Source organism: Kangiella profundi (assembly GCF_002838765.1).
Taxonomy (GTDB): domain Bacteria; phylum Pseudomonadota; class Gammaproteobacteria; order Enterobacterales; family Kangiellaceae; genus Kangiella; species Kangiella profundi.
Genome location: NZ_CP025120.1, coordinates 1 through 57,671, shown reverse-complemented (window position 1 = coordinate 57,671; position 57,671 = coordinate 1). Strand labels below are relative to the sequence as shown.

At 42.2% G+C, this 57,671-nt stretch carries 57 protein-coding genes (1 of these 57 running past the window's edge); 16 read left to right on the top strand and 41 right to left on the bottom strand.

Annotated features, from left to right (window positions below; all coding sequences use genetic code 11):
• The 10 genes from CW740_RS00290 to CW740_RS00240 all read right to left on the bottom strand — a co-directional run.
• Positions 1-109, bottom strand: partial view of a DUF1287 domain-containing protein gene (locus tag CW740_RS00290; RefSeq protein ID WP_106647950.1) — the start only. It extends 488 nt beyond the left edge of the window; the window shows 109 of its 597 coding nt (coding positions 1-109); its start codon is at positions 107-109; its stop codon lies off the left edge, out of view.
• A 16-nt stretch (positions 110-125) separates the two neighbouring features.
• Positions 126-857: a DUF6920 family protein gene (locus CW740_RS00285; protein WP_106645679.1), complete on the bottom strand. Its 732-nt coding sequence runs from the start codon at positions 855-857 to the stop codon at positions 126-128.
• Positions 858-1,073: 216 nt separating this feature from the next.
• Positions 1,074-1,361: a hypothetical protein gene (locus CW740_RS00275; protein WP_106645677.1), complete on the bottom strand. Its 288-nt coding sequence runs from the start codon at positions 1,359-1,361 to the stop codon at positions 1,074-1,076.
• A 4-nt stretch (positions 1,362-1,365) separates the two neighbouring features.
• Positions 1,366-1,920 (bottom strand): cytochrome b, encoded by a 555-nt coding sequence (locus CW740_RS00270; RefSeq protein WP_106645676.1) that lies wholly within the window; start codon positions 1,918-1,920, stop codon positions 1,366-1,368.
• A 48-nt stretch (positions 1,921-1,968) separates the two neighbouring features.
• A complete protein-coding gene (locus tag CW740_RS00265) occupies positions 1,969-2,802 on the bottom strand; it encodes a hypothetical protein (RefSeq protein ID WP_106645675.1) in 834 nt (277 codons plus the stop codon).
• 139 nt (positions 2,803-2,941) lie between these two features.
• Positions 2,942-5,098 carry a catalase/peroxidase HPI gene (gene katG, locus CW740_RS00260; RefSeq protein WP_106645674.1) on the bottom strand — a complete coding sequence of 719 codons (2,157 nt, stop codon included), beginning with the start codon at positions 5,096-5,098 and terminating at the stop codon, positions 2,942-2,944.
• Positions 5,099-5,277: 179 nt separating this feature from the next.
• The gene (locus CW740_RS00255) at positions 5,278-5,868 is read right to left on the bottom strand and encodes a hypothetical protein (protein ID WP_106645673.1); all 591 of its coding nucleotides are present in this window, start codon (positions 5,866-5,868) and stop codon (positions 5,278-5,280) included.
• Between the two features lie 70 nt (positions 5,869-5,938).
• Positions 5,939-7,072: a serine hydrolase domain-containing protein gene (locus CW740_RS00250; RefSeq protein ID WP_106645672.1), complete on the bottom strand. Its 1,134-nt coding sequence runs from the start codon at positions 7,070-7,072 to the stop codon at positions 5,939-5,941.
• A gap of 64 nt (positions 7,073-7,136) precedes the next feature.
• Positions 7,137-7,805, bottom strand: a complete 669-nt coding sequence (locus CW740_RS00245) for a tetratricopeptide repeat protein (protein ID WP_106645671.1) — start codon at positions 7,803-7,805, stop codon at positions 7,137-7,139.
• A gap of 68 nt (positions 7,806-7,873) precedes the next feature.
• On the bottom strand, positions 7,874-10,189 hold the full coding sequence (locus CW740_RS00240) for a M20/M25/M40 family metallo-hydrolase (protein WP_157826387.1): 2,316 nt from the start codon (positions 10,187-10,189) through the stop codon (positions 7,874-7,876).
• A 203-nt stretch (positions 10,190-10,392) separates the two neighbouring features.
• On the opposite strand from CW740_RS00240, the gene CW740_RS00235 reads away from it, so the two are divergent.
• Positions 10,393-11,220 carry a MipA/OmpV family protein gene (locus tag CW740_RS00235; protein WP_106645669.1) on the top strand — a complete coding sequence of 276 codons (828 nt, stop codon included), beginning with the start codon at positions 10,393-10,395 and terminating at the stop codon, positions 11,218-11,220.
• Between the two features lie 28 nt (positions 11,221-11,248).
• Here CW740_RS00235 and CW740_RS00230 read toward each other — a convergent pair whose 3' ends face one another.
• From CW740_RS00230 to CW740_RS00180, 10 genes are all read right to left on the bottom strand, one after another.
• Complete coding sequence (locus CW740_RS00230; RefSeq protein WP_106645668.1) at positions 11,249-11,548, bottom strand: hypothetical protein; 300 nt, start codon at positions 11,546-11,548, stop codon at positions 11,249-11,251.
• 428 nt (positions 11,549-11,976) lie between these two features.
• Positions 11,977-12,357, bottom strand: coding sequence for a hypothetical protein (locus CW740_RS00220; RefSeq protein WP_106645666.1), 381 nt, complete (start codon positions 12,355-12,357; stop codon positions 11,977-11,979).
• Positions 12,358-12,527: 170 nt separating this feature from the next.
• Positions 12,528-12,968: a hypothetical protein gene (locus CW740_RS00215; RefSeq protein ID WP_106645665.1), complete on the bottom strand. Its 441-nt coding sequence runs from the start codon at positions 12,966-12,968 to the stop codon at positions 12,528-12,530.
• 624 nt (positions 12,969-13,592) lie between these two features.
• The gene (locus CW740_RS00210; RefSeq protein WP_106645664.1) at positions 13,593-14,033 is read right to left on the bottom strand and encodes a hypothetical protein; all 441 of its coding nucleotides are present in this window, start codon (positions 14,031-14,033) and stop codon (positions 13,593-13,595) included.
• An 80-nt stretch (positions 14,034-14,113) separates the two neighbouring features.
• Positions 14,114-14,470 carry a hypothetical protein gene (locus CW740_RS00205; RefSeq protein WP_106645663.1) on the bottom strand — a complete coding sequence of 119 codons (357 nt, stop codon included), beginning with the start codon at positions 14,468-14,470 and terminating at the stop codon, positions 14,114-14,116.
• 104 nt (positions 14,471-14,574) lie between these two features.
• A complete protein-coding gene (locus CW740_RS00200; RefSeq protein WP_106645662.1) occupies positions 14,575-14,892 on the bottom strand; it encodes a hypothetical protein in 318 nt (105 codons plus the stop codon).
• A gap of 140 nt (positions 14,893-15,032) precedes the next feature.
• A complete protein-coding gene (locus CW740_RS00195) occupies positions 15,033-15,548 on the bottom strand; it encodes a DUF2314 domain-containing protein (RefSeq protein WP_157826386.1) in 516 nt (171 codons plus the stop codon).
• Positions 15,549-15,947: 399 nt separating this feature from the next.
• On the bottom strand, positions 15,948-17,360 hold the full coding sequence (locus tag CW740_RS00190) for a DUF1996 domain-containing protein (protein WP_106645660.1): 1,413 nt from the start codon (positions 17,358-17,360) through the stop codon (positions 15,948-15,950).
• 104 nt (positions 17,361-17,464) lie between these two features.
• A complete protein-coding gene (locus CW740_RS00185) occupies positions 17,465-18,127 on the bottom strand; it encodes a response regulator (protein WP_106645659.1) in 663 nt (220 codons plus the stop codon).
• A gap of 23 nt (positions 18,128-18,150) precedes the next feature.
• Positions 18,151-19,590 carry an ATP-binding protein gene (locus CW740_RS00180; protein WP_106645658.1) on the bottom strand — a complete coding sequence of 480 codons (1,440 nt, stop codon included), beginning with the start codon at positions 19,588-19,590 and terminating at the stop codon, positions 18,151-18,153.
• A 247-nt stretch (positions 19,591-19,837) separates the two neighbouring features.
• Here CW740_RS00180 and CW740_RS00175 point away from each other — a divergent pair, with 247 nt between their 5' ends.
• Entirely contained in the window at positions 19,838-20,125 is a 288-nt protein-coding gene (locus tag CW740_RS00175) for a hypothetical protein (RefSeq protein WP_106645657.1), read from the top strand.
• 122 nt (positions 20,126-20,247) lie between these two features.
• Here CW740_RS00175 and CW740_RS00170 read toward each other — a convergent pair whose 3' ends face one another.
• From CW740_RS00170 to CW740_RS00140, 7 genes are all read right to left on the bottom strand, one after another.
• Positions 20,248-20,577 carry a hypothetical protein gene (locus CW740_RS00170; RefSeq protein WP_106645656.1) on the bottom strand — a complete coding sequence of 110 codons (330 nt, stop codon included), beginning with the start codon at positions 20,575-20,577 and terminating at the stop codon, positions 20,248-20,250.
• A 73-nt stretch (positions 20,578-20,650) separates the two neighbouring features.
• On the bottom strand, positions 20,651-21,382 hold the full coding sequence (locus CW740_RS00165; protein ID WP_157826385.1) for a hypothetical protein: 732 nt from the start codon (positions 21,380-21,382) through the stop codon (positions 20,651-20,653).
• Between the two features lie 148 nt (positions 21,383-21,530).
• Entirely contained in the window at positions 21,531-22,700 is a 1,170-nt protein-coding gene (locus CW740_RS00160; RefSeq protein ID WP_198555365.1) for a hypothetical protein, read from the bottom strand.
• Positions 22,701-22,752: 52 nt separating this feature from the next.
• Positions 22,753-23,262, bottom strand: a complete 510-nt coding sequence (locus tag CW740_RS00155) for a hypothetical protein (RefSeq protein ID WP_106645654.1) — start codon at positions 23,260-23,262, stop codon at positions 22,753-22,755.
• An 84-nt stretch (positions 23,263-23,346) separates the two neighbouring features.
• Entirely contained in the window at positions 23,347-24,117 is a 771-nt protein-coding gene (locus tag CW740_RS00150; protein WP_157826384.1) for a hypothetical protein, read from the bottom strand.
• A 203-nt stretch (positions 24,118-24,320) separates the two neighbouring features.
• On the bottom strand, positions 24,321-24,578 hold the full coding sequence (locus CW740_RS00145) for a hypothetical protein (RefSeq protein ID WP_106645652.1): 258 nt from the start codon (positions 24,576-24,578) through the stop codon (positions 24,321-24,323).
• 353 nt (positions 24,579-24,931) lie between these two features.
• Positions 24,932-25,318 carry a DUF6869 domain-containing protein gene (locus CW740_RS00140; protein ID WP_106645651.1) on the bottom strand — a complete coding sequence of 129 codons (387 nt, stop codon included), beginning with the start codon at positions 25,316-25,318 and terminating at the stop codon, positions 24,932-24,934.
• Between the two features lie 499 nt (positions 25,319-25,817).
• On the opposite strand from CW740_RS00140, the gene CW740_RS00135 reads away from it, so the two are divergent.
• The 5 genes from CW740_RS00135 (at position 25,818) to CW740_RS00115 (ending at position 30,666) form a co-directional block, all read left to right on the top strand.
• Positions 25,818-27,347: a YifB family Mg chelatase-like AAA ATPase gene (locus CW740_RS00135; RefSeq protein WP_106645650.1), complete on the top strand. Its 1,530-nt coding sequence runs from the start codon at positions 25,818-25,820 to the stop codon at positions 27,345-27,347.
• Positions 27,348-27,771: 424 nt separating this feature from the next.
• Positions 27,772-28,284, top strand: coding sequence for a CC0125/CC1285 family lipoprotein (locus CW740_RS00130; RefSeq protein WP_106645649.1), 513 nt, complete (start codon positions 27,772-27,774; stop codon positions 28,282-28,284).
• Between the two features lie 140 nt (positions 28,285-28,424).
• Positions 28,425-29,888 carry an aminotransferase class V-fold PLP-dependent enzyme gene (locus CW740_RS00125; RefSeq protein WP_106645648.1) on the top strand — a complete coding sequence of 488 codons (1,464 nt, stop codon included), beginning with the start codon at positions 28,425-28,427 and terminating at the stop codon, positions 29,886-29,888.
• 86 nt (positions 29,889-29,974) lie between these two features.
• Positions 29,975-30,283 carry an ArsR/SmtB family transcription factor gene (locus CW740_RS00120; protein ID WP_373286460.1) on the top strand — a complete coding sequence of 103 codons (309 nt, stop codon included), beginning with the start codon at positions 29,975-29,977 and terminating at the stop codon, positions 30,281-30,283.
• Positions 30,283-30,666 (top strand): rhodanese-like domain-containing protein, encoded by a 384-nt coding sequence (locus CW740_RS00115; protein WP_106645646.1) that lies wholly within the window; start codon positions 30,283-30,285, stop codon positions 30,664-30,666. The genes CW740_RS00120 and CW740_RS00115 overlap by 1 nt, the downstream gene beginning before the upstream one ends.
• Before the next feature lie 68 nt (positions 30,667-30,734).
• On the opposite strand, the gene CW740_RS00110 is transcribed toward CW740_RS00115, so the two are convergent.
• The 4 genes from CW740_RS00110 to CW740_RS00095 are packed head-to-tail and all read right to left on the bottom strand — an operon-like array spanning position 30,735 to position 35,689.
• On the bottom strand, positions 30,735-30,947 hold the full coding sequence (locus CW740_RS00110) for a YgaP family membrane protein (protein WP_106647945.1): 213 nt from the start codon (positions 30,945-30,947) through the stop codon (positions 30,735-30,737).
• A gap of 26 nt (positions 30,948-30,973) precedes the next feature.
• On the bottom strand, positions 30,974-32,305 hold the full coding sequence (locus CW740_RS00105; protein ID WP_106645645.1) for a hypothetical protein: 1,332 nt from the start codon (positions 32,303-32,305) through the stop codon (positions 30,974-30,976).
• 22 nt (positions 32,306-32,327) lie between these two features.
• The gene (locus tag CW740_RS00100; protein ID WP_106645644.1) at positions 32,328-33,164 is read right to left on the bottom strand and encodes an outer membrane lipoprotein-sorting protein; all 837 of its coding nucleotides are present in this window, start codon (positions 33,162-33,164) and stop codon (positions 32,328-32,330) included.
• A gap of 11 nt (positions 33,165-33,175) precedes the next feature.
• Positions 33,176-35,689, bottom strand: coding sequence for an efflux RND transporter permease subunit (locus CW740_RS00095; RefSeq protein WP_227523869.1), 2,514 nt, complete (start codon positions 35,687-35,689; stop codon positions 33,176-33,178).
• A gap of 125 nt (positions 35,690-35,814) precedes the next feature.
• On the opposite strand from CW740_RS00095, the gene CW740_RS00090 reads away from it, so the two are divergent.
• Entirely contained in the window at positions 35,815-36,678 is an 864-nt protein-coding gene (locus CW740_RS00090) for an MBL fold metallo-hydrolase (RefSeq protein ID WP_106645642.1), read from the top strand.
• A gap of 95 nt (positions 36,679-36,773) precedes the next feature.
• Positions 36,774-38,798 carry a DNA helicase Rep gene (rep, locus tag CW740_RS00085; protein ID WP_188459700.1) on the top strand — a complete coding sequence of 675 codons (2,025 nt, stop codon included), beginning with the start codon at positions 36,774-36,776 and terminating at the stop codon, positions 38,796-38,798.
• Positions 38,799-38,804: 6 nt separating this feature from the next.
• Here rep and CW740_RS00080 read toward each other — a convergent pair whose 3' ends face one another.
• Entirely contained in the window at positions 38,805-39,197 is a 393-nt protein-coding gene (locus CW740_RS00080; protein WP_106645640.1) for a VOC family protein, read from the bottom strand.
• Positions 39,198-39,329: 132 nt separating this feature from the next.
• Here CW740_RS00080 and CW740_RS12470 point away from each other — a divergent pair, with 132 nt between their 5' ends.
• Entirely contained in the window at positions 39,330-39,473 is a 144-nt protein-coding gene (locus CW740_RS12470; protein ID WP_188459672.1) for a hypothetical protein, read from the top strand.
• 75 nt (positions 39,474-39,548) lie between these two features.
• Here the strand turns inward: CW740_RS12470 and fadA are convergent, their stop codons facing one another.
• Positions 39,549-40,715, bottom strand: a complete 1,167-nt coding sequence (fadA, locus tag CW740_RS00075; protein ID WP_188459701.1) for an acetyl-CoA C-acyltransferase FadA — start codon at positions 40,713-40,715, stop codon at positions 39,549-39,551.
• 17 nt (positions 40,716-40,732) lie between these two features.
• The gene (gene fadB / locus CW740_RS00070) at positions 40,733-42,889 is read right to left on the bottom strand and encodes a fatty acid oxidation complex subunit alpha FadB (protein WP_106645638.1); all 2,157 of its coding nucleotides are present in this window, start codon (positions 42,887-42,889) and stop codon (positions 40,733-40,735) included.
• Positions 42,890-43,153: 264 nt separating this feature from the next.
• On the opposite strand from fadB, the gene pepQ reads away from it, so the two are divergent.
• Genes pepQ through CW740_RS00050 form a run of 4 tightly spaced genes read left to right on the top strand, consistent with a single transcriptional unit; the run spans position 43,154 to position 45,752 of the window.
• A complete protein-coding gene (gene pepQ / locus CW740_RS00065) occupies positions 43,154-44,473 on the top strand; it encodes a Xaa-Pro dipeptidase (protein ID WP_106645637.1) in 1,320 nt (439 codons plus the stop codon).
• A 9-nt stretch (positions 44,474-44,482) separates the two neighbouring features.
• A complete protein-coding gene (locus tag CW740_RS00060) occupies positions 44,483-45,136 on the top strand; it encodes a YigZ family protein (RefSeq protein ID WP_106645636.1) in 654 nt (217 codons plus the stop codon).
• Entirely contained in the window at positions 45,130-45,495 is a 366-nt protein-coding gene (locus CW740_RS00055) for a SirB2 family protein (protein WP_106645635.1), read from the top strand. Before CW740_RS00060 ends, CW740_RS00055 begins: the two co-directional genes overlap by 7 nt.
• A gap of 14 nt (positions 45,496-45,509) precedes the next feature.
• Positions 45,510-45,752: an accessory factor UbiK family protein gene (locus tag CW740_RS00050; RefSeq protein WP_106645634.1), complete on the top strand. Its 243-nt coding sequence runs from the start codon at positions 45,510-45,512 to the stop codon at positions 45,750-45,752.
• A gap of 75 nt (positions 45,753-45,827) precedes the next feature.
• On the opposite strand, the gene CW740_RS00045 is transcribed toward CW740_RS00050, so the two are convergent.
• The gene (locus tag CW740_RS00045; RefSeq protein ID WP_106645633.1) at positions 45,828-46,388 is read right to left on the bottom strand and encodes a hypothetical protein; all 561 of its coding nucleotides are present in this window, start codon (positions 46,386-46,388) and stop codon (positions 45,828-45,830) included.
• Between the two features lie 113 nt (positions 46,389-46,501).
• A complete protein-coding gene (locus CW740_RS00040) occupies positions 46,502-48,481 on the bottom strand; it encodes a GspE/PulE family protein (protein ID WP_106645632.1) in 1,980 nt (659 codons plus the stop codon).
• A gap of 163 nt (positions 48,482-48,644) precedes the next feature.
• Here CW740_RS00040 and CW740_RS00035 point away from each other — a divergent pair, with 163 nt between their 5' ends.
• On the top strand, positions 48,645-50,108 hold the full coding sequence (locus CW740_RS00035; RefSeq protein WP_106645631.1) for a helicase HerA-like domain-containing protein: 1,464 nt from the start codon (positions 48,645-48,647) through the stop codon (positions 50,106-50,108).
• Between the two features lie 71 nt (positions 50,109-50,179).
• Here the strand turns inward: CW740_RS00035 and CW740_RS00030 are convergent, their stop codons facing one another.
• On the bottom strand, positions 50,180-50,383 hold the full coding sequence (locus CW740_RS00030; protein ID WP_106645630.1) for a dodecin family protein: 204 nt from the start codon (positions 50,381-50,383) through the stop codon (positions 50,180-50,182).
• A gap of 158 nt (positions 50,384-50,541) precedes the next feature.
• On the opposite strand from CW740_RS00030, the gene CW740_RS00025 reads away from it, so the two are divergent.
• The gene (locus CW740_RS00025; protein WP_227523868.1) at positions 50,542-51,474 is read left to right on the top strand and encodes a PPK2 family polyphosphate kinase; all 933 of its coding nucleotides are present in this window, start codon (positions 50,542-50,544) and stop codon (positions 51,472-51,474) included.
• 91 nt (positions 51,475-51,565) lie between these two features.
• Here the strand turns inward: CW740_RS00025 and gyrB are convergent, their stop codons facing one another.
• From gyrB to dnaA, 4 genes are read right to left on the bottom strand one after another with little or no spacing between them, the layout of a single operon-like run.
• On the bottom strand, positions 51,566-53,992 hold the full coding sequence (gene gyrB, locus CW740_RS00020; RefSeq protein WP_106645628.1) for a DNA topoisomerase (ATP-hydrolyzing) subunit B: 2,427 nt from the start codon (positions 53,990-53,992) through the stop codon (positions 51,566-51,568).
• A gap of 40 nt (positions 53,993-54,032) precedes the next feature.
• Complete coding sequence (recF, locus tag CW740_RS00015) at positions 54,033-55,130, bottom strand: DNA replication/repair protein RecF (protein ID WP_106645627.1); 1,098 nt, start codon at positions 55,128-55,130, stop codon at positions 54,033-54,035.
• Positions 55,131-55,157: 27 nt separating this feature from the next.
• Complete coding sequence (gene dnaN / locus CW740_RS00010) at positions 55,158-56,261, bottom strand: DNA polymerase III subunit beta (protein WP_106645626.1); 1,104 nt, start codon at positions 56,259-56,261, stop codon at positions 55,158-55,160.
• 15 nt (positions 56,262-56,276) lie between these two features.
• Entirely contained in the window at positions 56,277-57,671 is a 1,395-nt protein-coding gene (gene dnaA, locus CW740_RS00005; RefSeq protein ID WP_106645625.1) for a chromosomal replication initiator protein DnaA, read from the bottom strand.

Here is a 57,671-nt window from a genome sequence, read left to right as displayed (position 1 = left end):
CAAATTGTGTTCTCTCTAGTGCTGCTTCTACTAATTTTTCGCTGGAAGTCTTTGCCAGTATCGGTGAGCTAAATAAAATTATCCCTACCAGTAACATTGTTCTTTGCATAACATCCTTCTTGAGTCTATTCATTCACGATGGTTTTGCTCACTTCACCCTTCCAGACCAGTTCAAGTTTGCCATCTATCCACCACCCCACCTCCCCATAACTGGGAACTTTCATGCCATTAATTTCATGGTAATCTTTGAAATGTCCCTGCCATGGACGTTTTTGATAGCCTCCATCAAACTGACCGTATCGGCCTTCGGTATATACTGCTTCTACCTCATTGTTATCATTAAATTTGAACTCTAGTTCAACTGTTAGTTCCTTAACTGACAGGCTAGCTAATGCACTGCTATCGTCAATTCCAGTCCAGGTTACGCCTGACTCTGGAAGTAAAGCTGTGGGAAACCAGACAGCTTCCGCCAGATAGCGATGCAGAGCTCCTGAGTTTAACTTTTTATGATTCGAGTCGCTGGCAACTGGGAAAATATTAAACAACCTAACCTTACCGGAGCCTATGCCGCTTTGTAGACTATCTTCCACTGAAATATATACCGCTGGGAATAATTTTATGCTTGCATGCCATATGAAGCTTTTGCTGTTAGGTAAAACTAGCTGGATTGCTTTGAAAGGAAGCCATTTATTGCTATCGGTGCTGGTTCTCAAGCTTCCATGCTGAGTCAGTTCTATTTGGTTGATAACCGACTGACCATCCTTTAGGACATGTTTGAAGTATCGTTGAACTGGCTCAGGTAATCCTGACAAATGGCTAAAGTTAACCTTGTTTATTACTACTTCTCCTTTAGCCATATTTAATTCCTTTTTTTAATTAGCTCTTCTTAGTAGGGCCAATCTTATGAATACTCCAGCTAACTAATCCAAAAACCAATATCCAAATTCCAAAATCTATAGCTAGTCCCACCCAAAATGTGTTGTGTTCAAATGGGTTATATCCTAATAAATAGAATCCTAAACGTGTTATAAAATAAGAAATAACAAAAGCTATAATATTTCGTGAGTTCTTGCTCATTCTATCTCCCGATTATTTCTGTGTTTATTGATCATAAACCTTATAGCAACGGCCAATACTGGAATAATAAAAGCTAATACTACTTGTAACATGGCCCAAATTGGTACTGGTAAATGTGGATGCTGTTGGAATGATAGTTCTAAAATTGTTGCAACGAAAAAACCTACAACTGCACAGCTTATAATAATAATTTGCCCTCTTCGCTTCTGCGCCATGAGAACTACTAACAGTATTAATGGTAATATCACCAGAATTGAAAGAAACAGACTCTTTAATGTTTCCATATTTCTAGTCCATAAGGTTCTTGCTTTTCCTGCCCCACATTCTAGTAAACACGTGAGCAGTTGATTTCGATCTTTTATGCCAATAGCTCATTATGGTGTGGCCAATGGCTAACGCCAGTAAAAGCCAGCCTAACTCTCCGTGCAACAATCCGCCTAAATCTAAAGTCCATTGTATTTTGTCACCTTCAAAACCCTTGAAGATGGTCATACCAAATACCTCAAAAGAGCGCCCCGAGCCATATTGTCGCAATAAACCTAGTGCTGGTATTGCCAGCAATAGAAGATAAAGCGTTATATGGCCAAGTCTTGCTAGCCAGTTTATGGAAGGGGGACGATTGGATACGTTCATTAACGCCCAGATAATTCTTATAATAATTAAGACAAACAGTAGTAAGCCCATAGGTTTATGGCTTGGCCAGAAGAAAGCTTCTATAGCTGTGTCATCAAAGAAGAAGTGTGCTGCTGCGCTTAAAAACTGCCATAGCAATAATAATGCCATGCCCCAGTGTAAAACTCGGCTTACTCGCCCATAGTTTTGGTTATTATCTTTTATACCCATTTCTTCTCCCCATTATTTTCATCGTAATGAATATAGCACAGGTTTTAATTACTGTTTGATGATTTGTTTGATGTTACTACTTATATGAGAAATGACTTTTTTATCCTGCCAATATTGGCCATGACTTAATGGGTTCCAGGACTTAAAGAGTTTACTGAATAGCCCTCTTCCAGCATTGATTTGGATATCTTCTACAAGCTCTTCGTAGGAAGGGCTGAGTGGTTGTAACGGCCAGCCAAGCACATCATCTTTGTCATAAAAGTTATACCATTTGAAGTCTTCTGTGGGTGCTTTTATAGCTTCAATGTTTTTATGTCCTGCAACAAATATGGGGATATTACAGCCTAAGGTATAAAACTGCTTCAAACTGATCATTCTTCTGAACCTATCCCGCGGAGAACCTTCTGCAACCTCATCATCTCGCTGCATACTCCAGATCCCTACAGATGCATCAATTCGTTGCGCGTCCCAAATATAGCTTGAAATCACCTGACAACCCAAAGAGTTTGCTACGACAACCACTGGAATTGGACGCGTCCCTGATTCATCAAAAATCTCGTCCATGGCAGCCATTATCATTTTTTGTGTCAGATAATAAGGGCTATTCTTAACTCTTTTCTTATACTCAAGGCTTGCAGCGTCGGAAAATCCATATAATAGGAAGCGTCTTAGCTTAATCCAGTCAACCTGGTCGCGCATTCGGCCAAGCACTAATTCCTGTTGCCCTTGTAGAATATCTTGATAATAGAGAGGCTTGAAGATCACCTTGTGCCATAATTCCTCACCCAAGGCATTTTTTATCTGATCGTAGAAACCCGTATAGTAATCTCTTTCGGTATCCCCCATTCCATGAATGGTTATTAGCGCAATTTTTTTATCCATGGCTTCCTCCCTTAGTTTGTCTCTTTATTATAAACACCATGCATTATAATTTTTGCTGTGCCATTACTTATTGTGCAGGAACTCTTCAGATATTTCGTTAGGTTTGCCGCACCAGTTGTCTGATGCGGCACTATATGCTTTAGTTTAAATCGAAACGATCGGCGTTCATGACTTTAGTCCATGCAGCAACAAAGTCTTGCACAAACTTTTCCTGGTTGTCATCTTGGGCATAGACTTCAGCTATCGCACGCAGAATCGAGTTTGATCCAAACACTAGATCAATCCGAGTTGCAGTCCATTTGGCTTTACCGGTTTTTCGATCGCAGACTTCGTAAAGATTATTTTCGGTACGTTTCCAGCTGTACTTCATATCTGTCAGGTTAACGAAGAAGTCATTCGTTAAAGTTCCTTCGCGATCAGTAAATACACCATGTTTGCTGTTTCCATAGTTAGTATCAAGCACTCTCATACCACCGATCAGAACCGTCATTTCTGGTGCAGTTAAACCCATTAGCTGGGTTCGATCCAATAGCATTTCCTCGGCTGGTACCGCATAATCTTTTTTCAGCCAGTTGCGGTAGCCATCATGTACCGGCTCTAACGGCTCGAATGATTCTACATCGGTCATCTCATCGGTTGCGTCACCACGGCCCGGGGAGAAGGGAATCTCAATATTGAAACCTGCTTTTTCAGCAGCCATTTCAATGCCGATATTGCCCGCCAGTACGATCACATCCGCTACGCTGGCACCAGTCTCTTTGGCAATTGGCTCTAGCACTTTAAGTACCTTGGACAAACGCTTTGGCTCATTGCCCTGCCAATCTTTTTGTGGTGCAAGACGAATACGTGAACCATTGGCTCCACCACGAAGATCAGAGCCACGGAAAGTTCTGGCACTGTCCCAGGCAGTTGCCACCATCTCACTAATTTTCAGTCCGCTGGATTTAATTTTCTCTTTTACTTTACCAACATCGTAATCTTTGTTACCAGCTGGCACAGGATCCTGCCAAATTAAATCTTCTTGCGGAGCGTCTGGGCCAATGTATCTTTCTTTAGGTCCCATATCGCGGTGAGTTAACTTAAACCAGGCTCGCGCAAAAACCTCCGAGAAATACTCGGGGTCTTTATAGAATTTTTCAGATATCTTGCGATAGTCCGGATCCATCTTCATCGCCATATCCGCGTCGGTCATGATTGGGATTGTCCGAATGGCAGGGTCTTCCACATCGACAGGCTTGTCTTCTTCCTTGATTTCTATTGGCTGCCACTGCCAAGCGCCTGCTGGGCTCTTGCTTAGCTCCCACTCATGATTCAGTAGCATTTCAAAATAGCCGTTATCCCACTTGGTAGGATGGGTCGTCCAGGCACCTTCAATACCACTGGTCATTGAATCTCGACCAATGCCACGCTTCTTTTTGCTCTTCCAGCCCAGGCCCTGCTCTTCTACATCACATCCTTCGGGTTCTTTACCAAGCTCCTCTTCTTTGGCGTTACCGTGACACTTACCGACGGTATGACCACCAGCGGTCAAAGCGACGGTTTCTTCATCATTCATAGCCATTCGTGAAAAAGTTACGCGTATATCCTTTGCAGTTTTAAGCGGGTCTGGATTCCCATCTACCCCTTCAGGGTTCACATAAATCAAACCCATCATCACTGCTGCCAAAGGATTTTCTAGATCACGCTCTCCAGAATAACGACTGTGCTCATTATCGCTTGGCGCTAACCATTCCTTCTCAGCACCCCAGTAGATATCTTTTTCTGGATGCCAGATGTCCTCACGACCAAATGCAAATCCGTAAGTCTTAAGACCCATGGACTCATAGGCTACCGTTCCAGCATAGGTCATTAAATCTGCCCAGCTGAGTTTGTTTCCGTATTTCTTTTTGATTGGCCAAAGCAGACGACGTGCTTTGTCGAGGTTAACGTTATCCGGCCATGAGTTGATTGGCGCAAAACGCTGATTACCAGTTGAAGCACCACCACGGCCATCTGCAATTCGGTACGTTCCTGCGGCATGCCAGCTCAGACGAATCATCAAACCGCCGTAGTGTCCCCAGTCTGCGGGCCACCACTCCTGGCTATCGGTCATCAATTCATGCAGGTCTTTTTTTAAGGCTTCAAAATCAAGTTTTTTGACTTCTTCGCGATAGTTAAAATTTTCACCCATCGGGTTTGTTTTTCTATCATGTTGATGGAGAATATCGAGGTTTAGAGCGTTCGGCCACCAGTCTGTATTCGATGAACTGGATTTAGTAACCGCACCATGCATTACAGGACATTTTTTATCGGACATAACAATCTCCTTGTTAAATTATTTCCACTACGTTTTATAGAGTTTAATAGTCTACAGCGTAGTAGTTTATAAACCATGGTGTTGTTATATCATATGGAATTGCGATTTATCAGTATTAAGCCTCAAGATTTAAATACTCTATGAAACCGATTAAGTTCTTTACTAAATTACCACGGCTTTTACTTTAATACTGAAAGGCTCTCTACCCAAATCAGTTCACAAGCACCATTGCCTGTATCATTCCTCGTCAATGAACTGTTCCAATACCAACCCTCTTTTGATTGAACATTCACGAGACTTCCAGTTAGCTCAATAATTTCACCTTCCCTAATATCATCTATCAGGTATTGAACATATTTATCGGCGGGGATCAGGTGCATATTAGCGCTGTGGGTTTCGATTTCACGGCGCGGAATAGGAAATGATTTGACGCGCCAACGATAAAAGCGGCCTGACTGAGTGATATTAATTTGTTCAAGAATACTTTCATCTGACATTCTTCCCCAGCCCAATGCCAGATCAACGGGTGCGAGATCAGCACCCCGGTCAAAGTAATAGTCTTCCCTGGCTAAAACCTTCGCCTTAATCTTAAAGTTTGCGACCTTGGTTATCTTGAAGCCCAGATGGTTGAAACTAATTGGTGACTTAATTTCTTCTTGAACAGGCACATCATTAACCATAACTCCCGGACCCAGAGTCACTTTTCCAGAGCAATTTCTTATCCCCCAGATAATGGATATGATTAAAGCTATTACAAGTATTCTCTTCATAAGTTATCTACAAATTAATCGACGATGATCTTATAGTCCGTTTCCAATATATCTATTCACTACTTTCAAGTTAACTACCTTTCGTCACAACTTCATCCAGAATTATAAGCTCCAACTTATTAATTAGTTCGTTAGGCATATCATCCCGATTGTTAGTAGCCATAAATATAAAGACTTTCTTATCTGGAAAGAATTTGAAATCTGCTAAGGTATATCCATTGGAACCATCATGCGAGATTCTTTTGTGCCCAGCTTCATTAGTACCTATTGCCCATCCATATCCATAATACGATGTTTTATCCTCATTCTCTGTAATATATGGTGTGAATATTGTTTTCCATGATTTCTGGCTCAGAATCTTTTCAGAACCTAGGGCCAGATACCATTTACTCATATCACCAATAGTTGATAGAAACCCACCTGCACCTTCCATGTACCAACGTGGCCCAGGTTCGTTATATTGATGTTGCAGGGAATGACCTACAGATTCACTCGCAGCAGTTATTCCAAAAAGTCGCTGAAATGCATTTGGGTCGCGTCCATAGTTAACAGCTAAATTGCTTTCATTCCGCTTAACTAACTTATAACCCGTTTTGTTAAGACCCGCCGGTTGCAGTATTTTTTCATCGATATATTCTTCCCAGCTTTTGTTAGTTTCTTTTTCTATTATGATTGCCAGCAAACTATAACCTACATTAGAGTAGTGATATTTATCACCTGGCTTTGCAACTAACTTTGAGTCAAATGCTTCATTTATTAGCCCATATTTTTCCACAACATCGTATAAACCAAATCCATGCGTAAACCCAGACGTATGTGTTAGTAAATGATGTAGTGTAATATTCTTCTTGTCGTTTGGTACATTCTCGAAGTGAGCATCTAACGTATCTCCCAGTGATAATTTACCCTCTTCTACAAGCTTCATAATTGCTGTAGCGGTAAATTGTTTTGTAATTGAACCAATGTCGAAGACCGTATTTTCATTAAATGGGATTTTTTTCTCACGATTAGCCAACCCAAATGATTTCGAATAAATCAGCTGCCCATTAAGAATTGCCAATACATTCCCTGAAAAATTTGACTGCTCAACCTCTTGCTGCCATTCAAGTAAGCTTTTATTTATAGCCTGATCATTCGGTTTAGCATTTGTTGTTATCGAAAAACATATTGAAATAGCAAGTAAAATTAATTTCATAATATTCATATTCTTTTCATTGATGTAATGATCATCACAATGTCATTCATACATTAAGTTATTAAATTGTCTGTTATTTTTTCTTCCACACTTCACCATACAGCCTTGCATCTCTTACTCTGTGTAACCACATGACTGCTTTTCCTTCGTCTTTTTCGACACCATCTCCATTAGCATACATATAGTGCAATGAGTATTGGGAATCCACATGTCCCTGGTTTGCCGCCTGCAAGTACCATTTTTCTGCCTCCTTTCCATCCTTCTCAACACCGGTTCCAGTGATATACATATAACCTAGCATGCGCTGACCTTCAAAGTGTCCTTGATTTGCAGCTTGTAAGAACCAATATTTTGCCTGCTCCAAATCTTTCCTTGTGCCCTCTCCTTTGAAATACATATAGGCTAAATTAACTTGGCCGATAGCTAAGCCCTGAGCGGCTGACTTTTTATACCAAGCAAATGATTCCTCAGAATTAATTTCAACACCTTCACCTACACCCAAACGTCTGCCCATTTCGTTTTGTGCACATGGGTTACCACTCTTAGCTTGTTTCAATAGTTCTGTTAATCCCAGTTCGTCTACACCTGATTTTTCATAAATTCCTAAATCGAGACAAGGATGTTTACTTGTTACTGTTGTTTTTGCAGTTGTTGTTTCGTCGGCTGTTGCTTCTCCTGTCGTTTTACAGGCTGAAACCATACAGGCCATTATCATTACCACGATCAACTGTTTGTATTTCATTATATTTTTCCTTTTATTTTGAATTGTTAGTTACATCAAAGTAGGTTCTAGTTTGAACATTTATCTTGTTATAGCTTGTGCTCTGATATGATCACAGTTTTATCACCATCATGTACTGATACTGCAGTTTCCCCTTTAAGTTCCGATAGATACTGATACTGTTCTGGCAGCTGCTTGTATATTGTAACGCTCATAATCGTTAGTGGTTCATCTACACCGTAACTCATTCTTAGTTTTCGTTTTGCACACTCATCACCACGGCAACGATACTCATAATAGTCAGAGGAGTATGCAGTTTCTTCGTCATACCAAAGAATATCTTCACCGTTTTTTATAGTGATCAGCTCAGAGGTTTTAGGTATAAAAACACGTAGTTCAAAAAAGTCTTTCTGCGGGGAGTTTATAAGCACATCCGCCACACGCCCATCACTTCCCCTACTCACATAGTCTACGCTGACGCTTACAGTTGGAACCCTCTGTGACTCAACTTTTACTACCGGGAAATTACCGGTTGACCAGGGATATACCGCTTGATTTTCAAAGTTATTATCAAAGGCATTCATAATTGCTTCTGGAATATCTCGTTCTTGATTGTGTAGTGCAATCCTGTGTTCACTCTCTTTGACAATATATCGTATATTCAGATGTTGAGGCGCATCCGAGCTGTATGCTTGTTGTGTAATTGCCCATACCGTTGTCAGTATCCACAACACACCCAGTGAAATTATAGCTTTGGCATAGGATTGATGGATTACTGGTGAAGCAACAATGATTGGCAATAACGTTATTAATCCAAATCCGATCATTGTTGCCACTGCTATGGATAAATGAAATGTTAATAGTTTCTCAAACACAAATGCCATAGCAATAAAACACACGGATGACAAAACAGCAGTGACTATTGCAAAAGTTTCAATGTTTGTTTGCTGCCCTTTCCTCATTTTTCGATTGACCAGTAACAGCAGTACCAAGCCACCTAAGGTAACCATCGCAGCCAAAGCAAAAATAATAGTCACACCCGGTGCCAGGAATGCAAAGGCAATAGATAGAAGTGACCACAACAGCGATAATCCGACTAAGGACTCAATAGGTTGTGTTCGCTTCAGAAAGATTCGCCCAGTGGTCAATAGGATTATTAAACTGACTAACCACAAACCAAATCGCATTGGTAATCCATTGGCGGTCCATGGAGCTTGCTTTCCCGTCAACCATTGCATCAAATACTGATAATACATGCCGACTAAGGCAACTATCACAACAATTAATAATCCTGATAAAACAGTTAGAAGGACACGGGAAACGGTGACAGTTTCTGACAGTTTAAACATCGCAAGTAACGTCACACTCACTGCTATCAACAGGCTAGCAATTAGAAGGTTATTACTTTCGTCCCAACTGATAACAAACAAGCCCGCATAGTCAGTGAACACCTTATTTCCACTTTCAACTTTTGTCAGATCGCTATCTTTAAGAGTTTTTAATACCCCCCAGATATTATCTCCATGATGTTGCAAACTGCCTTTGTTCAATCGTTGTGAATTATCTAACGGGGTATGGTAGTGGGCTAAATTTTCGCCATGAGCAAAGTTTAATCCCTGTAAGCCATACTCCTTAAATACCGTTAAATCAGTGTCATTTGGCAGTACCTTATAGGCTTCATAAAAGATTGAACTGGTCAGGGGTGCTGGAGTTGATTTTGAATAGAGATCCACAAGCCAACCACTATTTTCGGCTGTCTCAAACATGACACTTTGACCACTTGTGCCTCTCGCTTCAATATTGAGAGCGATCTTTAGATTTTTGGCCTGAGGGTGATCGCGCATAAATGCACGCGCTCCCATTAATCCGTACTCTTCGCCCTCGTTAAACAAAAAAACCAGACGGTTTTTTGGTGGCGTGGACTGCCTAATAAGTCGCAATGTTTCAAGCAGAGTGGCAACCGCTGCCATTGCATCACTCGCCCCTTCTGCACTTGGCACTGAATCATAATGGGCAGAAAGTAATATGCCGTCATCACTTTCTGTGCCATCGATGGTCACAATGATGTTATTAACGTGAGTGCAACGTGCAGAGCCCGTTTCATAATCCAGACAAACCTGTGTTTTTTGTTGCTCTGCTGTAAATCCCAGCCGTTGTATTTTTTCTATAATCTGTTCAGCAACTTGTCTATTTTCTTCACTATCAACGGTATGCGCGACGTCCTGGTCTGTCAGGGTTGTTAAGATGTCAAATGCACGCCCTGCCGAAAAAACATTATTGTCGGCATCACTCGGTAAATCATCAATTGGCATCATCTGCATTCGTATAAACACTGCGCTTAGTATGATTAAGGCCGTAGCAAAGATGAAACTCCAAGATGATGTTTTGTAACTCCTAGTTAGCATTATTAATCCTTCGTTTTTCATTATGTTAAATTTGGTATTGAGTATTTTTGTACCTAGCTTTACCCACCCGTGTATTCCGAATCTGATAATAAAATAATCAACCCCAATATGCGACCTATTGACAAATGTTTCACAACGCTTGTGATTCAATTATTTCATTATATCTGGACACTCTGTCCCTCTCATATTGGAAGGTGCTTAAAATGAAAAAGTTTACTGGCTTATTATTGGTCATGTTGGCATATGGCTTTATATCTCACACGGCTTTAGCCGAGGAAGAAAAAACTGCCTTGGTCCCTTTGCCCTCTGTCGATGACTTCACAAAGGGTGAGGATGGCTGGGCTTTCGCGCTGGGTCTAGGTGTTGAATACGAGTCGGCCTACGAAGGGTCGGACGAATTTGGTTTTGAAGCTCAGCCTGCTGGCGCTATTCAATGGCGAAATGGAGATGATATTTTCTATTTTGCGGGTGAAGCGCTAGGCTGGCGCGGTCTTCGAGCTGATAAATGGCTATTCGATGCTGCGGTAGCCTTTGATGAAGGTCGCGAAGAAGGTGATTCCGATGAAGGTTATCTTGATGGACTCGGTGATACCGAAGAGGCGACAGAACTTGTACTTCAAACTCGTTATGCACTCGACGACGATTGGCGTTATTGGCTTGTGGGTCGAATGGTCACTGGCAGTAACGGAAATCTTGGTCTCTTTGGTCTAGGCTATCGCTTCGGTGATCAACTTGACGGTACCGGTTCTGAAATTAATTTAGTCGGTGTCTTTCACGATAGTGAATATGCCAATAACGGTTTCGGCATAACCGCCGAACAGTCAGCTGCATCGGGTTTACCGCAAACTAACCTGGATGGTGGTTTCCGCTCGATTGGGATTGACTACACTTACCGCTATTACCTCAACGAAAACTGGCAAATTTTTGGCGAGGCACTCTATGAACACTTTAGTAGCGAAGTTCAGGATAGCCCAATCGCTCGTAGCGACTATGAAGCCGAAGTAAGTATTGGCTTTATTTATATATTCTAAATTCCACGAAAAACAACGCCGGCTGGATTTACGCTAATTCTTTAATCCAGTCCGGTGATTTTCCCACCCATTCCAATTCCTTTGTCTCTAAGTTGGCTAAACATTTCGAATAATATTTAATTCCATTTCGTTTATAACGAACACCGTAATGTGCGGAATATGGTTTGATTTCTATTTCGGTACACCCTTGTTCTGCTAAATAGTTCTCTATTAACTTCATTCTTGGTGGATCACTGATACGCGATAAAATTTTTGGAAGCGCTCCCAGAAAAAGCATAATTCCAAAAAAAATAACAGCCCCTATAGCGATTACCTTTAATTCTTCCATTCGATACTCACTGTCAAAAGTAAAAACGCGATTTAGAACGTTCCATCCGTTGGGTAATGCTTACTATACTTGTTAGCTCTAATTTCGACTTCATAACCGAGGCTTCCCAAGAACCAAAGCCACCCAGTAGTCTTTGCAAAATATCGAAACAAAAAGACCTATCCCGGAAAATAAGGCGAGCACACCAACAACTAGCCATAAACCATAATTTGCCGATTGGTTTTCTACTTGTGTATAAGCAACTGCAACACACCCTATTCCAAGAAAGATACTCAGAATAAAAAGCACAGGCCGCTTCCACTTTGCCTCTCTTGGTTTATAAACACGCCTTGTCCACTGTTCAAATCTATCCAACATGATAGTTCCCTTTTATTGCTAACGCCGAAATCTCCGGCGGTCATTTTATGGTCGCGCGATTACTTGATTTGTTAGTCTGATACCGTGCCGAATGGTCTTGCTGCATGGTTGAACTCCCTAAGCTTTGAATCCTCTTCATACCACTCCACATCTAGGATTTCCGGATTCTTAGAGAATTCTTGGTGTAACGCAGTAATAAATTGTTCATGAAGTTCGACAGGCATGGACCTTCTAAAGATGCGATCGAGAAGAGATGGCTGTTGCACCATGAAGACCAACCAAGTGTCATCCTCAACATTTCCGCATGCCCCGGCCAATCTCTTATCAAAAGGCTGTCCGATTAACAGACGCGAAAAATAGAACTCTTCAATATAGTCCAGTCTTAGACTATTATCTAACCTCTCGACAAGCCACTCAGCCAGAGCCGCAGCCTTCTCCGCTGCATCAGCCATTCGCAGATGCTCAAATTTTTTTGTTTTAAACCTTACGTGAGTCCGCAATTCATACTCCCTTCAAATTTCCTAACGTCTTACTCATTAGATCGATTGTAGTTGATTATGTTAAGCAAACAATTGCGAATCCAGGCAGAAACTCCGGAAATTAGTACCAATACAGTAACTTGTCAGCCATGCACCTCATTAAAATACATGTGGCCTCCAACTTCTCCATTTTTCCACCAATTTTCTAACTCTTCAAAGGCATACATGAGCTCTTCCACCACTTCAGTGGGCTCATAACTCCAATGGAACGTCAAAAGCTTATATATAAAGGGCTTCGATAAGCTGAACCAGCAATTAAGAGAGCCTCCACTTATTCTCTGGAGCCTTCCTGGGTATTGCCATTTAGGGTCTGAAACACGTTCTTTCTTGAAATTAATAACAAAATAGGGTCGCCAGTATTTATCCCATTGAACCTCAAATACATCAATACCGCTTGAAGTCTCTCTACGAAACTCAACAAAGTGTGGATCGGTGGATTTTTGCTTAACGAAACCTTTCGCCCTTACCCATGGGTAAAATACTTTTTTCATTTCATCGTTAAGTGGCTTAGTTTTCGATGTCATAGATGCCTAACGCCTGCCGCCATTTCGTAAAGCCGCCCAACCGTGAAGCGTCAACAACCGACACTTATTAAGTCCTTGTTTATATATTGGCTTGCTCATTATTATCTATATTTGATATTGCTACAGCTAAATCAGTAATTTTATTAGACCCATTTATTCGTTTTAAGATTGTGCCAAGGGCTCTATGACGAGTGTAATACTTAGGTTTAGATTTCACTGCTTTTGACAACTCTTCTTTGATTTAATTTATCGTAATTTGGTTAATAGGATTAAAGCAATAATGGACTTTGACTGGAAAATTGAATCCAGAAAAAATAGAAGCTAAAACACTAGTTACAAAACCATATTGATTCATTGTTACCCATGATATTCCTGTAATTCTTCGTCTATTCAATTCATACGTCTTATTGTCCGAGTCGACCAATGTTATTGAATTACATAACCCAGATAAATATGAGTGGAAAGGGCAAACAATTAATTCTTCATAAGACCATACACCAAAAGCATATAGTTCACCTTTGTTATTTTCACTGTAGCAAACAGCAGGATATTTAAGTTCTGTATAATTCATTTCTTGATTTAATGGTTTTACGCAGTTGTAGCTGGTTGCTCTGCACCACCTTGTTAGGTGTTAATATCATTGGCAACTAGTTCTTCATTCTCAAAATGTAACCCGATGTAAATCCATTTATTTGGTTGTTCTGTTTCAAAGCACACCTCCCAGTCTTTGTTGTCATCTGAGTTTACCGATATTGCAGTGACTTTAAACAGTTCCTTTGCTGTTAGATTTTTATCTATTGAGTCAAAGTCATGTGCGACTGAAAGCAAAGTAGGAGAACATATTTCCCAGTACTTATCTATGCACGCCATTTTATTACTTATGAACTCGACCGAATTATTGTTTGGTCCATCTTCATTTCCAGGGATACAATGAAAAATGCTTCCTTGACTTGCTTCCCAGTACTGGCCATCCTGCACGAAAACCATATGCCCAAATAACTCGTGCTGAAGTTCAATTTTGGGTGTTTCATCTTTGGCAAAAAGCTTTTTAATCATACTGAACATATTTTTCACCTAACATTTCTGTGCTTTGGCTATTAACCGATCTTTACGGTCAAAAGTCTAACTACTACGCCTTGTTAAATTTATTTATGATTTAATTTCACTTGATCATTGCCAACCAATGACGCATCAAAAGACACTTCGAATGTATCAATTCGACCGCAACCTTTTACCGCCCATAGTTCTTTTGATTGGCCGCTGCTCAACTCTCCCGCTTCGTTAAACACCACTTCGCCATTGATAATTTTAGTAATTGCTACACCTAATGTTTCGCATGAAACGCCTTCATTTTTGTACCAAGAATGAAGTTTCGATATTACTATCTTTTTAAATAATTCCGAGTTATTAACCGCTGTTTTACCAGGGATGCGATCATCTAGTTGAGTTGCAGACACTTGCAAAGCGAAAAAGCAAAATATAAAGGTTAAGAAGTATTTCATGTTTTCTCCATAAGTAATTTAATACCTGGGTTTAGCGGCGGCCTGTCAGGGCCATCCGGTGGAGGCCGCAGGCCGAAACAACCTACAACCACTTGTTAGGTGCTTTAGAAGCCAAGAGGCCATCGCTGCGCTCTGAATGCCTGGGCAACTATCTCGAGCTTGTCATTTTGCCTTGGGCCACCGATCCAGTATCTACTATTGTCGCCATAAGGCTCTTCAACTAGAAACTTCGTTCCACCAATCTCAAAAGTGCAGAACTCATCTTCTCTGAACCATGAGAACAATTGCTTGGGCTCACGCAAAATTGTTACTTCGGGGATTCGCCGCAAAATACGGACAACACCTCGCCTACCGAGGGTGGTGTTTGACACCTCAAAGGATCTGAGCTGCCCGTTGCGATTTCTGTCCTCATAGATCCGCATTTACTGCACCTAACATTATATTACCGTATATCGCCGATAACTTTCTGATTTAAAATGATTCATTTCTATGTCCGTTTTCCAGCTATTACCAGAATTTAATGGGGTTAGAGTAACAAATTATCTAATTCACCCTGACTTCATTAATTCTTTTCAGGCCAAGAGAAATCTACAAATCTATCCAAATCACGAGTGTAGGCTTTGGGAAGCCTTCCGTAATCACGAGTATAAACTTTAGCAAGCCCTAAAATACTATAGCCTCCATATGTTTTCCCTGACCGATCTACGAGCATCCAATCTTCAAGAGAATCTAAATCGATACTTAGTCTTTCGTAAACCTCCTCGGTCACTTCCCCTACCGGATTTGACTCAAGTGAAACGATGACACACCCATCTTTTATCGAGTGCGCTAGTCCCCAAACATGCTCAATTTCATCACCAAACTTGTAAGGAAACTTCACATAAGCCTCTTTCTTCCCTTCCTCTAACCCCGCTAAAAAACGATTTAATTCAGAACGTGATCGATCTATAAGCTTCTGAATTATTGGGTCATTAATATCGACAGGTATTACTTCAGGGCTTGGTTTCGCCTTCCAGAAGTGTAGAAGAAGTATTGGGGTAACTATCCATCCTAAGGCTATTGAGATCCAACCAGCCAAATCATTCCCCACATCCAGCCATCTATTAAAAATAACCAAATATGGAACTAATGATGCAAAAGAAATTAATACTATCGTGATTATCCGTATCATATGTTCACTCGCTACCTAACATTATATTACCGGCCATTGCCGATAAATTTTTTATTTAAATGATTTATTTACGATGTTCGTTTTTCTGGCTAATACCACTGAAAACCGGACATTCCTGTTCTGGCATCTTATTTTTGTATAGAGTTTACAGACAGCATGGTCAATAAACTAGAGGCCTTATAGTAATTGGCTCTACTATATTTGCAATGGTTACTTTGTTTATCTTTTGCTAGAGATGTATTTAGTACTTCGATACAAAAAACCGACAATCGAATTGTCGGTTTTCTTAATTGAATAAATATATTGTTAATACCCCAAGCCTCTATTGACTATAGGCGGTTCTTCCTGAGTTCCTTCGCGGGTTCCTGACAATCGATATCCATTGGCTAGATTGCCATCATGACAATCGAGTCCCTCTTTGATGCAGTTACTCAGAATTGCTTCCATGATAGTGGGGTGCCATGCGTTGAACCAGTCACCGTGCAGGGATAGTCCACCAGCCTGTTCATTTGTCACTTCGTACATATCCGCGGCCAGGCGCCAACCCTTGCTGCTTTTCTCGACTGGATGCGTGAACTCTGGCATGACTCCAAATGCGTAATGGTAACTAACGCGAACTACCGGTACTGGGTGAGAATCGGGACAGTGAGTTCCTTCTGGGCCGCCGTCGTTTACCGGATAAGCCATGTGACTGCGGTGGTCTTCTGAGTCCAAATTTTCTCCATCCCAACAGCTGGGGAAAAACAAATCCATTCGCAGGCGGTCAGGTTCCTGGCACTCTGGAATTGTCGCGCTGAACTGTGGGTTGCTGGCGTCGTTTGATTCCCAGGTCTGGCAGTGCCAGCGGGCTATGCTAGTGTCCTGTTCTTCACCAGGTCGGGTACTGGCAACACCAGCAATCATACGCAACCCTGGCGGTAGCGGCTGGATCGAATCCAAATCATCAACGCCTGCGGAATAGTAGAAGACTTCATGCGCTTCATCATCATTACCGACCACTGCTGGCACCACCTGCCAGGCGGGATCACCATTGTCATCCAGTTCACGCTCCCCGGTTATCTGATCATAGACGGGTGCCAATAGCGCCGGAACCCAATACGACGACAGGTTGAGCAAATTACCCTGACAGCTTGATTCGCCCTCGGTATACAGCGAAGCCATGGTAGTGTTTTCATCCACAACAGTGTTGCCGTAGAAACGGTGCAGGTGGGCGGCATCTTTTTGTCCGGGAAAGACAATCGGGTCATTGTAACTGCTATGGGCGAAGTCACAGTTAATACGAAAAATCCCTCGCCAGCTATTGGGTTCTACCGGGCTAGGCGAAACATTGGTGGCAACTAAATCTTCATGGCCTTCAAAAATGACATTGTTTACATACCAGTTATAGGATGTCACTTCACCAAATTCTCCCGACTCATCATAAGCCCGTACGCTTAACCAGTTGCTGCCAAGTGCAATGTCTTCTTTGAACAATGGCGATTCACACTCACTGTAACTCTCTTCGTTTATGGCGCACTCATAACCCGCAGCATCAGGTGCACTGAACTCAAACTGCGCATAGCGCAAGGAAGTGGTTTCGTCGGGAGTTAATGCTAAAGTTACGTCCAGGCTAGAACTGGTTTCATCAACGCTGGTCGTCTCAGTATTCGAGTTGCTATCGCAGGCGGTTAAGGTTCCGCCCAACAGCAATAGCGGAAGGTATTGTTTGATGGATTTCATACACTGCTCCAAGGGTTGTTCGATAAATTGTGTTTACCCTTCTAAGCTTAACGATCCATTTTTCAAACAATGTGCAAGGATTGTGAAACTGCTATCACCAGTGTTCAGTCAAATTTATAACCCACGCCATAAATCGAGCGGATGGGATTATCTGCTAATGGTAACTGCTCCAGTTTTTTGCGTAACTTTTTGACATGGCTGTCTATGGTTCGCTCGGAAACCAATCGTTGATCGGTATAGATGGCATCCATCAATTGATCACGCGAAAAGACCCGGCCGGGCTGTTTCGCCAATGTGCTGATCAGACGAAACTCCAACGCTGTCAGTTCCAGCACCTGTCCTCCGGCACGAACCTGATATTTGTCTTCATCAATTTCCAGGGTGTCCTGTGCCGTTGCCATTCCTTCCACTCGACGCAGCACCGCTGCCACACGTGCGCACACTTCCCGCGGGCTGAACGGTTTACAGATATAATCATCGGCACCTGATGAAAGGCCAAGCAGGCGATCGATTTCTTCCACCCGAGCCGTCACCATAATAATCGGCAGATTAGAGTTTTTTCTGATGTCTCGACACAGGCTCAATCCATCCATTCCCGGTAGCATCAAGTCCAGCAAAATCAATCGAGCCTGATGTTTGCTAAGCCACGGCATGACTTCATCGCCGCGATGCAACATTTCTACCTCATAACCTTCGCGGATGAGATAGTCGCGCATCAGCTCAGCAATTTTAATCTCATCCTCGACAATCAAAATAGGCGTATTCATCTCTCTGCTCTCTTAAAATATGCTTATCGGTATAGCGGAAAATGCACGGCAATAGCGAGGCCACCCAATTCGCTATGCCTCGCTTCAATCCAACCCTGATGCCCTTCGGCAATGGCGCGACATATGGCAAGCCCCAACCCGGCACCACCGCTTGCACGATTCCTGGCACTGTCCGTCCGATAGAGTCGCTCAAACAGTTTTCCTAAATCCTCATCTGCCACACTGGGCAGGCTGTCTTCCCATAGCAGGGTGACCATGCCTTTTTGTCGCTCTTCAATAAGACTCACCCTTAGCTGTCCCCCCGCATTGGTGTAGCGCACGGAATTGTTCAGTAGGTTGCGGAATAACTGAATCAGTCGTGATTCATCGGCAAACAATATCAATGGTCGTTTCGGGAGCTGGAAATCCAGTTTGATGTCTTTCTCAGACAATCGGGTTTGGCTTTGTTCTAAAAAGTCGCTTAACACTGTCCCCAGCGAGCATTCCTGGCGGTGGTATGACAAAGAGCCCTGATCCGACAGTGACAGCTCATAAAGATCATTGATTAGACGGGTCAGCCGCTCCACCTCAGTATGCAACGACTCCAGCGCTGACGGCTGCAAAGGCCTGACTCCATCCATTAAAGCTTCCAACTCGCCCTGCAGAATAGCTACCGGTGTCCGCAATTCATGAGAAATATCCGCTATCCATTGCTGGCGTGCCTTCAGGTTGTCTTTGAGCGTATCGGTCAGCAGATTAAACGCATGAGCAAGCCGCCCCAGCTCATCATCAGAAGTTACGGGCAACGGCTCCAGTTTTTCTATATTGCCTCCGGCCAGTTGTTGCATGGACTCTTGCAAACGCGTCACCGGCCGAACCAGGCGCTTTGCAAATGGAAAGGCCAGGCCAACCGAAATCAACAAAATGCCTAACACGATCCAGGCCGATTGTTGCAACTGATGGGTAACAAACAGCCGATCCATCTCCCGCTCCAGCTCCGTTGAATGCGCGACGCCCAGCTGCCCTACCAACTCACCCTCCACTTTAATAGGCAACCACTGAATACTGGGTTTTCTTTGGCCTGGATTATTTGCAGGTAAGGTAATAATAAGATTTCCATGTGCGTCGCTGAGTAGCAGTCGCTGCGTCATAGGATGAGGCGGGCCCGGCATTCGTCGCGGTGGCTTTGCCGGTGAGAATTGTTCCTCAGCACCATTTTCAAAGTTTTCTCTCAGGATTAAATTTTGCTGTAGAAGCCGCTGCCATTGCCTGCGATTATTATCTAGCCATTGCCAACTTTGGCCATTTTGCTGATAGGCTTCAGCTAAACCTTCCACTAATGGCTGCAACTCTTTGGCTTGATCGTTACGCACATACTCCTGAAAACTGCGGTTAAAGTTCCAGCTTACTGCGGTAAACAAGGCTGCCGCCAACAACAGGTTGGCTACCAGTATGACTAAAAACTGCTTATATCGGATCTGCATTTATACCGCCGGTTCTGGTCCACAATCGCGCGCAGGAAAACCTAAAGGCTTTGTTTAGCTTTTCTCAAACGTCTGTAAGCAATATACACCTGGCACACCTTCGCACCAAATCGCGACTGGCAACTTGTCATTTTTTTCCACATTCGCTGAACAATTCCTGCAAATCTTGCCTGTAGTCTTACAGCTAATGGTTGGCAAAGATATGCCAATCATTATCACCCCTAACCATTAATTAAGAGGTAATGATATGAAGACTAAAATCACAATGCTATTAAGCGGATTCGCACTGTTAATCACGCTCTCAATGACGAGCGCCATGGCCCATCCGTCAGAATCCGGCAAACGCCATGGCCCACCGGAAGAAGCGGTAGCGGCTTGTGAAGGTTATATTGAAGGTGACTCAGTGAGCTTTGAAGCACCGAATGGCGAAACTTTGGAAGCGACCTGTAAGAAAGTGTCTGGCGTATTGGCAGCAGTGCCAAATGATCATGGAAAACGTCCTCGCAAACCCTGCGCAGACAAATCCAAGGAGTAATCCTTCCCACGATGCTTAGTCTACAACGGGCTACATAGTTTACTATGTAGCCCCTACTTACTACTTAACTTTTATATAAGTTGTGAGGTGCGTTTTTGCACCGAATCAAATTCATGCACCTGTTAATTGACGTTATCAAGATTCTTCAAGTTTTTCCCAAGATAGAAGAGAACTAAAAGAGCAATGCTAAATATAACTACTACAGCACAAGCTAAACTTAGAGCTTCGCTCGGAACTGGTTCAAAATAGTACATCGCTTTACCGTGATTGATTGCAAAGGATAAAGCTCCTTCTGGGACTTTATCATTGGATACATCATAAAACTCAATCATTTCGATAGGTTCACTCGCAAATAACCACGGAACATAGCGAAGAAAGATATAAAAGCAGATCAATGCAAAGGGTATCGCTGCTACCATAATCTTCCATTTCGAGTTTAAAATCGATTTCATTAAAGTCACTTAACGCTGCCAGCAGGGGCTGACAAAGCGCGCAGCGGTTTGGCTGTCCCACTGGCTGGCCTTGTTAGGCATTTAGCTCACCCAATATGTACTTCGCAGGTGAGCCTGTAATAGATTTACAAAAATGCTGCACGTTTTGGTTGAATGCCCCAGATTCTTCCTTCAGATATCTACTAAAACCTGCCAAAGACTCTTTAATACGACTATCGCTTTCTGCCAAATTGTTGATTTTACCTACATCTATGCCTTTGTTAACAAAGGCTAGATAAATATCAAAGGAATCCCGTTCCCGCTTCTGTTTTTGGCAACTATCCATTTTTGTAATAAACATTCCATCAAAAGTCACCAGCTTAAAGGTCTCTCCAGATTCTTTAAATTCATCAAATAGATTTTCTCTAAATAATATTTCAGAATTAGGCAGGACGATAGACATCATTTTCTTTAGCTTTTCTTCAGAGTTGTTTATGGGTACGTCTAACTCCAAATGATCTACAAACATCCCAATTTGATCTGAATTGTTAGCCATATTTGGGTGAAGAAGGTCTATGTTATAAACAAAATGTTTACCGTTAATTTCTTGAGACTTTAACAGCTGGAAAGGATGCTTGGCTGAGGGCATAAAGCCTGATTCAATAAAGGATTCGATCACACTCTTTAAGCTTCCTGACTGATATGATTCCTTGAACAATATATCAACATCCAAAGTTCCAGGATGAGTAACTTCAGATTTATTTCTTAATACAGGGCACCATCCGCCAATTACCATGTATTCAAGATCAGGAAAATATGAAAGCAATTTTGCTGTGTCTTTTAGTAGAGCTAACGCCCCATCTTCTATAGATTTGATGTTGTAACTCCTTTATCTGATCGCAAGCCTAATAACCGTCGCAGCTTTGCTGCGTCAGGCGCCAAAGGCGCGTAGTTGATTGACTTGTTGGGCATTTTCACCAATCCATATTTGCAGCATTGTCATGCATGCCTGTTAAATACTCGACAAAGTCTTCCATTTTTTCAATTGATGACATAGCCCGAGCGTAAGTTGAATCCGAGGCGTAGGGCAGGATAGATGGCATACTGCTCTGAATATAAATTATTTCCGGGAAAGCCTTGGACTCCCAATAGAATTGCATAAATTCTTCCACGGTTTTAATAGCCTCTGCTTCGTTAAATTCAATACCGCTCTGCATGGAGAACCGAGAACTACCTTTCTGGTGAGGCATAAGTAAAGGCACTGCTCCTGCGCCAGAGTGAATTTGAAAAGCCTCTCCGTTTTTACCAAATGCTCCATGTGCAACATAGTTTCTTATTTGGCGTTTGATAGACACCAATTGATCATAATGCACCTTTACTTCCTGATCCTGAATATCCAAGCATTCTTTAAATTTTGATGCCCACTCATTATCAGCCAGATTTGCGACATCTTCACCAGTTAATGCCGCCCCTCTCAAAATAGCTGCATGAATAAATACATGTTCAGTGAAGCTAAAAAAGGCATCAATTGCTGAAATTGCCAACCATTCCGATTCATTCTTTAAGCGATAATAAGGAATTTCAACACTCCAAGAATTCTCAGAGTGTTGGGTTCGAATTCTTTCATCTTTCCGAGTGTTCGCTTCTTGAATCTTTTTATAATACTCATCAATAAAATAGGTATAGCGATCATGTAGACGAAGACTATGATTTAGTACATTCAAATTTGAACGCTTAGCAGATTCATTCGCCACCCACTCAAAATACGGCTGGGAAATTTTTACTGCCTTATTTATTTTCTTTACAATCTCCTGGCACTCTGGCTCTTGATTTTCCTTATCTGAAGCAAATAGGCCCATTCCAAGCTTTCTATGCTCAAGTAGATAAGCTGTTCCGTTGTAATCAATAGGAACTGACCAAGCCACTTTTTCAAATTGACCAAGATTTTTGTATCCAAGCAAATCAACAAACAAAAAATATAGTTGGTAGTATGGAGGCAAAGATCGCCCTGCTTCCGTTCTCGATGCAGTAAAAAGAAAGTTTTTCTCACCTTTGGTCCCCTTTTCCACTGCCGAAGAAATAGGGTCGAGAAATTTTTCGACTTTTTCCTTTAGGATTTCAATATCATCTGGAAAATTCATCATGAGCTAGTAGGTGCCTAACGCCCGGCGAATATTTGTCCGTTTGAGCCGATTGTTATGTTCTTTTAAGATCATGCTTAGCTACCTCGACGAGCTTTTTCATTGCTTTATCGTGCTCTTTATATTCTTGCTCATAGAACTCAAATTTTGGTTCGTTATAGTAATCCAGCTGCTCTCGGCTTCTTAATTTTTGGAGAACATCTACTGCATCTTGAGATATATAAAATGCGCCAATGTCGGTAGCTTTACTTAGCGATGATGAAGCGCGTATATACTCTTGAAGTAATTCTCGCTCTCGATCATCAGACAACCCTGTACCTTGCCCATAATCTTCCTTATGTACCCTGAAGTATTTAATCATGTCATATAGAGCGACAATGATTTCTTCGTATGCTTGCTCACACCTAGTAATTTGGGATTTATAACTTTCAAGTTTTAAATCATATTCATGTTTTACTGAGGCTTTAAGTCTTTCTAATAGCCAATTACGACATAGATAAGTAAGAAGCGCGATTAAACCAACACTACTAACTGAGCTAAGAAATGCAACTAGAATAGTTTCCATACTTCCTCTTGAACATAACGCTCGGTTGTGCAGCAGTGAACGAGTACGCAAGTGAGCTGTCGCCACACCAACCGCATTTTATATTCAGATTGCAGAACCATAAATAGGCTCCCTTTCCAACTTTGAATATACTATTTCTCTTTGAAGTTTTGTGTATCCAAATTTATCAAGAATTGCTGTGACTGAGTTTTTAAAAAAAACTGGAGCTCCTGGCGATACATATATGGACTCAATTAAGGCGTTCAAATCAACCTTCCTTTCCAGACCGGTTGGTAATTCTTCTTGCTCCATATCTTTGTCAGAGGCAAATATTTTATTGAGTTTCTCGTTATACTGAATCACTGCACGGAGTTCTTGTTCATAATGGAAGGTTTTACCTTTGTTGAAAAACGGTACTAGTTCTGTTGGTCCATAGACACTTAATTGCTCTGTTTCATAATCTTTATAGTCCACAAGACCTAAAGTCACTTCATTGTAATTTTTTAATGCACCATATAATTTATTGTATGTCGACTGAATTGCGACAGAACTCCCTGATTTTCCATATATTTTCCACATCGCGTAAGACTCTATGTCAGAAATATGCCAACAATTAATAAAAGTGTACTTAGGTAATTCTCGTGCAATCTTTATTTTCTGAGCTTTTTCATCTTCAGTTAAATTTAGATTGTTCATCGTTTTAGCGTAAAGCTTTGAATGTGAGCCTTCAAAGGGATCATCGAAGAACTTCGCAGAGCTGAACCACAAAGATTCGTTTGCTAGCAAAGATACGAATTGCGCCAAATCCATGTAACGCCAAATTTTAGGATTTTCATTATTTGCGGGACGAGTCATTTTCCACGCTTTAGTATTCAACGATAACTCCTTTCAAAAAATAACGATTGAGTTGTGGGGCATAATAAGGCGCGCAGCGACTTATTTGGTCCCGCACGAACGAATTGTTATGTGCAAACTTCAAAATTTAGCTCTCCGCCTTTGATTGTAACCGAACCAAAATCACCCTCAACTTCAAACCCACCTGAAACTATTGAGAGCGTATCAATATTTCCATAATCAATTTATCCATCCGGGTCTGTTGATGAAGCAACAGCTTCGATAGGTTTTAGACCTTGGATTGAATCGACCCCTACAAATGACAGAAATGCTTTCTTATAACAGGTGTATTCATTTTTCTTTGGTTCAGTATAAAATTTTGATTCAGGCCAAATACTAGCCTCAAGGTCAAAGGATAAACGACCTTCACTCTGGGAACAGCCCAAAACAAACGAGTCGTTTAGATCAATCCCTTTAAATATTTCTAATTCAGTCCAATTCATGTTTTTTGCACATAACATTTTATTATACGAATTGATTCGTAAGACTTTATTATCATTAGTCTTTTTTTACAAGTGTCGATTTTATGGATATTTAAGAGATTAGCGGATGACCGAAGGGAATGCCCTGGTGCGGTAAATTCGGTATATCCCGTATATTTCAGGCAAAACAGGTAGCTTTATCAGCTATTTCTCACCGCTGTTTGCGAATAACCATATTTTCATTAACTAAGTACTTACTTATTATCTAGCCATCAATAACAAGTAACGTTATATGGCTAGTTCACCCTTTATTAGCAGTATCAGACAACAACTCCGTTTAAATCATTACAGTTATCAAACTGAGAAAGTTCTTACTAATCGCTATTAGTATTCATTCTCGCTTTTAGAACTCTATTCCATATTTCTGGTGTGCTACTTTCCCATACGCCTCTTAATAATTTCCTGAACTCAGGATTTATTTTGGCTTCCTCTTCAATTACCTCAATGTATTCTTCTCCATGTAAGTCTATTAGATCTTCCAAAGGCCCAGCAGCTAGCATTTCTTTTACTTTTTGACTCGGTTCTCTATGCAGAATTTCTAGTATAATCTTCCAGCAAAGCTCTGGATGCTCATTCTCGAGTTCGAAAAACTTATTAACTGACCAATGCAGTACACCATTTTCACTTATACTGGTATTGTTATCTTGAGCTTTAATATATTCATCGACCCAAGCCTTCATTTCTTTTTTAGTTAATTTCATTGGGCTTCCTAAGTTGAGTTGAACCCCCTTTCTTACTTTGTCTTACTTCTCTTAAAGTAAACAATCCTGTAATTGCAATGACTAGAATAATTGCTAGCACGATAATAGCTGTAGAGACCCACTTTGATTCATGCTGATGTAACTCCATACACTATTAATAAGTAGGCTACAGGCCCAATTATCACTAAAGCTGTTAGGAAGGCCATTAATATTCTCAAATATCCTTTCCAGTTCATACGTTAACCTGATTTATATCGATTATTTAATTTAACTTTTTTTCATATTATTTACTATTAGAGCATAAAGAGCAGATCCTGATTTTCATCAGGATGACATGCCTCTTGTCCATACATTATTTCCAACAAACCTTCCAACCATTTTAGCATCCCACACAAACTCCTTAATCTTTTTCCTACATAACTTTAAGACTTCTGATATTCATTCTTCATTCTTATTTCTCTACGATTGCGGGTTACATTTCTTATAACAAGGACAAAGGATGTCTCTCGCTATTGTGTATTCCCGCGCCGGGGTTGGAATTGAAGCGCCATTAGTTACCGTTGAAGTGCATTTGTCGCACGGTCTACCAAGTTTGAATATTGTTGGTTTGCCGGAGGCGGCGGTTAAGGAAAGTAAGGATCGGGTTCGTAGCGCGATTATTAATTCTAACTTTGAATTTCCGGCGCGCCGCATCACTATCAATCTGGCACCAGCGGATTTGCCTAAAGAAGGTGGTCGTTTTGATTTACCCATTGCGCTTGGTATTTTAGCGGCGTCTGGTCAGCTTCCGTCAGACTATCTTCCCAATTATGAATTTATTGGTGAACTGGCTTTGACTGGTGAATTGCGTCCGGTTAAAGGAGTTTTGCCGGTGGCTCTGGCTTGCACTGAGGATAAGCGAACTCTGGTTGTGCCAGAAGCGAATTCTGCAGAGGCGGGTTTGGTGCCGTCGGTGCAGGCGGTCCATGCCAAGCACTTGCTGGATGTCTGTCAGTCGTTGATGCGCAACACGCCTTTACCCGAATGTATTAATGATGCTGTGGTAAATGATTACGACTTTGATATGGATATGTCGGATGTCATTGCGCAGGAGTCGGCCAAGCGCGCTTTGACCATTGCCGCTGCGGGCAAGCACCACCTGTTGTTTATTGGTCCGCCGGGAACAGGAAAAAGTATGCTCGCTTCAAGGATGCAGACCATTCTGTCACCCATGACGGAACAGGAAGCCAAAGAGTCAGCATCCATTTATTCGGTGAGTCATTTTGGCTTTGATGCCAGTCAGTTTTTCGTACGCAAATATCGCGCGCCTCATCATTCATGTTCTGCGCCTGCTTTGATTGGTGGCGGAAGTCATCCAAAGCCTGGTGAAATCTCATTGTCGCATAATGGGGTGTTATTTCTGGATGAGTTGACCGAGTTTTCCCGTCAGGTGTTGGATAACCTTCGTGAGCCATTGGAAAGCGGAAAAGTCACCATTTCTCGCGCGGCCCATCAGGCAGAGTATCCTGCTAACTTCATGTTTTTGGCAGCAACCAACCCCTGCCCCTGTGGTCATTACGGTAACCCAAAAGGTTCCTGTCGTTGCACACCTGATGTTATTCGTCGTTATCTTGGCAAAATTTCTGGGCCACTTTTAGATCGAATTGATATGCAGGTTGAGGTTCCGCTTCTCAGTCAGCAGGAATTAACTAATGGCAAACCTAAAGATTCAAATCCACGAGAAACGAGCGAATTCTTACGTCAACGTGTCATCGAATGCCAATCAGCTCAGTATCAACGTCAGGGCAAACTCAATGGGCAATTACAGGCTGGTGAAATTGATGAGCATTGTCTCTTATCAGATTCCGCAAAAACACTTTTGAATAAAGCCCTTGAGCAACTGAATTTATCTGCCCGCTCCTATCACCGAATCATAAAAGTCTCGCGGACCATTGCGGATCTGTCGGGCGAGGATATGATTCAGCCCCAACATATCAGTGAGACCTTGAATTATCGAAAGATTGAACGCTATTTAGCGCAGTTGCCCTAAGATCTTTTAGAGCTAATCTTAACTTCATAATGAGTTATTGCCCGAACACTTAATGATTTTCATGTACGGATTTCTTTATATACGCACTGAATTATTCTTACGATTTTCCACGTAAAAACATTCTGGGACCTATGGCCAAAATCGTATTTTGAGACTTAAACATACTAAACGAGAGATATACTGGCTTGATATAAGGGAAAACCCTTATTGTTTATTTGCGTGTTTTTTTGTGTAGTAAATATAGAGCCAATGACTTTGGATGTTGCCAATGAAACCCTGGTTAGCTACCAAACTGCCAGTTCACAGCAACCCATAAACAGTCTGGTGGAATCCATGGCTGTCGGTACTTTTCCGAACGCTGAGTAGGAACAAAATGCAAAACGCTCAGATTGGGCTCCACCTTTAAACCACTAAGGAGGTTTGTATGAAATTTTTTATTACTACATTAATGGCTAGCTTTTTATTAATGGCCTGTGCTTCCAGCCCGGTTTACAGTCCTGCCTCAGATAACGGATTCGGTTATAGCCACAGCCAGTTGGACAGCAACAGTTATCGTGTTCATTTTAAAATGCGCGGCGACGATACCAAGCAAGCTATGGATTATGCTATGCGTCGTGCGGCCCAACTGACTCTTGAAAAAGGCTATGACTGGTTTGTCATCAACGATCAGCAAACACTGACTCATACCCGACAAAATGCAGATCCCAGTATTTCTCACAGCCAGACTATGGTTGTTACTCGCGACTGCGGACTGGTTGGTTGTAAAACTCGTAGCTACCCAGTTCATCAGACTACATTCGGTACTCAACTAGAGTCGTCACAGAGTATGGTTGAGAGTATTATCGCCATTCGCATGGGCAAAGGTGTCAGACCTCAATCTGACAATAGTTACGATGCTTTAGAAGTGCATGAGTCGATGTTAGCCAAAGACTCTTAACCATCTATTTCACAATAACCCCATAAAGCCTGGCTAGATTGGTCTAGCCAGTGCCTTTATGCCTAGCAGTTACTTGCTTATCTGCTACACCCTGTCTATATTAGCTTCTTTGCATATTTTTCCAGACTATTACTCCTATAATGAATCTTGTTGAACACTTTGCGCCATTCCGTCAGGGAATTATTGGCGAAAACCATCGCTATGACAGTGCACCCAATGGTGAGTCTATTTTGTATGCGGACTGGACGGCCAGCGGTCGTCTGTATCGCCCAATAGAAGACTTTATTATCAACACCTTAGGTCCTTATGTTGCTAATACTCATACCGAAACCACATTGACTGGCACCACCATGACTGAGGCCTATCATGATGCTCAGCAGATCATCAAACGTCATGTTAATGCCGATGAGAATGATGTGTTGATCGCCGCAGGTTCTGGAATGACTTTGGTTATCAACAAATTCCAGCGGATGCTGGGCCTTCGTGTACCTGAAAAATGGCGCGACCGTCTAGATATTAAGGAACAAGAAAAGCCGTTAGTGCTGGTAACTCATATGGAACACCACTCTAACCAGACAACATGGCATGAGTGTGAAGTGACTTTGGAGATTATCCGTTCGGATGCTCAGGGGCGCCCCGATCTTGGCCATATGCGTGAACTTCTCGAAAAATATAAAGATCGACTGGTAAAAATCGGCTCCTTCACAGCCTGCAGTAATGTTACGGGTATTAAGACGCCCTATCATGAAATGGCTAAAATCATGCATCAACATAACGGCCTTTGCTTTGTTGATTTTGCCGCCTCTGCACCTTATGTAGATATTGATATGCACCCATCGGATCCAGAGCAAAAACTGGATGCGATATTTATTTCACCGCATAAACTCCTGGGCGGCCCGGGTAGCAGTGGAATTTTGATTTTTGATAAAAAACTATATGACTGCAAAGTCCCCGATCAGCCTGGCGGCGGCACTGTATCATGGACCAACCCCTGGGGTGAACATCGCTTCTTCGACAACATCGAAGCTCGTGAGGATGGTGGTACACCCGGTTTCCTACAAACCATAAAAGCAGCGCTAGCTTTCAAGCTGAAAGACGCAATGGGCGTCGATAAGATTCAGCAACGAGAAGCGCAACTTGCAAAAATTCTACTTGATGGATTTTCTCAGATTCCTGATGTCAGAATTTTAGAAGGCGAACAAAAAGATCGTCTCTGTATTGTTTCCTTTTACGTTCTAGGTATTCACCATAACCTGATTGTCCGCCTGCTAAATGATCGCTTCGGCATCCAGACTCGCGGTGGTTGCTCCTGTGCTGGTACCTATGGCCATTTATTGCTTGGTGTTGATCAATTACAAAGTCATGAAATCACCAATAAAATTGATCAGGGTGATCTAACCGACAAGCCGGGATGGGTTCGGGTTTCACTTCATCCAACCAATCATGATGAAGAAGCCTATTTTATCGTTGATGCTCTGAAGCAAGTGGTTGAAAATGCTGAAAGCTGGTCAAAAGATTATGATTTTAATCCGGCCAGTGGTGAGTTTACCCCCAAGTTCAAACAGGCCCGTTTAAAGTCATTATGTGACTTTTCACCCATATAGGTGATTCTTTTAGGTAACAGTCGATTGCGCGATGGTATAGATTAAGGCAGAATTTAATTATGAATCAACTAGTCACAAACGGTAACATGGCATTCACTGATGAGATGCAAAAGCACTCCGCAGATGCTGCGAAATTGCTTAAAAATATTTCCAACGAACAACGGTTGATGATTCTCTGTATTCTGCTCGAGAAAGAGTTATCCGTTGGTGAATTAAATGAAATGCTACCCCAATTAAGTCAATCTGCTTTATCACAACATCTTGCCTTGCTACGTAAGAGCGACCTGGTCACTACACGCCGTCACTCACAAACGATTTATTATTCTTTAGCATCGACAGAAGTCGCTCGCATCATTCACTTACTCCATGAAATCTATTGTCAGGAGACCTGTTAATGCAACCTTGTTTACAAAATTACATTGGCTCGATAAAACAAAACATCAAAGAAATCAGCATTGACGATTTCAAATGTACAGATTGTACCAATGCTCTAATTATTGATGTTCGTGAACCTGCTGAACATGCAGAAGGAATCATTGAAGGAGCCCTACCAATCCCACGCGGAGTCTTAGAATTTAAATTATTTAGTCATCCTGTTTTAGAAGGATTGTCTGAAGAAGAGATTCTTAATAAACCAATTTATATTTATTGTGCATCAGGTGGTCGCTCTGCGTGTAGTGCTCATGCCTTGGAACAGATCGGATTTAAGAATGTTTTTTCTGTTGCCGGTGGTATTAAACAGTGGACGGAATCTGGCGGAAATCTTGTTAAGCCATAATCCTTTATAATATTTTTATAGTTCAGGTAAGGGCAGGCCAATGTGCCTGCCCTTTTTTATTTTCCCTATTACAATCCCTGCGCTGCCTGCTTTTCTGTTTTAAATCCCAATTTTTTAATCACCATCATAGCTGGGCAAAAGCCCGTAAACGCAGACTGAAATAAATTTGCGCCCACAAATACTGTTAACCATAACCAGTAAGGGTGAACGTACCAGGTTAATACTACTGATAATAGAACCATAAAGCCGGCGAAAGCCATCAGTACTCTTTCGGCGGTCATTTTTTTCTCTGCCATAGGATTACCTCCTAAAATTGATATCTCACACGCACATAGGCGTTACTTGCATCTTCAAACTGACCAAAGAAAGTGTGTTCTTCCTGGCCATTGAATAGATTGGCTCCAATCGTAAATAACCACTCGTCACTAAAACGGTAATTCAAGCTGGGCCTTAAATAACTGTCATCATCTGTTGGTGAATAAAACGCAAACAGTGACCATACAAATTTATCTTTAGCTGTTCGATAAGTGACTCGTGTAGTCAGCAAGTGTCGCTTTTCTTCAGCTTCATACTGTGGGAATGGTGAGTTCGCTATTAACTCATCGTAATCCTTAGTCCACTCCAGATAATACTGTAGACCCAAGGTTAAACGGGTTGCCACTTCTGCTTCATACCCTGCCAGAAATCGCCACTGTGAATTTTTCACAAATGGATCGCTACCCTCGCTATCTTCTACTGCGTCATGATAAGCAACTTCCACATTGTAAAGGCCGCTTTCAATACTGCCTCGAACGCTTGCACCAAAGATATCTTTTCTGTGGAATGTTGGTTGCAATGTATTGGTGATGCCAACCGGCTGTTTGTCGAATCCACGATAGCCATACAGTGCATACTCAGTGCCTTCTACATTCTTATACAGTCGCAGCGCAATTTCGCTATTACCTAAATTCTCATCTGGCTCTACCGGATTGACAACATCGGTTCCACCAATACTTCCGCCAACTATCGGATTAAATAATGAAAATCTTTCGCCATTAATATAACGATCTTCTTCAAATACTGGCGTCCAGACCAGATCCACATTCACTGCATCAAAGTAACTGGTTACTCGAACCGAGTTTGCTGGCGCTTTCAAATAGGTATCTTCTCGACCTGAAAAAAATGACTGCCAGTCTTTGGGAAACAAGTCATTAAGAAACACCAGGTCACCGGTTCCCCAGGTGCTGATTTGACGTCCAATTTTAAAATCGGTGTTACCAAATGCTGAAAAGCTCCAGGCTAATTCACGAATGTCCAGTTCCATTTCATCTGTTACACCGTCATACCAGGTGTCTCCTCGGAAACTGAAGTCTACGTCTTCGCCTTTATAATCAGTTTCCAGATGACCACGCAGTTCATTCAAGGTTTCTTTATTCTCAAACAAGGGATCGGTTTGTAGTCTTTGGCCGTAACCTGCTTCTACAAACCCTGCCCATGACCAGTTGGAAGATTCTTCTTCATCCCACTCCTCTTCCCAGACATCGCCCCATTTTTCATCTTGAGAGTCACCCTCTTCTGCGGCGAAACTGGCAGGCAATCCATGAGCGGCTAGTAAGCCGCCCATAAATAACCATTTAAAGATTCGAGTTTTATTAGTCATCATCATTCCTTTTAAACCAATCTTACTCTTGCTCTGCTTCCAGCCACTCGCGTGGAGGGTTTCTTAAGGAGCGCGACGTAAATACATCTTCCGGTACGCCAATGTTATAAACCGGACGACGGAATTCCATGTAAGTCACGCTACCTGTTTCCAGGTTCGATATTTTTGATTTCATCACTGTTGGAATACCTTGCACCTCTTCAACTTCCGCAACATCCATTCGACGATAGACTTCACCTTTTTCATTAAAGTACTCAACCGTCATAGGCAAAAAGGTTTCTTTGTTGATGTTGGCAATGTAATACGCAAACTCCACATTACTTTTATCCTGTGGAATATTTTTTACAATGTAAGCCGTATCGGTGACTTCCAATAGTTCATGTGTATCGAGCGCTGGGTTGCGACCCGAAACATCTTCATAGAAGAAATCGGAACCTACAAAGCTGGTACGTTTATCACCGGCTGAAATTCTTTTTTCCAAGTCCAGTCCCGGCAAATATAGCCAACGGTCATCATCACGATCGACATGCTTGTTCACTAAAAATACTGTGCCCCGCACATCTGATGGTCGACTGAACACAACCAGAAAGTTCTGATCACCTTCGTCCTGTATGTCTTTACGCAATATCACGAATTGTCTTAACTGACGATTACCGTCTTTATCGACAATCATCATGCGCGCATCGCTACGCCCATCATCGCCAGCGTAATACGAAACCTTATTCGCCTTGCTGATAATTTCTTCAACACTTAGCTCACTTTCTGCCGCCTGCAAACTGGCTGTCATCATTGGCAAGGTTAAACCTGTTACCAACAATGTTAAAAATTTCTGCTTAATACTTTTCTGTAAGCTTTTCATTTAAAGCCTCCTTAAGATTTAAATGCCCACTTGCGTGTAGCTTTTAATGCCACTGGCAATAACACCAGTGTTACCACTGCTGATGCAGCCATAATCGTTGCCAGGAAGAAACCAACCGTTATGTAAGGCACTAGCGGCGCAAACAACAGTGGCGTAAAACCAATTGCAATAACAATAGCGTTTCTGCTGATTGCTGATGCAGGTTCTTCAAACATCTTGATCATGGTTTGTTTAAAATCACCTGTCTGTTTAAAGATATCTCTGGCCCTTTCCAAAAAGTGAATTGCAAAGTCAATGGACAATCCCAGGGTCAACGATGACAACACTGCAATTGGCATATCATAATCTTTGCCAACCCAACCAATTAAGCCGTAGATAAACAGAATCGTAATACTCAACGGCAACATGGCCAGCAAACCAAACAGGATGCTGCGGAACAATACGATCATCATGACCAACACCACGACAAAGGCACTCATTAAACTATCCAACATGCCCTTCACCATTTCATCCTGCCACACCATGTTCAGATAACTCTTTCCCGCCCATTGCGCTTTTACACCTTCTGGTAACGGGTTGTCGGCCAGATACTGATCGACAAATTCCACTACCTTGGTCATATCCTGATTATCACCACTGGTCAGCTGTAACCAGATAGCAGTCGAGCTGTATTCCTTGGTCACCATGTGCCACAAATCCTGCGGTCTGTGTGATGATTGATATTGCAACAGAGCCTGTGCCACACCATTCTGGCTGTCTGGTATGACAAAGTCCTTAGGCTGACCGGTTTTCAATTCGCGTGTCACTGTTTTCACTACATCGGCCAAAGAATTACTTTTACCAACGTATCCACTTTCAACTAAAGCCTGCTGCAGTTTTTCAATTTCACGTAAAATTTCTGGCTGCTGGAAATAGGCCACTTTAATTCGTGCCTGATCTGCTTTCATAATCAGATCTTCCAGTACTTCCGCCTCTTCGTCAGTAGCATCAAACAGTTTATCTTCAAGCAATATCATGACCTGATTCAGCTGTGTTGTTAGCTGATTTTCGTTTTGCATGATATTCATCACTTCAGACTTTAGTGCGTTGTCTTCTATTGCCTGAACCGACTTCATCCAGTTTTCTTTCGCTTCTGATTCATCAGCTTCCAACACCAGATAGGCGTCATAGGTTCCCGCAAAGTGATCGTTTAACACCCTATCCGCCACTCGAATTTCGTGATCCGCTTTAAACCAGCGTACCGGGTTATCATTTATCTGAATCTGCGTAATGCCCCAGACACTCAAGGCAACTACTGCTACAAAAAATACCGTTACTAACTTACTGGCAGCCAGACTGCCCTTACCAATCCTTTTAAGGATTTTTTGTAGCGTGCCTTCTTGCTTAGCTTCACTCTGTAGCGACTCTAATGACTTTGGCTTCAACGCAATCAGGTAGGCAGGAATAAATATAATGGTCAAAATAAACGCCAATAAAATTCCAAAACCAACATATGCACCAAAGATCTGTACTGGTGGTATTGGTGTAAGCAACAGCGAGAAGAAACCTACTGCCGAAGTGATACTGGTATACAGCATGGGCGTAAATAGATGACCGATCACTTCTTTAATCACTTCTTTTCTATCACGTCCGGGTTTGTAGCTGTCTGCAAACTCCGACATGATGTGAATCGAATCCACCACAGCAATCGGCATCAGGAAGATTGGAATCATCGAACTCATGATGTGTACGGTAAAGCCCATGCCAATCAACAACCCCATCGTGATAATCACCGTTGCCATGGCAATAATCATTGGCGCTGCAATAAATTTAAAGTTGCGGAAGAAAACCCACATCAATATAAATATCACCAACGCTGCCAATGGAGCTGAAATTCCCATCTGCACAAACATCTGATAACCGAATGTATCTTCGGCTACCGGTAAACCTGTGATGTGATATTCATCTTCTGAATCGAGCTGACTGATTAAGCCCTGTATCTCCTGAGAAATTCGGTAGCTCTCATCCTTATCTAATATAGGCACATAGATTGCAGTGGCCTTATCATCACCAGATGCCAGGGTATCCTGTAATAATGGTAAGCGTTCTACCTGTTGATTTATCCAGTCTGCCTGGCGCTGAGTTTCAGGGGCTTCTTTCATCAACCACTCAAAGCGAATGGTGCCAGGTCCTTCCTGGCTGATATTATCGACCGTCGACAATGCCATCATATCCGGTGCAACTACACCTTCTATTTCTGCAATTCCATCAGTTAATTTTTTAATCGCTGCCAGTGATCGAGGGTTAAAAATCCCCTTTTCACTATTATTCACCGCGCCCACAACAATAATGTCATATAAATCAAAACGATCTTTTACATCATTATGGTAGACGCGTGAGGCTTGATCTTCAGCCAGCATATTCTCCGGATCAGTATCCACCACAATATTTGGAATCATGGCTCCGGTAATTGCCGTTATAAGCAATGTAATGATGAATACCCATTTGGGCTTCGTCATTGAGAATTTAAGCAGGGACTGTTTCATATAACCTTCCATTCAACTCTTTTTTAGAGTGTTAATTAGAGATTTCTAATATATTGTAGATTAGTATTTGCTAATATTCAAACAATAAACTATCCTAACTAGCAAATTTATTGATTCAATATAGCATGTCTATCGAAATTAAATCCTTCTATCACGATGATACTGGCACCTGGAGCTATGTTCTTCTTGATCCTGATCAAAATTTAGCCACTATTATCGATCCTGTCATGGACTTTGATTTAAGTTCCGGCAAGGTTAGTTACCAATCGGCTAACCAACTTATTGATTACATTAAACAAAATTCACTTACCTTACAATGGATTCTGGAGACTCATGCCCATGCAGATCACATTTCTGCGGCACAGCACATAAAGCAGCAACTTGGGGGGCAAATTGTCATCGGCGAGGGTATTAAAGAGGTTCAGACCCATTTCAGTGACTTCTTTAATATTGATATGCCGATTGATGGTAGCCAGTTTGATAGGCTGATGGCCAAAGGTGAGAAGCTACCCTTCGGTAGTTATGAATTTACCGCCTATCAAACTCCCGGGCATACCAATGACAGTATGAGCTATGAAATTGAAGGCAATCTGTTTATTGGCGACACTTTCTTTCATCCTGATACGGGTACTGCTCGCTGTGACTTTCCAGGCGGCGATGCTGAAAAGCTTTTCGATAGCTTGCAATTGCTGTTGTCATTCCCGGAAGACTATAAACTTTGGCTTTGCCATGACTATCCCGATGGGCGTGAGCCAGAAACCGGAATTAGTGTTGCCGACATGAAACACAATGTTCACCTGCAGCAATCCAGGAACGATAAAAGCGAATTTGTTAAGATTCGCACCAAACGTGACTCGACTTTGGATGTTCCCCGCCTGATTTACCCATCTGTGCAACTAAACATTCGTGCTGCTGAATTGCCACAGGGCGAAAGCAATGGTCGTAAGTATTTGAAAATGCCTTTGTTTGTGCAAAAAGAACACAACTGATTTCTCATAGGCTCTGCATTTCTTGAATTACCATTGTCTTTGCTGGCGGCAAATTGCTAAACTTGCCGCCAGTTTTGATTAACCTTTTTCCAGCCTTGTCTTTACCTCAACTCAATGAAAAACAGCGCGAAGCTTTGCTAGCCACCCAGGGCCCCCTGCTGGTGTTAGCGGGTGCAGGTAGTGGTAAAACAAGTGTGATCACTCGCAAAATCGTTTACTTAATCAAAGAAAAACAAATTCCTGCCCGCAATATTGTTGCTGTTACCTTCACCAATAAAGCTGCCCGTGAAATGAAGCAACGGGTCAGCAAACTGGCAGGTTCTAATGCAACCCAAGGTCTGACCGTTTCGACCTTCCATAACTTTGGCCTTAACTTCATCCGACGCGAATATAAGAAGCTGGGTATGAAGTCCAACTTCACTATCTTTGATGATCAAGATACTCTAGCCTTGCTCAAGGATCTGGGCTTTAAGGAAGCTGAAAGCGACAAGCAATTACTGTTCAGGTTACAACAGCAAATTTCTGCCTGGAAAAATGATCTGATCCTTCCGGAGCAGGCTATTAACTACGCCAAGGATCAGGAGCAGCTCATTTTTTCTAAAGTCTACGAAAAATATGCTCGTAGCATGAAAGCCTATAACGCTGTCGATTTTGATGACCTGATTTTGATCCCCACATTGCTATTACGTGACGATCCGGAAGTTCGCGAAAAGTGGCAAAATAAAATTCGCTATTTGTTGGTCGATGAATATCAGGATACCAACACCAGTCAGTATGAGCTGATTAAGCATTTAGTCGGTCAGTTTGGCAGCTTTACCGTGGTTGGCGACGATGATCAGTCTATCTATTCCTGGCGCGGTGCTCGTCCTGAAAATCTTGATCAGCTGGCAAAAGATTATCCCAATTTACAAGTTATCAAGTTGGAGCAAAACTATCGCTCCTATGGGCGCATTTTAAAAGCAGCTAACGTTCTGATTGATAACAACCCTCACGTGTTCGAAAAAAAACTCTGGTCTGACAAACCTTATGGAGATCCGCTTAAAGTCGTTACCTGTCCGAATGAAGATGCTGAAGCGGAAAAGGTTGTCACTGAGATTATAAGCCGCAAGGTTCGCACTAAAAATGGTCGTTATTCTGACTTCGCGATTCTTTATCGCGGTAATCATCAGGCGAAAATTTTCGAGCGAACCTTAATTGCCAATAATGTCCCCTACAAAATTTCCGGAAGTACATCCTTCTTTTCTCGTGCAGAAATCAAAGACATTATGGCTTACCTTCGACTGCTGACGAACCCTGACGATGATAATGCTTTCTTGCGCATCGCCAATACTCCGCGTCGTGGCATTGGACCTACGACCTTAGAACAGTTGGGTTCTTATGCCAATATGCGCCATATCAGCTTGTTTGCCGCCACTCAAGAAATCGGATTGGAGCAACACCTACAAGGTAAGGGTTTAGAAAACATCCGTCGCTTTGCCGATCTAATTTCGCGTGCTTCTGATAATGCCGAGCGCGGTGACAGCGTTGGCGTTATACATGATCTGGTAGCACGTATTGGTTACCACTCCTGGTTACATGAAACTTCCAGCACACCAAAAGCCGCTGAATATCGTTGGAACAACATTCAGGAATTATTAGGCTGGGTAGAAAAAGGGATCGATGATAATGAGCATGATCCCAATCCGTTTGCAGCAGCTGTGGCAAACCTGATGTTGCGTGACATGCTCGATCGTAATGAAAAAGAAGAAGAAGAATCCAACGAAGTTCAGTTAATGACGCTGCACGCAGCGAAAGGTCTGGAGTTTAATCACGTTTATCTGGTGGGCATGGAAGAAGAGTTTCTACCACACAAGTCCAGTATTGAGAACGATGATATCGAAGAAGAAAGACGCCTCGCCTATGTTGGCATCACCCGCGCCCAGCAGACTTTGACATTTACTCTCTGCAAAAAACGTTCGAAATATGGTGAGGTCATGGCTTGTGAACCCAGTCGCTTCCTGGAGGAGTTACCTCAGGACGATCTCGACTGGGATGCTAAGCGCAAACCATTAAGTGAAGAAGAGCAGGAACAATTGGCAAGTGATAACATTTCAATGTTGAAATCCCTTTTTGCAGATTAAAATTATCTACTCTGGTTTACCTTCCTTAAATTGTGCGAAACAAATCCAGTTCCCATAGGGATCAGTACAAATCGTTTCCGTGGCACCATAAAATGTCTCGCGCTCTTCAATCAGGATATTTTCACCTGTAAGCATCTTTTGTATCCCTGAAATATCTTCAACCTCGACAAACAAAAAGGTGTTTGATTCTGGTAAAACTTGATTGATATCTTCTTCGATACTGGCGGTTGTTTGAAACATTATTTCTGTTTTTCCATTGCCCAAAATAACAAAACCGATCTCATCACCTTGAGGGACTGAAGTAACCACTTCAAAGCCAACTTTCTCCCAAAATTTTATGCCTTTCTCCAGATTCTTGACCACAATCACATTTGTAATCTTCTGACAGTTCGACTGCATCACAATTCTCCTATTGATGTTCACCTTAGATTCACCCGTTTCAGTATAGACTACAATTAAACTTTTACATTCTTTTAGTTGCTAACTTTTCTTTTATTAGCCAATATAAAAGAAAAGCACAGGAGGTGCACTATGACAATATTTGAGTGGATAATCGTAATCCTTGTATCAGTACTGATATTTTTATTCGGCCTGGCCGGCGTCACCGGCAGTATATTTTTTGATACCGAACGTCAACAAAACCGTTCAGAAAAAAAGCTACAAAATAAACCGTGACATATATCCCCACTAAGCTCTTCTCAAATCAAAAAAGGCTCCAGATGGAGCCTTTATATCTTGTATAGTTTAATATCAATTCAACCTCTGGAACACGGTTGCAATACCTTGCCCCAAACCAATACACATAGTTGAAATACCGAACTCTTTATCCTTGTCTTCCATCAGTCGAAGTAAGGTTGTAGAAATTCGAGCTCCTGAACAACCTAGCGGATGGCCAAGTGCGATAGCACCACCATTTAGATTGACTTTATCCTGCCAGTTGTCACGCATCCCCAATCCATCCAGTACTGCAATTGATTGAGCCGCGAAAGCTTCGTTCAATTCAAATAGATCGATATCAGAGAGTTTCATTCCAGCACGCTTAAGTGCTTTATTGACTGCTGGAACTGGGCCGAATCCCATGATTGACGGATCACAACCGGCCACACCCATTGATACGATTTTGGCAATCGGTTTTAAACCTAAAGCTTCGGCTTTTTCTCGAGACATGACCAACATTGCTGCTGCGCCATCTGATATGGCTGATGATGTTGCCGCAGTTACGGTACCGTCTTTTGGATTAAAGACCGGACGTAACTTTGCCATATCTTCTATTGTTGACTCAGGACGAATCACTTCATCAAAGTCATACAGTCTAAGGCCACCGGTTTCATCATGCGCTTCCATTGCCAGGATTTCTTTTTTGAAACGACCTTCGACAGTAGCTTTGTGTGCTAACTGATGCGAACGGTAACCAAACTCATCCTGCTCCTGGCGAGATACTTTATGCATAATCGCCAGCATTTCTGCGGTTAATCCCATCATGCCTGCAGCTTTTGCTGTGTATTTAGCCAGTTCAGGATCAAAATCAATACCATGGTTCATAGGTACATGACCCATATGCTCAACACCACCGATAATGAACACGTCACCATCACCGACCATAATCGAACGGGCAGCCGTGTGTAGCGCCTGCATTGAAGAACCGCATAATCGGTTAACTGTTTGGCCGGCTACGGTATGCGGTAAGCTGGTTTTTAACATAGCATTACGGGCAATATTAAAGCCCTGCTCGAGAGTTTGCTGCACACAACCCCAGATCACATCTTCCACATCTGCCGGATCCAACGCGTCATTGCGATCCAGTAGACCCTGGATTAATCTAGCGGATAGTTCTTCGGCGCGAGTGTTTCTAAACATGCCACCTTTCGAACGCCCCATTGGGGTACGAATGGCATCTACTATTACTACTTCATTCATCATTAATTCCCCTTTGGTTATGCGTTGTAAAATGTTTTGTTTTCTTTAGCCATTGCTACCATACCTTCGGTAGGCTCATAAGCCTTACCCAAATGTTTGTACTTATTGGCCAAATCAACAATTGCCTGCATGCCGTTATCATCAACATACTTGAATACACCGCCGCGGAATGGAGGGAAGCCCAACCCGTAAATTAAGGCCATATCACCTTCTGCCGGACTGGCAATAATGCCTTCTTCGAAGCAGCGAATAGTTTCGATAATCATTGGTAGCATGGTGCGAGCAATAATTTCGTCGTCTGAGAAATCTTTGGTTTCCGCACAAACTTCTTTTAAAATTTCATAAGCTTTCGGATCGGCTTCTTTGGTCGGCTTGCCTTTTTTATCGGTACCGTACACATAAAAACCTTTACCATTTTTCTGACCATAACGGTCATGTTCAAACATGACATCAATAGCATCTTTCTCTTCCTTGCTCATGCGATCCGGGAATCCTTCAGCCATTACTTCAGCTGCATGTTTACCAGTATCCATTCCCACCACATCAAGCAAATAGGCTGGGCCCATTGGCCAACCAAATTTTTTGCTCATGATTTTATCGACCTGCTGGAAGTCGGCACCATCTCGCAAGAGTTTGGTGAAACCACCAAAGTATGGGAACAGGACACGATTTACAAAAAAGCCCGGACAGTCATTGACCACAACCGGTGATTTACCCATGGCGCTGGCATAAGCAACAACGCTGGCAATAGTTTCTTCTGAAGTGTCTTTGCCGCGTATCACTTCAACTAATGGCATTTTGTGTACAGGATTAAAGAAGTGCATCCCACAGAATTTCTCAGGACGTTTGAGCGCACTTGCCAGTCTGTCAATTGAGATAGTTGAAGTGTTTGAACAGATGATGGCATCTTCGGGCATCATTTCTTCCACTTCTTTCAAAACAGCTTCTTTGACTTTTGGGTTTTCTACTACTGCTTCAACCACAATATTAGTATGCTTGATTTCATCATAGCTAAGCGTTGGTTTAATGCTGGCAATACCCTGGGCCATTTTCTCAGTGCTGATCTTGCCGTATTTAACTCCTTTACCAAACAACTTGATGGCTTCGTTCATGCCTTGCTCAAGAGCTTCCTGGCGAATGTCTTTCATAATTGCAGGTACGCCTCGTGAAGCCGATTGATAGGCAATGCCACCACCCATAATGCCCGCACCCAGTACAGTTGCTGCTTTTACATCAACATTTTTCGCCATGGAAGCCTGCTTGGCTTTTTTCTTTAATACCTGATCGTTAAGGAACAGTTGAATCAAAGAAGAAGCCTGCGGGCTTTGCGCTACATCAGCAAAGGCTTCATGTTCAAACTTAATTGCATCTGCCAAGGGTTGTCCTGCACCTTTTTCGATTGCTTCAACGGCTTTGACCGGTGCTGGATAATGAGGACCTGCCTGTCCAGCAATATAGGCTTTCGAGGTCATAAATGACATGGTCGCTTCAATCTTATTAAGCTGCAATGGCCCTGTTTTTTCAGCACGGCGGCCTTTCCAGTCTATTTTGTCTTTAATCGCTTCTATTAACATGCGCTCAGTGGCTTCGAACAGACTCTCACCATCAACAACCGCATCTACAGCTCCTACTTTTAGAGCAGCTTCTGGTTTGCTTGGTTTACCACCAGCAATCCATTCAAAGGCATTATCCGCGCCAATCACTCGCGGTAGACGAGTAGTTCCACCAAATCCTGGAATTAAGCCAAGTTTCGTTTCTGGTAAGCCAACCTGAGCATTGGTTGAGGCAACGCGCAGGTCACAACTTAAGCACATTTCCATACCGCCACCCAGGGCCACACCATTAATTGCTGCTGCGGTTGGGAAAGGCAGATTTTCAAATCCTGAGAAAATGGCATTTGCTTCCACGATCCATTGCATCAGCTCTTCACGCGGTAAAGCGAATAAACTTAGAAACTCAGTGATATCAGCACCGACAATAAAAACCGGCTTGCCACTGGTAACCATGGCGGCTTTAACATCTGAGTTATCTTTTAACAAGCTAATGACTTTATTTAGTTCTTCTAAGGTATCGCGGTCAAATTTATTGACCGACTCTTTCTGATTGTCAAAACAGACTTCTGCAATCCCAGTTGGGTGCAATCTGCATTGAATCGATTGACCTTCAAATATCATTCTTAATCTCCATTGCTGGCTGCCATTCATTAGCAGGAAATGCTTTGGCGGTAATTGTCTGGCAGCATAGTTGTTTGTTTTAACTAAGTGCCAAAATAAAGAAAACCAGTGTACTGCTGCAGGTCAGCAGACACAATTGAAACTTCTGGTCTGACCAATCATAACGAAGTTTGCCGGCAAACGAAAGCCCCCGACTGCCCTTCTGATCGAGCGTGATTTCTGGAATAATGGTGCCACTATTGATTAACCACAATCGGATACTTTATGCACGATTCTTCGTTGGCCCCTTTATTCAAGCAACATATTGATGTCGTTACCAAGCGCTATCAGAAAGCCATGGAAAACCATGACTTTGATCACCTGGTGATCCCGGCCGGCTCACAACATGGCATTTTCCTGGATGATATGTCCTATCCGTTTAAATCGAATTTCCACTTTAACAGCTTTGTGCCATTAGACGATCTGCACGACAGTGTTCTCATCATCTCTGCAGACGGTACGCGAAAGCTGTGTTACTACCAGCCAGTAGATTTCTGGCACTATGTGGCAGGCGACCCGGAAGGTTTCTGGGTAGAGCATTTTGATATTGTGATGACCCGCACCAAAGACGAGGTGCTTTCTCATATCCCGACCACTGGCAACGTTGCCTACATTGGTGAAATGGGCCGTCCCTTTGATGAAGACAATTTTGCAGCGGTTAACCCAGGTTACTTCATGAATGAAATTAACTGGCACCGCGCCATCAAATCTGACTATGAAGTTGAATGTGTTTCTCGTGCCAATAAAAGAGCTGCTTTGGGTCATATGGCTGCTCGCGACATGTTCTTCAAACAAGGTTCAGAGCTTGAAATCCATCTTGCCTACCAACTGGCTACCGGTCATACCGAACACCAACTTCCCTATGGAAGCATTGTTGCACTGAATGAGCACGCAGCGATTTTGCACTACACCTTATATAACAATAAGGCACCAGAGCAGTACCGAACTTTCCTGATCGATGCCGGTGCCCGATACAATAACTATGCCGCTGACATTACTCGTACTTATGCTTATGAGCAGAATGAGTTTGCAGAACTGATTGGTGATATGGATGCTCTGGAGCAACGTATCTGTGGCAAGGTTGCTATTGGCCAGTCCTATGTGGATTTACACATTGAAACCCATCACGAAATTGCCAAGCTACTTAACAAATACAAGTTCTGCGATATGTCACCAGAGTCTATGGTAGAAGCAGGTGTCACTTCGACCTTCTTCCCACACGGCCTTGGACACCATATTGGTCTTCAGGTCCATGATGTTGGCGGTCATCAGGCCAATGTAGAAGGTGATCCAGCACCACCACCGAAAGCACATCCCTTCCTGCGTAACACTCGTGATATCGAAGTGGGCAATATTCTTACCATTGAACCGGGACTTTATTTCATTGATTCATTACTAGGTGATCTAAAGCAGACCGAACATGGCAAATCTATTAACTGGGACAAGATCGAACAGTTTAAGCCTTTCGGCGGTATCCGTATTGAGGATGAAGTACTGGTTACTGCAACAGGACCACGCAATTTGACCCGCGAGCATCTGGACTAATTTCACTTGATGTCAGACACGACTAAGCTGGAACTTGCTGGTTACCGGGTGCCTCAACATAGTGTTGAGCACCCTTTTTCTTTTGAGGAAGTCATAAAAGGCAGTCGCTTCATCGCCAGAGTAGCTTTTACCCCGACGGTTGAGGATGCCAAGGCTTTTGTTAACCACTTTAATCAGACTGAACCAGACGCCACCCATCATTGCTGGGCCTATATTGTAGGTAATCCTGCCAGCACCACTTTGATTGCCTGCTCCGATGATGGTGAGCCAAGTGGCACTGCGGGTATGCCAATGCTTAATGTTTTACAACATAGTGAAGTTGGTGACATTACTGCTGTGGTAACTCGTTATTATGGCGGTACAAAATTAGGTACCGGCGGACTGGCCAGGGCCTATGGTGGATCAGTCAAGCAGGCTATGGAGCAGATAAAGCTTGGCTCTCGCATTTACACCGAGAAACTTGATCTAACCTGTGCTTATGAGCTACAAAAACAGGTAGAATACCTGCTCAAGGAAGCTCAGGCTGAAATAGTGGGTACCGATTTTGCAGAACAGGTGACCATTCGAGCTGAGGTACCATTAAATACCCTGCCCGAATTAGAAGCAGCACTAGAAGCCTATATTAACCGTAATCAAATAGAGGTAACCAAAGTTACATGTTAGCGTTAAAACATTTTCATATGAGTTTGGCGGCATTGACCGTACTAGGATTTTTGATTCGTAGTGTCTGGTTATTCAGAGGCAGCCAATTACTACAGAAAAAAATAGTTAAAATCCTGCCACATGTTATTGATACCTTCTTATTAGCCAGCGGTATCGTTCTGATGGTTCAGACAAAAATGTACCCTCATCACCAGCCATGGCTCACCGTTAAGATTCTATTGATCGTTACCTACATCTTTTTCGGTATTAAGATGTTCCATGCTACTGAAAGTAAAAAGCGCCTAATCTTTTTCATTTTGGCAATCGCCAGTATTTTTGCCGTTCTCTATCTTGCTCGCTTTAAACCATTGCTTTGGTAATTGAGGAGCTAACCATGATTGATCCTAAAGTGCTTGATGATATTGCCAATAAATTGTCCGATGCAATTCCTCAATCCGTTAAAAACACAGGTGATGAATTTGCAAAGCAGGCAAAGCAGATTCTACAGAGTCAATTAGCCAAACTTGATCTGGTCACTCGTGAAGAGTTCGATGCACAAACCAAAGTATTACAAAGAACTCGTTTGATGCTGGTAGAGCTGGAAAAAAAGCTGGCTGATATCGAGTCTAAACTTTAGTTTTTATATATGACAAAAGGAGCCATCGGCTCCTTTTTTATTACACCTAATACTACCTAAAAGTTGTTACACTTCTTACTCTGATGCCTCTATTGTTAGGCTTAACTCTACAGGCACTGGAATAATCGTTGCTTCCGCTTCTGAGGATCCTAGATGTACCTTCGCATAACCTATCACTGTATAGTCTCCTGGTTGTAGATATTCACCAGTAGCTGAAATTGCTCCAGTATCAGGATCCACATTATATAACTCTTGATCCCAAAGTGTTGGTGACCCAATTGTTTCTCCCGTGTACATAACCTCTACATACCACACTGCGCCGCAACCTGTTGTTGTAATTTCTGAACTATAAACCATGTCTCCATTCGAGTCGTATATTTCAATGACATCAAACCCACACCCGCCGAACTCTACACGCTCTGTTTTGAATCCAGTATTGGTCAACTTCATATCAAATGCTATTGGTTCCTTTTCCATGAAAACAGTCTTCTCTGGACCATAAGTGATATCCTGTGACCCCACTTCATAAGTTTTCATGGTTAACGAAGCAGATAGCTTAGTTTCTTCATCATCATTTTTACAACCTAATAACCCTAACACTACTACGCTTATGGCCAGTAATATTAAATTTTTCATATCACCCCCTTTTATCCATTAATACAACAAGTTACATCAGCTAAGATGCAGTTTCTACAACTCTTTTTGTTTGATGTTTACAGGTAGACGATTTGAAATTATGTTTGGTTACATTATTCTTCTTCCAGTGTTTTTATCTGGCTGGCATTGGCCCTGATTTTATAGACCTCTAAAGCCGAGATTTCTTTTTTGCGTGCTAGTTCTAAAGCCATTTCCGCCAAGGTAACCATTCCCTGTTTTTTTGCTATTTCATTGAGTTTGTTGATATCCAATGTCTCATTAATTTCGAGTGCTACTTCAGGTGAAATACTGAGTAACTCATACACAGATCGTCTGCCTGCTATGCCGGTATTAAAGCACTCCGCACAACCGGCTCCTTTATAAAACTTATCATTTTTTGCAGCTTGAATTTCTTTGCGAATTGATTCTGGGATTACTTCTTCTTCGAGACAGTGCGGACAGTTTTTCTTTACTAATCGTTGTGCCAGAATTCCAACCAAGGCATCTTTTAACAGATAAGGTTCAACACCCATTTCAATTAGACGCGTAATGGTACTTACTGCACTATTAGTATGCAGAGTGCTTAACACCAGGTGACCCGTTAATGAACTTTCTACAGCAATTTTAGCTGTTTCCCCATCGCGGATTTCTCCGACCATGATGACATCAGGATCATGCCGTAAAATATTTCTCAGCGCCCTGGCAAAGGTATAGCCTATCTTATGATTCACCGGGATTTGGGTTACGCCTTCCATCTTGTATTCCACCGGCTCTTCTACTGTAACGATGTGCGGGCCTTCTTTTACTTTCTCATTAATGGCAGCATAAAGTGTAGTTGATTTACCTGAACCGGTTGGTCCTGTTACTAGAAACATGCCATAACTTGAATGCAATAAATTCACGAATCGTTCCGTGTCCTTTTCATTGAAGCCAAGCTCCGTTATGTCACGCAACCCTTGCGAACTATCCAATATACGAATGACAACGCTTTCCCCATAAACGGTCGGCATGACTGAAATACGCATATCGATACTTTTTCCATTGCCGGCATATTCTATACGTCCATCTTGTGGTAATCGACGCTCTGATATATCCATACCACCAATAATTTTTATACGACTGACTAATGCCTGGTGTAATGACAAATTCAGTTTTCGAATAGGCGTCAGTGTGCCGTCCATTCTGTACAAGAGTTGTAGATGTTTCGCCCGTGGATGTAAATGGATGTCTGAAGCTCCTTTCTCAATCGCATCCGTTATGATTGATGCCATTAAGTTAATCACACCTTTCTTTTTACCCAAACTTTCAATTTCATTGGTGGCTAGGTTTTTACTGGCATCTATTCCTACTCGCTTCAGTTCGTTTAGCGCTTCTTTTTCGTTTTGAAATTGAACGATGCCACTTAAATATTCCAATAGATCTCGCTTGTTGGCTTTTAGTGGTTCAATGTTACAGCCCGCTATGAAGCTCAATACCTGCATCGCATCTATTTGTTGTGGGTTGGTAAAAGCTACTTCAAGATAGTTGTTTTTTTTGTATAACGGTAATGCCTGATATTTAAATAGAAGTTCCGGCGGAAATTTCCGCACCCATTTCTCATCTATTTCTATTGAACCCAAATCAATATCCCTGATTTCACCGGTGTATCGATCTTCTTCTTTGCCAAAGGTCGAACGACCATTTCCCTGCAGTATGTCCATATTAGTTATGTTGGCTTCTGATATAAGTATAATGAAAATGTTGTTATGATGCAGACGCAGTACTTTCCAGAGACCATTCTCTTTTTCACAGAAAACACACTGCCCGGTTATGGTAAATTTATCACTCATCTCTACCCGATAGTTGGAGTAGTTTAGATTGCCCGTTTCTTTCTGATATTCCTCGAGGCTTTCAAAAACAGGTTTTTGGATGACAATATATTGAGTTTCGGAGAATGGTGTTTTGTTATCTTCGGTAATAAATAACTGGTTTTCAAAATCAACCTGTTCTAGCTTTACATCCTGTAGTTTATTTTTCTTATCACATAAGACACTATTTGTTGTTTGCTCATTCGTTGAGCTTAGCGTCTTTTCCAGCAACAAATCAAAATTCATGTCCCCTCCCAGGTTGGCCCTCTTTCTACTCTTAATCTACGCTATTTTCGTCTTAGTTTCTTGATTAATATCAACTTTTCTTTGCTGTCCCAGCCAAATCTTTTACTTGCGTTTTGATTGTGATTATTTATTCTGAATGAATAATTATGCATGGACTGACATTATGATACTAATTGGCGGTAATAACGAACAACAACATATTCAATTGAATCCCAAAATGGCAAACCGTCACGGCCTAATTGCTGGTGCTACCGGTACCGGCAAAACGGTTACTTTACAAGTCCTTGCTGAGGCCTTTTCTAATATAGGAGTTCCTGTCTTTGCCGCTGATATCAAAGGTGATTTAAGCGGAGTTGGCAAAGCCGCGCTACCCCACCCCAAAATCTCAGAACGAATTGAAGCTATTCATATACCCGACTATAAATCTCGTCCTAACCCTGTTTTGTTTTGGGATGTTTATGGCAATCATGGTCATCCAATAAGAACTACTATTTCGGAAATGGGTCCCTTGTTACTCGCCAATCTTCTTGAGCTTAATGATACCCAGAGTGGTGTATTACATATTGCCTTTGACATTGCCGATGAACAGGGGCTTTTACTGCTCGACATTAAAGATCTTCGCTCGATGCTTAACTGGTTAAGTGATAACCGTCAGGAGGTCAGTCGTAATTACGGCAATGTGACCTCACAAACCGTTGCAGCCATTATTCGAAAGCTCCTGGTTCTTGAAAATTCTGGCGGCGATTACTTCTTTGGTGAACCCGCCTTAAACATCAATGACATGATGCGTTTAGACCCTAATGGTAAAGGCTATATTAATTTACTCTATAGCCGAGAATTGATGCTTAATCCAAAAATTTATTCCACGTTCTTGCTTTGGCTACTGTCCGAACTTTTTGAAGAACTGGATGAGGTTGGTGATGCTGACAAACCCCGCCTGGTCTTCTTTTTTGACGAAGCTCACCTGTTATTTGACCATGCCCCAAAAATTCTTTTGCAACGTATCGAACAAGTTGTTCGATTAATCCGTTCCAAAGGCGTTGGCGTTTACTTTGTCACTCAAAACCCAACCGATATTCCAGACTCTGTCCTTGGTCAGCTGGGTAACCGCGTTCAACATGCTCTACGCGCCTTTACACCGAAAGATCAAAAAGCCATTCGAGCGGCCGCAGAAACCTTTAGACCCAACCGTAAACTTAATACAGAAGAAGTGATTACTCAATTATCTGTGGGTGAAGCTTTAGTTTCGGTCCTCGATGAGAAAGGTCGACCCACCCCTGTAGAGCAGACATTAATATGCCCACCTTGTTCCAAGATAGGCCCACTCAATGATGATGACTGGAAGTCACTATTCACCAAATCTGTAATTAAAGGTGTTTATGACAATTCTATCGATAGACAATCAGCTTATGAAGTATTACTGCAAAGGGAGCAAGAGCTGGCTCAGCGTCAAGCTAATGAAATGAAAGAGGCAGAAAAAATCCGCAAACAGTCGAAACCCGCTCGACGATCAAATCGTCAGTCAATTGGCGAAGCCTTTACCAAAACCCTGGTTCGCACCATCAGCTCCGGGCTTGGTCGCAGAATTGTTCGTGGGTTGCTTGGTTCTATTCTTGGTAGTAAGTAACCACTAAAGTTTAACTTCCTGATAGCAAAAAGCCCATGGCGTGACATGGGCTTTTGGTTAATAGGGTTAGGTTAATCTTTTAAGAGGAAGGTTACTTTCATAACTACTCGAAACTTATCCACCTCTCCATCTTTTATGACAACCTGCTGCTCTTTTATCCATGCAGACTTTACCTGATCCAACGTTTTGTTTGCTCTTCTGATGCCTTGTTTCACGGCATCCTCAAAACTATCTTTTGAATCTGCAATAATTTCAGTGACTTTTGCTACTGACATAAATTCTCCTTTTTGTTTTTGATTCCTAAGTTATCTTACTCCTGCTGACTTCTATATCAATGATTTACAGCTCATTTCTGAATGTTTAACAATTGCGGCTTGTTATTTTTTTCAATTTGATGGATCTTGTAATCATTGTTTATAAGGTACCTACTTATATGGCTGACAGTCATCAAGCAAACTCATCTTTGTTTCATTGTGTTGATTCACCTTTCCTAATGCCGTTTGATGGTCAATTAGCCATCAATCAACTACAAACGTCTCCTTCATCAGCTCTAACTAAGGATGAATATAAGGCTCAATTACAGGTAAACTCTGATGCGCTCTATCATCTGCAACATAAGATGTTTGCTGATAATCGTTTTTCTGTTCTTTTAATTTTTCAGGCACTGGACGCTGCTGGTAAAGACAGCACCATCAGAAAAGTCTTCAGTGGGATAAACCCAGCTGGATTCCAGGTTCACAGCTTTAAACAACCCTCTAGTCAGGAGCTGGACCACGACTTTTTGTGGCGCACTAATAAAGCTCTTCCTGAGCGCGGCAGAATTGGTATTTTTAATCGCAGTTATTATGAAGAAGTGCTGGTGGTTCGAGTACACCCCAAATATCTGCTTAATCAACGACTACCTAATCTAACTGATAATGATATTTCTTCTATTGTGCATGATACCCATTTTTGGTCAGACCGGTTTCAGTCCATTAATTCTCATGAAGCTCACCTTGCTCGAAATGGCACCATGATTCTCAAGTTTTTCCTGAATGTTTCACAACAGGAACAGCACCGACGATTTTTGTCTCGTATCCACAATCCAGAGAAAAATTGGAAGTTTTCCAGTTCGGATATAGAAGAAAGTCAGCTATGGGACAAGTATCAACACGCCTACCAAGAAGCTTTAGCTAATACATCTCGGCACTGGGCACCCTGGTATATCATTCCCGCTGACAATAAAGCTGCTATGCGAGCCATAGTATCGCAACTGGTATTAGACAATATCTCTCGCCTCCCTTTGCAGTTTCCAAGTCTGTCTGACGAAGATCAGGCCGCTCTACCTGCCTATGAAAAGATCTTAAATGACAGTGTTGATAAGTAAGTACTTACTTTTAATTAATATTCCATCATAAAAAAGAAAACCGCCATATGGCGGTATTCTTTTAAAAGTCTGAGTTTAAATTTAAATCATATTACACGTCGAGGTTCGAGACCGATAACGCATTACTTTCAATAAACTCACGTCTAGGTTCTACCTGATCACCCATCAGTGTGGTAAATAACTGATCAGCCGCAACAGCATCCTCAATGGTTACCTGAAGCATACGTCGACTTTCTGGATCCATGGTAGTTTCCCATAACTGCCCAGGGTTCATCTCACCTAGTCCTTTATAGCGTTGAATCGCCTGACCACGTCGTGCTTCACCCATCAACCAATCAAGAGCATCCTTGAATGATTCTATTTCCTGGATTTTCTCTCCACGCTTCACGAATGCACCTTCTTCGATTAAGGTCTCCAGTTTTTCTCCAAGTAGTGATATCTTTTTGTAATCACTGGAGGCAAAGAAGTCTGTTGACAGTAAGTATTCACTTTCAACACCATGATGGAACATTGTGAAGTGTGGTAGATAGTGCTCTAATTCATTATCCTTACGCAGGTTAAAGATAAAGCGTACTGCACCGCTCTTCTGATCTTTATTCAGTTTTACTGACAGAGTTTCCATCCACTCTTTAACTTTTGCCTCATCTTTTAAGTCATCCGTTTTTAAGGTTGGATGATAGATCATGCTGTTAAGAATATTTGATGGATACAAACGACCCAGGCGACGAATTGTAGTTTGAACGTCCCTATACTCATTGACCAGACGCTCAAGTCCTTCGCCACTGATTGGCGGTGCATCTTTACTCACATAAAGCTCAGTATTGTTCAGTGCCAATTGCGTTAAGTAGTTTTCTAACGCTTCATCATCTTTTAGATATTGTTCCTGCTTACCTTTTTTAACCTTATATAAAGGTGGCTGCGCGATATAAATATAGCCTCGCTCAATAAGCTGAGGTACCTGACGGTAGAAGAACGTCAATAACAGAGTTCGAATGTGTGCACCATCTACGTCCGCATCGGTCATGATTATGATTCGATGATATCTTGTTTTATCGGCATCAAACTCTTCACGGCCGATTCCGCAACCCAATGCAGTAATCAAAGTACCTACTTCCTGTGAGGATAGCATTTTATCGAAACGGGCTTTTTCTACGTTTAGAATCTTACCTTTTAGTGGCAGAATAGCCTGATTCTTGCGGTCGCGACCCTGCTTAGCTGAACCACCCGCGGAGTCACCCTCCACAATGTAAAGTTCTGATAAGGCCGGATCTTTTTCCTGACAGTCAGCGAGCTTTCCTGGCAAACCTGCGATATCAAGAGCACCCTTACGACGTGTCATTTCGCGAGCTTTTCTCGCCGCCTCTCGCGCTCTTGCCGCGTCGATCATCTTGTTCACGACAGACTTAGCTTCACCCGGGTTTTCTAAAAGGAAATCTTTCAGATGTTCACCCATTGCCTGCTCTACTGCTGTCTTCACTTCACTGGAAACCAGCTTATCTTTAGTCTGTGAGCTGAACTTTGGATCTGGAACCTTAACCGAAATAACAGCAGTTAAGCCCTCTCGAGCATCATCACCCGTGGTGTTAACCTTACCTTTCTTGTTGTAGCCTTCATTTTCCATAAAGTTGTTAAGACCGCGGGTCAAAGCTGCGCGGAATCCTGCAAGGTGAGTACCACCATCGCGCTGCGGGATATTGTTGGTAAAGCAGAAGATACTTTCCTGGAAGCCGTCATTCCACTGCATAGCCACTTCAACGGTGATGCCATCTTCTTCACGCTCATGGGTAAAGTGGAAGACCTTTTCATGAATTGGGGTTTTCTTACTATTCAAGTATTCAACAAAGGCCTTGATACCCCCTTCATACATGAAGTGATCCTGTTTACCAGAACGCTCATCAGCCAGACGTATGCTAACCCCGGAGTTAAGGAAAGATAATTCACGCAGTCGTTTGGCTAGAATATCGTAGTGATACTCTGTGTTTGTGAATGTCTTATTGCTGGGTTTAAAGCGTATTTCAGTACCAGTTGTCTCAGCATCACCTACCACTTCTAATGGTGCCTGTGGCTCACCATGGACATAAGTCTGCTCGTATCGCTTACCACCACGACGGATCGTCAGCTTTAACTCTTCTGACAAGGCGTTTACAACAGATACCCCTACACCATGCAAACCGCCTGACACTTTATAAGAGTTATCATCAAATTTACCACCTGCATGGAGTACGGTCAGGATTACCTGAGCTGCTGAAACCCCCTCTTCTTCATGAATTTCAGTAGGAATACCACGTCCATTGTCTTTAACAGATACTGAATTATCACTATGGATGGTCACATAAATATCTGTACAGTGGCCAGCCAAAGCTTCATCGATGGAGTTATCAACCACCTCAAACACCATGTGATGCAAACCAGTGCCATCATCGGTGTCACCAATGTACATTCCTGGACGCTTACGAACAGCATCCAAACCTTTCAATACCTTAATACTGGACGAATCGTAACTGTTATTTTCCGACATACGGATTCCTTATGATGTTCTATATGAGCTTATTGCGCATTCACTTAGAGGCCTCTATCGCTGTAACGGCCCCGTGTTCCACGTGGAACAACTTGGCATTATTATACCTGTTTAGGAGGCTTTTGAGAGGATCTAAATGCACGCAAGTGATAAATATCTGTTGGTTCTCTGGTTGCTGAGCTAGGAAATCTAACAGCATTCTTTGGTGCTTTTCGTCAAGCTCAGCTCCAATATCATCAAGCAAAAAAACAGGATACTGCTGGCCTCGCTGCTGTGCAAGGCTTAATTGAGCAAGCTTTAAAGCAGTAGTTACAAGCTTTTGCTGACCACGAGAAAGGTAGTCTGCCGCAAGCTTTTTACCAGACATAATTTTAATATCTGCTTTCTGAATCGTGGACTGGGTATAACCGAGTCTCTTGTCTTTGTTATACTGTTCTTTTAGAAGAGCAGCCAGGTCATTACCTTGCCAGCCTTGGTAAAAAGCGAGAGAAAGCTTAACTTCAGGTAAGAATTTGCCTGCGATTTGTTTAAACAAGGGAGTTAAAAGATCAATGTATTGCTGACGGTAATGTGAGACTTGTTCGGAAAGAGGCACAAGCTGCTGATCCCAGACCGAAAGCTCCTGATAATTACGACTGGTTTTTAACAGCTTGTTTCTCTGCAATATCAGTCGGTGACAACTTTGCCAGCGTTTGAGGAACGAATGTTCCACGTGGAACACTCCCCAATCCAAAAGCTTGCGTCTTCCACTGGGACCCTTGGTCAATAATTCATAGTGTTCTGGAGCGAGTACTTGTATTGGGGCCAGGGCAACTAAATCACTCAGCTTTGTAAGAGGCTCCTGATCAAGACGCATCTTGACGTCATTATTTCGAAACCGTTGAATCCCTAATCTGTGCAGAACATTATATGCATTGAGTTCACCATACAGGGTAAATGAGTCCTGCTCATGGTGAATTAATTTACTGTGACGACTGGTACGAAAAGAACGACCATGCCCAAGAATAAACAAAGATTCAAGAATACTTGTTTTTCCAGCGGCATTATCCCCGTAGATTATATTAAGCTGGGGAGAAAAATGCAGCCTCAAGGGCTGCAAGTTTCTGAAGTTCTGAATAGATAAGGATTGGATTTGCATCTAGGATGCTGAAAATACGATTAGGATTTATAGACGCATCGGCATAACAACGTACAAACTTTCGCCGCCATCCACTTCTTCAATTAAGGTGCTGCTGTTAGCATCTATAAAGGTCAACTTAACTTGCTGAGTTTTTATAGTATTCATAACGTCAATCATGTAACTGACATTAAAGCCAATCTCAAGATCGGAACCCTGGTATTCAACACCGAATTCAACTTCAGCTTCTTCCTGTTCAGGGTTATTGGCATGCAATCTAACTTGTTCGTTAGATAGCATAAAACGTACCCCTCGGAATTTTTCATTACAAAGAATGGAAGCTCTAGATAAGGATTCTTTGAATAGTTCGCGATCGGCTATAACAACTTTGTCACCATTGCGTGGCAATACCTTGTCGTACTCTGGGAAACGTCCGTCAACAAGCTTAGAAGTAAATGAATAGTCGGCACCGATAACTTTAATATGATTAGAGCCAAGGTTAAGGGTAACTTTCTCTTCGCTGTGTTCTAGCAGACGTGCCAGCTCGGTAACACCTTTGCGAGGAATGATAGCGCTAATTTTATCTTCTGTATCGATTAATACTTTAGCACGAGAAAGTGCCAGACGATGGCCATCGGTAGCAACAGTCGTTAAACGGTCATTATCAAACTCAAACAACATACCGTTGAGATAATACCGAACATCTTGCTGGGCCATTGCAAACTGTGTTTTCTCAATCAGGGTTTTTAGTACTTCCTGAGTCAATTCCAGAGATGCGAGACTTGCCGTTTCATCAAGATTAGGAAACTCATTTGCAGACATAGTAGATAGGCTAAAGCGGCTGCTAGGAGTAATTAACTTAAGACGTGTTTCTGACTGTTCAACCTTAACATTTTCGCCATCACCGAGACTGCGTACGATATCAAGCAGTTTTCGGGCCGGAACTGTGATTTCACCAGGCTCAAATTCTCCTTCAAGTTCAACCTGTGCTTTAAGCTCTACTTCAAGGTCTGTCGCAGTAAGTGATAACTTACTATCATCAACAACCATTAAAACATTAGATAGAACAGGAAGAGTTTGTCGCTTTTCTACAGCACCACTGACCAATTGAAGTGGCGCCAGCAATTGATCCCGGCTTATGGTAAAACGCATAGAGACACCTTGTTATTAGCTGGACAGAGTCCTTAGTAAATTGGAAAAGTCTTCTTCAATATCGATGCTTTCGCCTTTAAGCTGCTCTATCTTACGACAGGCATGTAAAACCGTAGTATGGTCCTTTCCCCCAAAAGCATCGCCGATTTCGGGTAGGCTATGATTGGTGAGGTTTTTCGCCAATGCCATAGCCATTTGTCGAGGTCGAGCAATAGACCGACTCCGTCTTTGAGATAATAGATCAGAAACCTTGATCTTGTAATAGCTGGCAACAGTTTTTTGTATGTTTTCAATAGAAATCAATTTGTCCTGAGCAGCAATCAAATCTTTAAGAGCGTCTTTAACAAAATCCAGGGTAATAGCCCGCCCAGTAAACTGGGCATTCGCAATGACACGTTTTAACGCCCCCTCCAGCTCACGAACATTAGAACGTATGCGTTTAGCGATAAAGAAAGCAACTTCATTAGGTAGCTCGATTTTAGAGGAATGAGCCTTGCTCATTAAAATTGCCACTCTCGTTTCAAGTTCGGGTGGTTCAACTGCAACAGTCAGGCCCCAACCGAATCTAGACTTAAGACGCTCTTCAAGGCCCTCAACCTCTTTAGGAAATCTATCACAGGTGATAATAACCTGCTTGTTCTTTTCGATCAGGTTGTTGAAGGTGTGGAAGAACTCTTCCTGAGTACGGCCTTTATTAGCAAAGAACTGGATATCATCAATCAGTAGGGCATCAACAGAGCGGTAAAAGTTTTTAAACTTGTCCATCGTTCCGGTCTGTAGTGCTTTAACCATATTGGCCATAAACCGTTCAGAATGCAGATAGACAATCCTGGCATTGGGCTTTTGTTCTAAAATGGCATTACCCACAGAGTGCATCAAGTGGGTTTTACCCAAACCTACGCCACCGTAGATAAACAAGGGGTTATAAGCTTCACCTGGATTTTCGGTAACCTGCTGCGCAGCTGCGCGAGCTAACTGATTTGATTTACCTTCAACAAAATTACTAAAAATAAAGTTAGGGTTAAGATTGTTCTGTTGGAAACCTGAAGGTGCTTGTTCAGTTTTGGCAAATGTTGTTGAGCGAATCTGGTTGGAGGTATCTACACTGGCACCATTAGAAGTAGACGATGCGGCAGAAGTAGAGCTGCTTTGCTCTACGGCCTGGTTTAAGTTACCCACATGCAGTGAAATTTGTTTTTGAGAAGAAGAGTCTTTCTGTTCAAGGTATTCATTAATACGATCCAGGTATTGCTGACGAATCCAGTCAACGAAAAAGGGATTCGGTGCATACAAAGCCATTTCCGAATCTGTTTCCTTGACTTGAAGAGGTTTGATCCAAGTGTTGAATTCAGTAGCAGATAACTCTGACTGCAATTTCTGTAAACAACTCCGCCACACATTACCCATCAT

Excerpts from the sequence above, each read along its gene's own strand:
- CW740_RS00285 (WP_106645679.1), bottom strand. The coding sequence starts at position 857 with ATGGCTAAAGGAGAAGTAGTAATAAACAAGGTTAACTTTAGCCATTTG.
- CW740_RS00275 (WP_106645677.1), bottom strand. The coding sequence starts at position 1,361 with ATGGAAACATTAAAGAGTCTGTTTCTTTCAATTCTGGTGATATTACCA.
- CW740_RS00270 (WP_106645676.1), bottom strand. The coding sequence starts at position 1,920 with ATGGGTATAAAAGATAATAACCAAAACTATGGGCGAGTAAGCCGAGTT.
- CW740_RS00265 (WP_106645675.1), bottom strand. The coding sequence starts at position 2,802 with ATGGATAAAAAAATTGCGCTAATAACCATTCATGGAATGGGGGATACC.
- katG (WP_106645674.1), bottom strand. The coding sequence starts at position 5,098 with ATGTCCGATAAAAAATGTCCTGTAATGCATGGTGCGGTTACTAAATCC.
- CW740_RS00255 (WP_106645673.1), bottom strand. The coding sequence starts at position 5,868 with ATGAAGAGAATACTTGTAATAGCTTTAATCATATCCATTATCTGGGGG.
- CW740_RS00250 (WP_106645672.1), bottom strand. The coding sequence starts at position 7,072 with ATGAATATTATGAAATTAATTTTACTTGCTATTTCAATATGTTTTTCG.
- CW740_RS00245 (WP_106645671.1), bottom strand. The coding sequence starts at position 7,805 with ATGAAATACAAACAGTTGATCGTGGTAATGATAATGGCCTGTATGGTT.
- CW740_RS00240 (WP_157826387.1), bottom strand. The coding sequence starts at position 10,189 with ATGCTAACTAGGAGTTACAAAACATCATCTTGGAGTTTCATCTTTGCT.
- CW740_RS00235 (WP_106645669.1), top strand. The coding sequence starts at position 10,393 with ATGAAAAAGTTTACTGGCTTATTATTGGTCATGTTGGCATATGGCTTT.
- CW740_RS00230 (WP_106645668.1), bottom strand. The coding sequence starts at position 11,548 with ATGGAAGAATTAAAGGTAATCGCTATAGGGGCTGTTATTTTTTTTGGA.
- CW740_RS00220 (WP_106645666.1), bottom strand. The coding sequence starts at position 12,357 with ATGGCTGATGCAGCGGAGAAGGCTGCGGCTCTGGCTGAGTGGCTTGTC.
- CW740_RS00215 (WP_106645665.1), bottom strand. The coding sequence starts at position 12,968 with ATGACATCGAAAACTAAGCCACTTAACGATGAAATGAAAAAAGTATTT.
- CW740_RS00210 (WP_106645664.1), bottom strand. The coding sequence starts at position 14,033 with ATGTTCAGTATGATTAAAAAGCTTTTTGCCAAAGATGAAACACCCAAA.
- CW740_RS00205 (WP_106645663.1), bottom strand. The coding sequence starts at position 14,470 with ATGAAATACTTCTTAACCTTTATATTTTGCTTTTTCGCTTTGCAAGTG.
- CW740_RS00200 (WP_106645662.1), bottom strand. The coding sequence starts at position 14,892 with ATGCGGATCTATGAGGACAGAAATCGCAACGGGCAGCTCAGATCCTTT.
- CW740_RS00190 (WP_106645660.1), bottom strand. The coding sequence starts at position 17,360 with ATGAAATCCATCAAACAATACCTTCCGCTATTGCTGTTGGGCGGAACC.
- CW740_RS00185 (WP_106645659.1), bottom strand. The coding sequence starts at position 18,127 with ATGAATACGCCTATTTTGATTGTCGAGGATGAGATTAAAATTGCTGAG.
- CW740_RS00180 (WP_106645658.1), bottom strand. The coding sequence starts at position 19,590 with ATGCAGATCCGATATAAGCAGTTTTTAGTCATACTGGTAGCCAACCTG.
- CW740_RS00175 (WP_106645657.1), top strand. The coding sequence starts at position 19,838 with ATGAAGACTAAAATCACAATGCTATTAAGCGGATTCGCACTGTTAATC.
- CW740_RS00170 (WP_106645656.1), bottom strand. The coding sequence starts at position 20,577 with ATGAAATCGATTTTAAACTCGAAATGGAAGATTATGGTAGCAGCGATA.
- CW740_RS00160 (WP_198555365.1), bottom strand. The coding sequence starts at position 22,700 with ATGATGAATTTTCCAGATGATATTGAAATCCTAAAGGAAAAAGTCGAA.
- CW740_RS00155 (WP_106645654.1), bottom strand. The coding sequence starts at position 23,262 with ATGGAAACTATTCTAGTTGCATTTCTTAGCTCAGTTAGTAGTGTTGGT.
- CW740_RS00145 (WP_106645652.1), bottom strand. The coding sequence starts at position 24,578 with ATGAATTGGACTGAATTAGAAATATTTAAAGGGATTGATCTAAACGAC.
- CW740_RS00140 (WP_106645651.1), bottom strand. The coding sequence starts at position 25,318 with ATGAAATTAACTAAAAAAGAAATGAAGGCTTGGGTCGATGAATATATT.
- CW740_RS00135 (WP_106645650.1), top strand. The coding sequence starts at position 25,818 with ATGTCTCTCGCTATTGTGTATTCCCGCGCCGGGGTTGGAATTGAAGCG.
- CW740_RS00130 (WP_106645649.1), top strand. The coding sequence starts at position 27,772 with ATGAAATTTTTTATTACTACATTAATGGCTAGCTTTTTATTAATGGCC.
- CW740_RS00125 (WP_106645648.1), top strand. The coding sequence starts at position 28,425 with ATGAATCTTGTTGAACACTTTGCGCCATTCCGTCAGGGAATTATTGGC.
- CW740_RS00120 (WP_373286460.1), top strand. The coding sequence starts at position 29,975 with ATGGCATTCACTGATGAGATGCAAAAGCACTCCGCAGATGCTGCGAAA.
- CW740_RS00115 (WP_106645646.1), top strand. The coding sequence starts at position 30,283 with ATGCAACCTTGTTTACAAAATTACATTGGCTCGATAAAACAAAACATC.
- CW740_RS00110 (WP_106647945.1), bottom strand. The coding sequence starts at position 30,947 with ATGACCGCCGAAAGAGTACTGATGGCTTTCGCCGGCTTTATGGTTCTA.
- CW740_RS00105 (WP_106645645.1), bottom strand. The coding sequence starts at position 32,305 with ATGACTAATAAAACTCGAATCTTTAAATGGTTATTTATGGGCGGCTTA.
- CW740_RS00100 (WP_106645644.1), bottom strand. The coding sequence starts at position 33,164 with ATGAAAAGCTTACAGAAAAGTATTAAGCAGAAATTTTTAACATTGTTG.
- CW740_RS00095 (WP_227523869.1), bottom strand. The coding sequence starts at position 35,689 with ATGAAACAGTCCCTGCTTAAATTCTCAATGACGAAGCCCAAATGGGTA.
- CW740_RS00090 (WP_106645642.1), top strand. The coding sequence starts at position 35,815 with ATGTCTATCGAAATTAAATCCTTCTATCACGATGATACTGGCACCTGG.
- CW740_RS00080 (WP_106645640.1), bottom strand. The coding sequence starts at position 39,197 with ATGCAGTCGAACTGTCAGAAGATTACAAATGTGATTGTGGTCAAGAAT.
- CW740_RS12470 (WP_188459672.1), top strand. The coding sequence starts at position 39,330 with ATGACAATATTTGAGTGGATAATCGTAATCCTTGTATCAGTACTGATA.
- fadA (WP_188459701.1), bottom strand. The coding sequence starts at position 40,715 with ATGAATGAAGTAGTAATAGTAGATGCCATTCGTACCCCAATGGGGCGT.
- fadB (WP_106645638.1), bottom strand. The coding sequence starts at position 42,889 with ATGATATTTGAAGGTCAATCGATTCAATGCAGATTGCACCCAACTGGG.
- pepQ (WP_106645637.1), top strand. The coding sequence starts at position 43,154 with ATGCACGATTCTTCGTTGGCCCCTTTATTCAAGCAACATATTGATGTC.
- CW740_RS00060 (WP_106645636.1), top strand. The coding sequence starts at position 44,483 with ATGTCAGACACGACTAAGCTGGAACTTGCTGGTTACCGGGTGCCTCAA.
- CW740_RS00055 (WP_106645635.1), top strand. The coding sequence starts at position 45,130 with ATGTTAGCGTTAAAACATTTTCATATGAGTTTGGCGGCATTGACCGTA.
- CW740_RS00050 (WP_106645634.1), top strand. The coding sequence starts at position 45,510 with ATGATTGATCCTAAAGTGCTTGATGATATTGCCAATAAATTGTCCGAT.
- CW740_RS00045 (WP_106645633.1), bottom strand. The coding sequence starts at position 46,388 with ATGAAAAATTTAATATTACTGGCCATAAGCGTAGTAGTGTTAGGGTTA.
- CW740_RS00040 (WP_106645632.1), bottom strand. The coding sequence starts at position 48,481 with ATGAATTTTGATTTGTTGCTGGAAAAGACGCTAAGCTCAACGAATGAG.
- CW740_RS00035 (WP_106645631.1), top strand. The coding sequence starts at position 48,645 with ATGATACTAATTGGCGGTAATAACGAACAACAACATATTCAATTGAAT.
- CW740_RS00030 (WP_106645630.1), bottom strand. The coding sequence starts at position 50,383 with ATGTCAGTAGCAAAAGTCACTGAAATTATTGCAGATTCAAAAGATAGT.
- CW740_RS00025 (WP_227523868.1), top strand. The coding sequence starts at position 50,542 with ATGGCTGACAGTCATCAAGCAAACTCATCTTTGTTTCATTGTGTTGAT.
- gyrB (WP_106645628.1), bottom strand. The coding sequence starts at position 53,992 with ATGTCGGAAAATAACAGTTACGATTCGTCCAGTATTAAGGTATTGAAA.
- recF (WP_106645627.1), bottom strand. The coding sequence starts at position 55,130 with ATGCAAATCCAATCCTTATCTATTCAGAACTTCAGAAACTTGCAGCCC.
- dnaN (WP_106645626.1), bottom strand. The coding sequence starts at position 56,261 with ATGCGTTTTACCATAAGCCGGGATCAATTGCTGGCGCCACTTCAATTG.
- dnaA (WP_106645625.1), bottom strand. The coding sequence starts at position 57,671 with ATGATGGGTAATGTGTGGCGGAGTTGTTTACAGAAATTGCAGTCAGAG.